Source organism: Phytopseudomonas daroniae (assembly GCF_004327285.1).
Taxonomy (GTDB): Bacteria; Pseudomonadota; Gammaproteobacteria; order Pseudomonadales; family Pseudomonadaceae; genus Aquipseudomonas; species Aquipseudomonas daroniae.
Window position 1 is genome coordinate 57,672 of the sequence record NZ_QJUI01000018.1, and the last position, 52,642, is coordinate 110,313.

Here is a 52,642-nt window from a genome sequence, read left to right on the forward strand (position 1 = left end):
GGCCTGCACGAAGCCCAGGGCACGATACATGTCGGCTTCGTCCTGCGCCTCGATATGCGGTACGCCGCGCTCGTCATAGCGCACCTGCACGGGCGCGCTCAGCCGCTGCAGTACGAGCTGGCCATCACGCTGCGGCTGTTTGCTGTGCAGGTACCAGGCGCCGCCGCCGGCTGCCGTCAGCACGAGGGCAACCAGAATGATGAGGATGCGTTTCATGCTGCCGTCCTTGTCGCCACGCGGGCGCCTATGCTGCGAGCAATCGGCGCCGACTGCAAGACAGCGGCATGTTCAGGATTTGGAACGGCCCTGGCTGACGTGAAACTGGCGTACAGGCCATTGAGGTGCTTGGCCAGCGAGGCCAAACGGGCCACGCCGGCCATGGCATTCAGCGCGTTGATTGAGCCTTGCAAGCTATCCCCTGTTCGCTGGGCGTTCAGTGCAGTTGTGCCCAATCACAGAAACAGCCACTGGCCAGATTGTTGTTGGCCACGACTTTCCGGCCATCGAGCAATGCGTCGAGTACGGGTTCGATAAAACTGTTGCCAGAGGTGCAGGTGAAGCCGCTGCTGTAGGGGCCGAAATAGGCCAGCTCGCCGCGCTGATCCCAGATCGCCACGGCCGGGCTGGCTGGCAGATTGTCGCTGCCTGTCAGTCCGGTAAGTGGCTGCAGGGCGTTCAGGGTATTTGGCAGGCGTCCATCTCCGCCCGGCTTCTGCACGATATGGAAGGTCACGCCGCGAGCGGCATAGCGCTCCATCAGTTCGGCGAGGTGCTGTTGATTGCCGATATTGCAGGGACAGGCCGGATCCCGGAAATGCACCAGGCGAATCTCGCCCGGGCCGGCCAGTTCTGCGGGCAGGCGTAGCTCGGCACCATCGAACAGTGTCGTGCGGTCGCTGAAGGGCCGCAGATAGCGCGCCTCGAACCACCAGAAGGCAGCGACCATGGCGACCAGCCAGATGACCGCGATCAGGCAGGCGAGCAGGGTTGTGCGGTGGGAACGGGCCATGATGACAGCTTTCGTTGGACACTTCGTTAGCTTGCCATGGCGAGCCCGGCAGCAGAATATCGCCACTGTACCGGTTGCCCGCCGAGGTAACGCTGCCTTGAATCAAAGAGTTTATAGCCCTGATGTTCGATACCTTTCAGCCCGAATCCCTGGTCGCCAGTCTGCGCCCCCTGACCAGCGCGGCGTCGTTGTCGCCCGCGGAGCTTGCCTACCGGCAGTTTTACGGATTCGTGCCGCAGGAGGCAGTCGAAAGCTGGCTGGGCTGGTTCGAGGCGGGCGGTTATCGCATCGCTGCCCAGGTCTGGAAACCAGACGCGCCGCGTGCGACCTTGCTGTTGCTGCACGGCTATTACGATCACAGCGGCCTGTATCGGCACGTGATTCAGTGGGGTCTGGAGATGGGTTTCGCCGTGCTTGCCGTGGACTTGCCCGGGCATGGGCTGTCCAGCGGGCTTCGCGCCAGCATCAATGATTTCGCCGAGTACCAGACGGTGCTGGGCGCCGCGCTGCAACAGGCTGAGGCACTGGGGCTGCCGCAACCCTGGCACCTGTGCGGGCAAAGCACCGGCGGGGCGATCCTGATCGACTACCTGCTCAACGGTAAACCGCTGGATGCGGTGGGCGAGACTATTTTGCTGGCACCCTTGGTACGGCCGTGCCGCTGGAACTGGTCGCAACTCAGCTATCGTCTGCTACGCCGTTTCGTTCAGGAGGTTCCGAGGCGCTTCAGCGAAAACTCCAGTGACCTGGAATTCCTCGACTTCCTGCGCAACCGTGATCCCTTGCAACCGCGCATGGTACCGACTGTCTGGGTCGGGGCGCTGAGCCGGTGGGTGCCGCGTATCGAGCAGGCGCGACGCAGCACGCGCAGCCCGCTGATCATCCAGGGCGAGGCGGATATGACGGTGGACTGGCGGCACAACCTCGGCGTGCTTCAAGACAAGTTCAGTGCGCCACGCATCCTGCGCCTGCCCGAAGCCCGTCATCACCTGGCCAACGAGGTGGCGCCGATACGTCAGCGCTATTTCGATTATCTGGGTGAGCAGTTGAGCTGAGTTTAGTGGGCAGGTGCCAGGCTGTTGGCGTTCTGGCCAACCGCCAGGCTGGCACGGATCGCTGCCAGTGCGGCTTTGTAGTAAGCCGCGCCTTCGCTGGATTGGGCGAAGGTGACGAACTCCTCCAGTTCCGGATCGGAAAGCCTGCGGTAGACGTGCAGCAGGGTGTTATCCAGATCCTTGTCGATCTGCGCCATCAGGCGTTGGCGCTGGCCGTCGAGCAGGCCTTGTGCGGCACCGGCCCCCAGCAGGCCTGGAATCATCTGGCTGAGGCTGTCGGCGGCGACACCCGCCAGGGCCAGGCTGATTTCCGCACCTGCCTCGCTGGCCGGCAACGCCTGGGCCAGGTGGCGGATCAACAGGCGGCGTGTGGCATCCGCCTCACTGAGTGGCAGGCCGTCTGCGTACTTGGCCAACTGATCCGGGCGCGTGGCGAGCAGTTCTGCCTCGACGATCTTTTGGCCCAGGGGGGATTCGAAGAAGCGCAGGGCAGGCGTCGGGTCGACCAGATTTTCGCGCAGGCTGCTTTCTGCCCGCTGATCCATGGCGCTGGCCGCGAAGCGCTGGTTGCTGTTACTCACCAGTGCCTGGTAAACCGCCGGCGGCAGGCTATTGCTGTAGCGGGTCTGGGCGGCGCTGAGGGCATCGCTGAAGTGTGCACGTTGCTGCGGCCAGCCAGCTTTTTCATACAGCTCGGCATGGGGCTCGGCCAAAGTGGGAAGGCTCAGGAGCAACAACAAAAGACAACACAACGCGCGCATAAGGACTCCGGTCTGAGGCGGCTATTTTCGGCAGCCAGGTGGAGCTTGTCGAGGTGTAGTCGACACAGGGTAGAATCTCGTCATGACGACCGACATTTCCGATTCGCTGCTGAGCCGCATCATTGATGACCTTGCCGAATTCGGATGGTCGTTGCAAACCCGGTTCGCCCCCCTGTCTCTGACTCGGCAATTGGCCGAAGAGTGCCGCCAGCGTATTTCCCAAGGCAGCCTGGCGCCGGCCGGCACGGGCCGCAGCCACGCCGTGGCGGTGCGTGAAGGCACGCGTGGTGATCACATCCAGTGGCTCGAGGCCGGGCAGTCGCCGGCCTGCGATGGCTACCTGCAACTGCTCGACGAACTGCGCGTGGCGATCAACCAGAACCTCTACCTGGGGCTGGTGGACTATGAGAGCCACTTCGCCTTCTATCCGCCCGGCGCTTTCTACCTCAAGCACCTGGATCGTTTCCTCGACGACGACCGCCGTGCGGTATCCGCAGTGCTGTATCTCAACGACGACTGGCTGCCCGAGGAAGGTGGGGCGTTGCGCCTGTACCTGGCCGACGGGCAGGTGCGCGACATCATCCCCGAGGCCGGCACGCTGGTGGTGTTCCTGTCATCCGATGTGCCCCATGAAGTGCTGCCGGCCAGCCGTGATCGGTTGTCATTGACCGGCTGGTTCCGCCGTCGTGGCGATGGCCCGCTCTAGCCTTGCTACGCCGCGGGCAGGTGCTCAACGAACACGAGTTGGACGCGGCTGAAGCGGCCTTGCGAAAACTGGACGGGCAGAAATGAAGAAGGGAGGCCGAGGCCTCCCTTCTCCGTTGCAACGGCGTGCTTAGAACAGAACGCGGCTGCGGATGGTGCCGTTGACGTGCTGCAGCTTCTCCAGCGCCAGATCCGAGTACTCGGCGTCGACGTCGATGACCACGTAACCGACTTTCTCGTTGGTCTGCAGGTACTGGCCGGAAATGTTGATGCCGTTGTCGGCGAACACCTTGTTGATCTCGCTCATCACGCCTGGAACGTTGGCGTGGATGTGCAGCAGGCGGTGCTTGCCAGCGTGCGCCGGCAGGGCCACTTCCGGGAAGTTGACCGACGACACCGACGTACCATTGTCGCTGTACTTGACCAGCTTCTCGGCCACTTCCAGGCCGATGTTGGCCTGGGCTTCGGCGGTGGAACCGCCGATGTGCGGGGTCAGGATCACGCGATCCAGGCCACGCAGCGGGCTCTCGAACACGTCGTCGTTGGACTTCGGTTCGACCGGGAACACGTCGATGGCGGCGCCGATCAGGTGCTCGTCCTTGATCGCGGCAGCCAGGTGATCCAGTTCGACCACGGTGCCACGGGCGGCGTTGATCAGGATGCCGCCCTTCTTCATGGCGCGGATTTCCTTCTCGCCGATCATCCACTGGGTGGACGCCAGCTCAGGCACGTGCAGGGAAACGATGTCGCACTGGCCCAGCAGATCGTGCAGTTTGCCGATCTGCTGTGCGTTGCCCAGCGGCAGCTTGGTTACCACGTCGTAGAAGAACACCTGCATGCCCAGAGCTTCGGCGAGTACCGAAAGCTGGGTGCCGATGGAGCCGTAACCGACGATGCCGAGCTTCTTGCCGCGGATCTCGAAGGAGTTGGCTGCCGACTTGATCCAGCCGCCACGGTGGCAGGAAGCGTTCTTCTCGGGGATACCGCGCAGCAGCAGGATGGCCTGGGCCAGTACCAGCTCGGCGACCGAGCGGGTATTGGAGTAGGGCGCGTTGAACACGGCGATGCCGCGCTCGCGGGCTGCGTTCAGGTCGACCTGGTTGGTACCGATGCAGAAGCAGCCGACGGCGACCAGTTTCTTCGCACAGTCGAAGACCTCTTCGGTCAACTGGGTGCGCGAACGGATGCCGATGAAATGCGCGTCGGCGATCTTGGCCTTCAGCTCCTCGCCGGACAGCGCGGTCTTGAGGTACTCGATGTTGGTGTAACCGGACGCCTTCAGGGTATCCACTGCATTCTGGTGGACGCCTTCGAGAAGAAGGAACTTGATCTTGCTCTTGTCGAGAGAGGTCGTGCTCATCGGAGTACCTGTTGTCCCACTAAATTAAGTGTCAGGAGAAGTATCGGCGCTGGCGCCAATGGGCCTGCAGCTCGCGGCGAAGCGCGATTTGCGGGGTGCATATGCTAGCATGGCTTCCCTTTTCCTTGTTCGGTTGCGACCTGAACGGTTCTCAGGGCGACCATGAATGTTTCGAGAGTTGAAATGACCGATCACCTGCCGATTGAAGAACTCAAAACCTTGGTCGAGCCCGGTAAGGTGCTGACCGACGCCGCGTCCCTGGAAACCTACGGCAAGGACTGGACCAAGCACTACGCGCCAGCCCCCAGTGCCATCGTCTTCCCCAAGAGCATCGAACAGGTGCAGGCCATCGTGCGCTGGGCCAATGCCCACAAGATCGCCCTGGTGCCCTCGGGCGGTCGTACCGGCCTGTCGGCGGCGGCAGTCGCGGCCAATGGCGAGGTGGTGGTGTCGTTCGACTACATGAACCAGATCCTCGACTTCAACGAGTCCAACCGTACCGTGGTCTGCCAGCCGGGCGTGGTCACGGGCGCGCTGCAGCAGTTCGCCGAGGACAAGGGCCTTTATTACCCGGTGGATTTCGCATCCGCCGGCTCCAGCCAGATTGGCGGCAACATCGGCACCAACGCCGGTGGCATCAAGGTGATCCGCTATGGCCTGACCCGCAACTGGGTGGCCGGCCTGAAAGTGGTCACCGGTACCGGCGAGCTGCTCGAGCTGAACAAGGATCTGATCAAGAACGCCACCGGCTATGACCTGCGCCAGCTTTTCATCGGCGCCGAAGGCACCCTGGGCTTCGTGGTCGAAGCGACCATGCGCCTGGATCGCGCGCCGCGCAACCTCACCGCCATGGTGCTGGGTACGCCGGATTTCGATTCGATCATGCCGGTGCTGCACGCCTTCCATGGCAAGCTCGACCTCACCGCCTTCGAGTTCTTCTCCGACAAGTGCCTGGACAAGATCCTCGGCCGTGGCGACGTGCCGGCGCCCTTCGAAAGCCGCACGCCGTTCTACGCCCTGCTGGAATTCGAAGCCGTCAACGAGGATGTGGCCAACGTCGCCCTTGCAACCTTCGAGCATTGTGTCGAACAGGGCTGGGTGCTCGACGGCGTGATGAGCCAGAGCGAGCAGCAGCTGCAGAACCTGTGGAAACTGCGCGAGTACATCTCCGAGACCATCAGCCACTGGACGCCGTACAAGAACGACATCTCGGTGACGGTCTCCCAGGTGCCGGCGTTCCTCGCCGATATCGATACCATCGTTTCGGGCAGCTACCCGGATTTCGAAGTGCTCTGGTACGGCCACATCGGCGACGGTAACCTGCACCTGAATATCCTCAAGCCCGAAGCGCTGAGCAAGGAAGAGTTCTTCGCCAAGTGCGCCACCGTCAACAAGTGGGTGTTCGAGACCGTCGAGAAGTACAACGGCTCGATCTCCGCGGAACACGGTGTGGGCATGACCAAGCGCGATTACCTGGAGTACAGCCGCTCGGCGGCAGAAATCGGCTATATGAAAGCGGTCAAGGCGGTCTTCGATCCCAACGGCATCATGAATCCAGGCAAGATCTTCAACTGAAAGCGACAAGCTTCAAGACGGATGGTCGCCCCCCCCACAAGCTTCAAGCGAGCGTGCGTCCTGCTTTATTCTTGCGGCTTGCAGCTCGAGGCTTGCCGCTTCCGGAGGAATACTATGAGCTACCTGCACCAGTATATCGATGGCACCCGTATCCACTTCCCGCTGGGCAAAGTGGTGTGCGTCGGCCGCAATTACGCCGAGCACGCCAAGGAACTCAACAACCCGCTGCCGACCGAGCCGATACTGTTCATCAAGCCCGGTAGCTGCGTGGTGCCGCTCGAAGGTGGTTTCAGCATTCCCGATGACCGTGGTTCGGTGCATTACGAGGCGGAGATCGCCGTGCTGATCGGCAAGCCGCTGTCGCGCCAGCCCAGCGAGGAGGAGGTGCTGGATGCCATCTCCGGTTACGCCCCGGCCCTGGATCTGACTCTGCGCGAGGTGCAGAGCAAGCTCAAGGACAAGGGCCATCCGTGGGAGTTGGCCAAGGCGTTCGACGGTGCCGGCGTGCTTGCCCCCTTCGTTCCTGGTGACGCGGTGGAAGACCTGGCCGCCATTGGCATTCGCCTGAGCATCAATGGCGAAGTGCGCCAGGACGGCATCAGTGGCGACATGATCTTCCCCATAGTGGCAGTGATCCAGGCCATGAGTGGCCACTTCAACCTGCAGCCCGGCGATGTGATTTTCACTGGTACGCCAGCGGGTGTAGGGGCGCTGAACAAGGGCGACGAGATCGTTCTGGAACTGGTTGGCCACTCCAGCTTCGCCAGCCGGGTCATCTGATAGGCGATAGTGGACGGTCGTAGGATGGGTGCAACCCATCGGCAATTGATGGGTTTCACCTGCGCGGCCCGATCCGTCCACCAACCTAGCGATCGCAATGGTGGATGAAAAGAGCGTCATCCACCCTACATCTGCTTATGCCGTGCAGCGACCATCGGCCCTGAACCCGGGCTCTTGCCAATTAAGCTTCGCTTAAGCCGGCTTTAAGCCTGGCTTCAGCTCCGCGACTTAACCTGACCCCGTCATCTACAGATAGAGGGTCATCCCCATGAAAGCTCCCGCACTCGCACTGCTGCTCGTTCCGCTGTTCTCTTCCGTTGCCATGGCTGCCGGCTACACCGGGCCAGGCCAGGTCGCCCAGGTCACCACTGTCGAGCAGGCGCTGAAAGCCGCCGACGATACCCCGGTGGTGCTGCAGGGCCAGATCGTCAAGCGTCTGCAGGACGAACTCTATGAGTTCAAGGACGCCACGGGCACCATCCACGTGGAAATCGACGACGAAGACTGGCCACCACAAGCCATCTCCGAAAAGGCCACCGTCAAGCTGACCGGTGAAGTCGACAAGGATCTGAACAGCCGCGAAATCGATGTCGATATCGTCGAACTGGTGAAGTAAGGCGCGCGCTGTTAGCGTCCCCCACCGCACTGAATGGCCGCCTCTCGGAAACCCGAGGGGCGGCGTTGTCGTTTTTGCCGATGGATATGTGAACCGCCATGCGTCGTCTGATTTCAATCAAGGGATTATTCCTGCTGCTGATGCTTGCCCTGCTGGCTGTGCTGACCGCTGCAGGCCAGCAGTTTCGCCTGTTCGAGCGGGCCTGGTTCAACTTCAACCAGCCAGCCGAAGCGCCGTCTCACTCGCTGTGGCTGAGCGACTACAAGGTGGTGATCGAGGCGCAGCGCATCGAGGGGCTGGAGGACGACGTTTCGGCGCTGACCTACGACCCGGATCGCAAAAGCCTGTTTACCGTGACCAACCAGCACCCCAAGCTGATCGAGCTGTCCCTCGACGGCAAGGTGTTGAGGCAGATCGAGCTGATCGGCTTCGGCGATCCCGAGGCCGTGGAGTACGTGGCACCGGGGCGCTTCGTGATCGCCGAAGAGCGTGCGCAACGCTTGGTCGATGTACGTATCGACGATGACACCAGGTCACTCGATGCTGCCGACTGGCAGCAGATGTCGCTAGGCCTGGAGATGGGCACCAAGAACAAGGGATTCGAGGGGCTGGCCTATGACCTGATCGGCCAGCGGCTGTTCGTGGCGAAGGAGCGAGATCCGCTGCGGGTCTACGAAGTGCATGGCTTCCCCAATCTCGACCCGGATAGGCCGAACCCGGTGCAGATACGCGACGACCGCAAGCGCGATGCGGGAATTTTCGTGCGTGACCTTTCCAGCCTGCATTACGACAGCCGCACCGGACACCTGCTGGCGCTGTCGGACGAGTCGCGACTGGTCGTCGAACTGGCCCAGGACGGCAAGCCGATCAGCAGCTTGTCGCTGTTGCGGGGGCAGCAGGGGCTGAAGGCCTCGGTACCGCAAGCCGAGGGCATCACGGTGGATGATCAGGGCAGGCTCTACCTGATCAGCGAACCCAATCTTTTTTATGTGTTCAGCAAGGACGGCGAGGCAGATTAAGTCTGCTTGCCGCTCGACAATATCTGGCAGGCCGCAGCATCGATGCTGGCTTTATCGAACTGGTGAAGTGAGGCAAGGGCTGTTAGCTTCCATTCGCCGTACCTGAATGGCCATCTCTCAGCCTCACGCCGAGAGGTGGTTTCGTCGTTTCCGCGGACAAGTGAGCCGGTATGCGTCGTCTGTTTTCCCTGAAGGGATTGTTTCTGCTGTTCATGCTCGTCGTGCTGTTGCTGCTGGCACTCTGGGGGCAGGAATACCGGGTGTTCGAGCGTGCCTGGTTCAATGTGCAGCAGCCGGACGAGGCTCCGGCCGAGGCGCTCTGGCTCGACGATTACCAGGTGGTGCGCGAGGCCCAGGTGATCGAAGGCCTGGACGACGACGTATCGGCGCTGACCTACGACCCGGTACGCAAGAGCCTGTTCACCGTCACCAACCAGCAGTCCCGGCTGATCGAACTCTCGCTCGACGGCAAGGTGCTGCGGCAGATCGAGCTGGTCGGCTTCGGTGACCCGGAGGCAGTGGAGTACATCGCGCCCGGGCTCTTCGTGATCGCCGACGAGCGCCCGCAGCGTCTGGTCGAGGTGCGCATCGACGACGCCACCACGCGGGTGGATGCCGCGGATGGTCAGCAGCTTTCGCTGGGGCTGGAGATGGAAGCCAAGAACAAGGGCTTCGAAGGATTGGCCTACGACCTGGCAGGCAAGCGTCTGTTCGTCGCCAAGGAGCGCGACCCGCTACGCATCTACGAAGTGCATGGCTTCCCCCATGTCGAGCCGAGTACGCCTTCGGTGATCCGTATCACCGATGACCGCGAGCGCGACGCCGGGCTCTTCGTCCGTGATCTGTCCAGCCTGCAGTACGACGCGCGTACCGGGCATCTGCTGGTGCTGTCCGATGACTCACGCTTGCTGGTGGAGCTCGATGCCGAGGGCGAACCGATCAGCAGTCTGTCGCTGATCGGTGGGCAGCAGGGGCTGAAGGAGTCCGTGCCTCAGGCCGAGGGTATCGCGCTGGACGAGAACGGGGTGATCTACATGATCAGCGAGCCAAACCTGTTCTACACCTTCGAAAAAAAGGCCGAGTGACGACTCGGCTTTCCAGGTCACGCACATGACGTAGCCTGGATTAGCCGCAGGCGTAATCCGGGTTCAAGGTGTAATCCGGGTTCAGCGTGTCAGCGATTTCACACCCTCGGCGGTGCCCAGCAGCAACAGGTCGGCCGGGCGGGCGGCGAACAGGCCGTTGGTGACCACGCCGACGATGGCGTTGATGTCGCGCTCCAGCTTCTGCGGGTCGGTGATGCTCATGTTGTGCACATCGAGGATAACATTGCCGTTATCGGTCAGCACGCCTTCGCGGTACACCGGGTCGCCGCCCAGCTTGACCAGCTCACGGGCCACATGGCTGCGGGCCATGGGAATCACTTCCACCGGCAGCGGGAAGGCGCCGAGCACAGGCACCAGCTTGCTGCCGTCGGCGATGCAGATGAAGGTACGGGCCACGGCGGCGACGATCTTCTCGCGGGTCAGGGCCGCGCCGCCGCCCTTGATCAGGTTCAGGCGTTCGTCGCTCTCGTCGGCGCCGTCGACGTAGAACTCCAGGTCGCTGACGGTATTCAGTTCATACACCGGAATGCCGTGGCCCTTGAGGCGTGCGGCGGTGGCTTCGGAACTGGCCACGGCGCCGTCGAATTCCATCTTGTGCCTGGCCAGGGCATCGATGAAACAGTTGGCCGTGGAGCCGGTGCCGACCCCGATGACGCTCTTGGCGTCGAGCTTGGGAAGGATGAAGTCGACGGCAGCCTGGGCCACGGCTTGTTTGAGCTGATCCTGGGTCATGCGGGTTCCACGAGAGAGAGTGGGGAAGCGGAGCGGCCATTATAACCGGCAAAACCCCGGAATTCGTATGGTCGCTCGGCGGATGGCTGCGGTAGACTCCGGGGTTCCCCGTAAAGCCGCCTGCGATGCCTGCCATGCTCGAACAGTACGTCAAGAAGACCCTGACCTCCCGTGTCTATGACGTTGCCGTGGAAACCCCGCTGCAACCCGCTCGCCAACTTTCCGAACGCCTGGGCAATCAGATTCTGCTCAAGCGCGAGGATCTGCAGCCGGTCTACTCGTTCAAGATTCGTGGCGCCTACAACAAACTGGCGCAATTGACCCCCGAAGAGCTGGCCCGCGGCGTGGTCACCGCCTCGGCTGGCAACCACGCCCAGGGCCTGGCATTGGCCGCCAAGCACATGGGCGTGAAAGCGACCATCGTCATGCCGCGCACCACGCCTGAGCTCAAGGTTCAGGGCGTGCGCTCCCGTGGCGGCAAGGTGGTGCTGCATGGCGATGCCTTTCCCGAAGCATTGGCTCACTCGCTGAAACTGGTCGAGGAAAAGGGCCTGGTGTACGTCCATCCCTACGACGATCCGCACGTGATCGCCGGCCAGGGCACCGTGGCGATGGAGATCCTCCGTCAGCACCAGGGCCCGCTGGACGCCATCTTCGTGCCGGTCGGTGGTGGCGGTCTGATCGCCGGCATCGCCGCCTACGTCAAATACCTGCGTCCGGAGACCCGAGTGATCGGTGTCGAGCCGGACGACTCCAACTGCCTGCAGCAGGCCCTGGCCGCCGGCGAGCGGGTGGTGTTGCCGCAGGTCGGGCTGTTCGCCGATGGCGTGGCGGTGGCGCAGATCGGCCAGCACACCTTCGATATCTGCAAGCTGTGCGTCGATGAAGTGATCACCGTCAGCACCGACGAGATCTGCGCGGCGATCAAGGACATCTACGACGACACCCGCTCGATCACCGAGCCGGCCGGCGCCCTGGCCGTGGCCGGGATCAAGAAGTACGTCGAGCGTGAGAACATCAGCGGCCAGGTGCTGGTGGGCATCGACTCCGGCGCCAACGTCAACTTCGACCGCCTGCGCCATGTCGCCGAGCGCGCCGAATTGGGCGAGAAGCGCGAGGCGATCATCGCCGTCACCATTCCGGAGAAGCCGGGCAGCTTCAAGGCCTTCTGCGAGGCCATCGGCAAGCGGCAGATCACTGAATTCAACTACCGCTATCACCAGGACGGCGAGGCGCATATCTTCGTCGGTGTACAGACCCACCCGGAGCACGACCCGCGTGTGGCGCTGGTGGAAAACCTGCGCGGGCAGGGCTTCCCGGTCATCGACCTGACCGACAACGAGCTGGCCAAGCTGCATATCCGCCATACCGTCGGCGGCCATGCCGCTGCCGTGCCGGACGAATGCGTATTCCGTTTCGAGTTCCCGGAGCGGCCGGGCGCGCTGTTCAACTTCCTCAACAAACTGGGCGGGCGTTGGAACATCACCCTGTTCCACTACCGCAACCATGGCGCTGCCGATGGGCGTGTGCTGGCTGCCCTGCAAGTGCCGGAAGACGAGCGCCATCTGCTCGCGCCAGCGCTGGATGCCATTGGTTACCCCTACTGGGACGAAAGCGACAACCCGGCCTACAAGCTGTTTCTCGGTTAGGTAACACGGCCGGTGGGGTAGGCGATGAGCGTGGTGTTTTTCCCGGCTATACCCATGAATCAGCGGCTGGCGTAGATCACGGTACCGCTCGGTATTTACCGGTATCGTTCATCTCCGCCAGCCTGAACCATACCTATAAGGAAAACCCTGATGGAGCATTATCTGCTGTTGAGAGTTCTTCACGGCCTGCCCGGCATCTTGCTGCTGCTTGGCGTGCTGGCCCATGCTTTCATGCTCTGGAAAGCCTGGCGCAACGGCGATAGCGTCGTCTTGCAACGCAAGTTGCAGCGCACCCGCACCATCAGTCTGCCGGTATTCGCCCTGCTGGCGCTGAGTCTGCCGGTGACCGGCTGGTGGATGGTCAACCTGGCCGGCTGGCCGCTGAGCCAGACCTGGCTGTTGCTGGGCAGCATCCTCTTTGCCGTGTTGATGATCGCCGGCTTGCTGCTGCTCGGGCGTCTAGGCGTCTGGCAGGTTCTGGCCACCGGCCCGGTTCCGACCAAGCTGCTGCGTTTCGTGGTGGCCTATACGGCGCTGATCGTCGTATTGCTGTTGGCGATCATGGCCGTCATGGGCGCCAAACCGACCTGATCAGCTGCGCGCCTGGTTCGCGCGCCGCAGCCAGCTCAGGGCCAGCAGCAGGTAGATCAGCGATCCGCCCCAATACAGCCAGGCGAAGCCGTCGACCAGCCCTATCAGCAGGTAGGCGAGCAGCGGCCCCAGTGCGGCGCCCAGATCCTGGGCTATCGAGTAACGCGTCATGAAGGCGACGACATTGCCGGCACTGGCAACATCGCTGGCCAGCGCGTCTGTGAGCGTGGTCAGCGCCGTCGCCAGCAGCATCACCAGCAGGGTCACGGCGATCCAGGGTAGCAAGGGCAAGCCGCTGGCCATCAAGCCAAAGCTCAGGGCGGCGCCCAGCAGCGCCCAGCCGTAGAGTTGGGAACGGCCGCGCGGGCCATCTGACCAGGCGCCGAAGCGCCGGCCCAGCCAGGGCTCCCATGACCAGCGCAGCGCCTGCAGGATGCCGGATAAGGCGGTGGCGCCGAGCAGCAGGCCGAAGAGGTCGAGCTGGCTGCCATAGAAGTGTTCGATCAGAGCGCTCAGTGTCGCCGCCAGTACACCCTGGATCAGCATGGCGATGCAGAAACCACTGGCGATCACCCGATACGTGCCAACTATCCGCGTGCCATCTCGTGAGGTGCGGGTACTCTGCGTGGCCGTTACCTGTTGTTCGCCGTAGCTCGAGGGCAGGTGGAAGTGACGCAGCAGCAGTGGCACCCCCAGCAGGGCCATGCCGGCGAAGCTCAGAGCCAGCGCCGGCAAACCATAGAGTGGCACCAGCAAGCCGCCAAGCAGCATGCCGGCGAGGCTGCCGAGCCGATAGAGACCGTTGTACAGACCCATCGACTGGCCGCGTGACTGCCCGTTCGAGCAATAGACCACCGCCGACAGGCCGCCAATCCGAAAGAACGACCAGCTGATGCCCCAGGCCGCGCGCAGCAGCAGCCAGGCGAGAAAGCCTTTGGCGATACCGTAGCCGAAGGTCGTGGCGGCGCCGAGCACGGTGGCCAGCAGCAACCCGGTGCGCAGACTGATGCGTTGGTACAGCCAACCGATCAGTGGGTTGAATGGCAGGCGAATGAGGCGGTTGACCGACAGCAGCACACCGACCTGCCAGAGCGCATCGAGACCGACTTCGCGCCAGTAGACGGGCAGGGCGATATACAGCATGGAGTCGCCGGCCAGGCACAGGGCAGTGGCCAGCGCGACCACCACGAGCGGTCGCGAAGCGCGTTGATCGATGGGTAACGACATGTGGCTCCTTGCGCGTGCGTGGGCGGTGCCCCGGCACAGGCTGGCCGCGCGGTGTGCTTCAGTCGCGCAGAGAGATGACTGGCCAGCCGCGTTTCTGCGCTTCGGCCAACAGGTTCGGATCGGGGTCGACGGCGACTGGCCGGCTGACCTGTTCCAGCAGCGGCAGGTCGTTCATCGAGTCGCTGTAGAAGCTGCTGTCGGACAGGTCGAAGCCGTTTTCCTGCAGCCAGCGCTCCAGGCGGGTGACCTTGCCTTCGCGGAAGCACGGCACATCGGTGGTGCGGCCGGTATAGCGGCCGTCGACCATCTCGCACTCGGTAGCCAGTAGTGTATCGACACCCAGGCGCGCGGCGATCGGCGCAGTGACGAAACGGTTGGTGGCGGTGATGATCAGCAGCTTGTCGCCGGCCGTGCGGTGCTCGTCGAGCAGGGCCAGCCCCTTCGGCAGAATGATCGGTTCGATGCATTCGGCCATGAATTGCTCATGCCACGCCTGCAGCTGTGCCATTTCGGTACGGCCGAAGATGTCCAGGGTGAAGTTCAGGTAGTCGGTGATGTTCAGGCGCCCGGACAGGTAATCCTGGTAGAAGGCATCGTTGCGGGCCTTGTAGGTCGCGCCATCGAGAATGCCGCGCTCGCACAGCCAGTCGCCCCAGGCGTGGTCGCTGTCGCCGCCGAGCAGGGTGTTGTCGAGATCGAATAAAGCCAAACGCACAGAGCCACCTCTTTATACAGGGCCATGGAAGGCGCCAGAATAGCGGCTTTGCCGGGCTGGGGAAAACCTGATCGGGCATCGCGGCCGGGCTGTTGCGAAGTCCCTTGCGGGCGCGTTGCCGCTGTCCCGAGCTTTATGGAACAATGCCGGAACATGCGTTTACGAGGTTGTGCGCCGTGATCGATCCTGATGGTTTTCGCCCCAACGTCGGCATCATTCTCACCAATGATGTCGGCCAGGTGCTCTGGGCGCGTCGAATTAACCAGGATGCCTGGCAGTTCCCGCAAGGCGGCATCAATGACCGCGAAACGCCGGAAGAGGCGTTGTACCGCGAATTGAACGAAGAAGTGGGTCTCGAGCAGCAGGATGTGAAAATTCTCGCCTGTACCCGGGGCTGGTTGAGGTATCGTCTGCCGCAGCGCCTGGTGCGTACCCACAGCCAACCGCTGTGCATCGGCCAGAAGCAGAAGTGGTTTTTGTTGCGCCTGACCGCTGATGAGCAGCGGGTGCGCATGGATCTGACCGGCAAGCCCGAGTTCGACGGCTGGCGCTGGGTCAGTTACTGGTATCCGTTGGGGCAGGTGGTCACATTCAAGCGCGAAGTTTATCGTCGCGCGCTCAAGGAACTCGCACCGCGCCTGCTGGCACGGGACTAGACAGGGTCAGGCATGCTCAACACGCTGCGCAAGATCGTCCAGGAAGTCAACGCCGCCAAGGATCTCAAGGCAGCGCTGGGCATCATCGTGCAGCGCGTCAAGGAAACCATGGGCACCCAGGTGTGCTCGGTTTACCTGCTCGATCCGGAGAGCAACCGTTTCGTGCTGATGGCCACCGATGGCCTCAACAAACGCTCCATCGGCAAGGTCAGCATGGCGCCCAACGAAGGCCTGGTCGGCCTGGTCGGCACCCGTGAAGAGCCGCTGAACCTCGAGAACGCCTCCGAGCACCCACGCTATCGCTACTTCGCCGAGACCGGTGAAAAACGCTACGCCTCCTTCCTCGGCTCGCCGATCATCCACCACCGCCGGGTGATGGGCGTGCTGGTCGTGCAGCAGAAAGAGCGCCGCCAGTTCGATGAGGGTGAAGAAGCCTTCCTGGTGACCATGAGCGCGCAGCTCGCCGGGGTTATCGCCCACGCCGAGGCCACCGGCTCGATCCGCGGCCTGGGCAGGCAGGGCAAGGGTATCCAGGAAGCCAAGTTCGTCGGTGTGCCAGGCTCGCCCGGTGCTGCCGTCGGTACCGCTGTGGTGGTGCTGCCGCCGGCCGATCTGGAGGTGGTGCCCGACAGGGTGGTCAGCGATATCGATGCCGAGCTGAAGCTGTTCAACGATGCGCTGGAAGGCGTGCGCGGCGATATGCGCAACCTTTCGGAGCGCATGGCCACCCAGTTGCGCCCGGAAGAGCGCGCGCTGTTCGACGTCTACCTGATGATGCTCGAAGACGCCGCTCTCGGTAACGAAGTGGTCAAGATCATCAAGACCGGCCAATGGGCCCAGGGCGCGTTGCGGCATGTGGTCAGCGAGCACATCAACCGTTTCGAACTGATGGACGATGCCTACCTGCGCGAGCGTGCATCGGACGTCAGGGATCTTGGCCGCCGTCTGCTCGCCTATCTGCAACAGGCACGGCAGCAGACGCTGGTCTACCCGGACAACTGCATTCTGGTCGCCGAAGAGCTGTCGCCTGCCATGCTCGGCGAAGTGCCGGAAGGCAAGCTGGTCGGCCTGGTGTCGGTACAGGGTTCGGGCAACTCCCATGTGGCGATCTTCGCCCGTGCCATGGGCATTCCCACGGTGATGGGCGCGGTCGAGCTGCCGTATTCGAAGATCGACGGCATTCAGTTGATCGTCGACGGTTACCACGGCGAAGTCTTCACCAACCCCAGCGAAATCCTGCGCAAGCAGTATGCCGATGTGGTCGAGGAAGATCGCCAACTGACCAAGGGCCTCGACGCCCTGCGTGCGCTGCCCTGCGAGACCCTGGACGGTCATCACATGCCGTTGTGGGTCAATACCGGCCTGCTCGCCGATGTGGTGCGGGCCCAGGAGCGTGGCGCCGAAGGCGTTGGCCTGTACCGCACCGAAGTGCCTTTCATGATCAAGGATCGCTTCCCCAGCGAGAAGGAACAGCTGGCGATCTACCGCGAGCAGCTGGCGGCCTTCCATCCGCTGCCTGTGACCATGCGTACGCTGGATATCGGTGGCGACAAGGCGCTGAGCTATTTCCCGATCAAGGAAGACAACCCCTTCCTTGGTTGGCGCGGCATCCGCGTGACCCTCGACCACCCGGAAATTTTCCTGGTGCAGGTGCGCGCCATGCTCAAGGCCAGCGAAGGGCTGGATAACCTGCGCATCCTGCTGCCGATGATTTCCGGCATCCAGGAGCTGGAGGAATCGCTGCACCTGATTCACCGCGCCTGGGGCGAAGTGCGCGACGAAGGTACCGATGTACCACTGCCGCCCATCGGTGTGATGATCGAGATTCCCGCTGCCGTCTACCAGACCCGCGACCTGGCCCGCCAAGTCGACTTCCTGTCGGTCGGTTCCAACGACCTGACCCAATACCTGCTGGCGGTGGATCGCAACAACCCGCGCGTCGCCGACCTCTACGACTTCCTCCATCCCGCTGTTCTGCAGGCCTTGAGCAAAGTGGTCGAAGACGCCCATGCCGAAGGCAAGCCGGTGAGCATCTGCGGCGAAATGGCCGGTGACCCGACCGCTGCCGTATTGCTGATGGCGATGGGTTTCGACAGCCTGTCGATGAACGCCACCAACCTGCCCAAAGTGAAGTGGCTGCTGCGCCAGATCAGCATGGGCAAGGCCAAGGATCTGCTGAGCCAGGCGATGCGCATCGACAACCCGCAGGTTATCCACAGCACCCTGCAACTGGCCCTGCGCAACCTCGGCCTGGGCCGGATGATCAACCCGGCGTCGGATATTCAGGCGTAGCCATTCGTCGCCGGTTATCGAATGGCGGCATCAAGGCGCAAGCGGACGGTCGTAGGATGGGTGAAACCCATCGGAAATTGATGGGTTTCACCCATCCTACGGGCTAATCCAACCTACAGGTCGTGGCCGAACGTAGCCTGGATTAGCCGCAGGCGTAATCCGGGGCCGAAGGCCGTGATCCATGGTTCAACGCGGGTCACCGACAGGCCTCTTTCGCCTTTGATCAGCCCGTGGATGGGTCGGGCCGCGTAGGTGCGACCCATCCTGCGAACTCATTTTCGAGCCGAGGCGCTACTCCTCGAATCTCACCTCGCCGATAGGTATGCCCTCGACCCCGAAGCTGCGTTCGATCACGCGTCGCGCTCCGTTTGCATGGGTGAACAGCAGAGTACTGGCGCGGGTGCCGTAGTTCGGGCTGGCGATAAATACGCTGGACAACAAGCGCTCGGTGCCGAGACCTACGCCCGTATCCGGTAGTGCCTTGTCTTCGGGTTTTGCGCGATCGGCCAGCAGGGCGAATAGCGATTCCTCGTCGGCGGTCTCCAGCGCCCTGGCAAGCATCGCCTTGGCGCGCTGCAGCTTCGGCCACGGCGTGTCCATATCCGCGTTGGACACCCCATGGATACCCGCTGGCAAGGCTCGAGCCTGGTTGCTCTGGGAGTTGAAGTGCCAGAGTGCCTGACGGTCGCCGACCAGCAGATTGAAGCCGCTGTACTCATTCGCTTCGCTGCGCAGCCTGTCCAGAAAGGCTTCGGGAGGCAGGTCATCCTGTAGAAAGCGCAGAGGCAGCTCACCCCTTGAGCGGGCGCCTTGGGCTGAACGTGGGTCGCGGATATTGGTCAGGGCGGCGAAGCGCCCGCCAGGGGCAATGCCGAGCCAGGTGCCGCCGGCCTGCAGGTCACGTCCGGCAACCAGCCCTGGCATTTCCGGCCATTCAAATAGAGCGGCGCTGGGGCGCGCATAGAATTCGTCGCGATTGGCGGCGACCAGCAGTGGCAGGTTATGGCCGGGGCGCCAGGCGAGGACGATCAGGCACATGGGCGCTCCAGTCTGGCGCGCACACCTGCAGCGTCGAGGGGCTCGCCGACATGCACCACGACCTTGTTTGCACCGCTACCTTTGCCCAACTCGAGCAGCAGGCGCTCTTCGACCTGAGAAAGCCCGCCTTCCAATCGTTCGAGCGGATGAATGACCATGCGCGGTGGCAGGCTCGGGCGCAGGAAGCGTTTACGGATCAATGACTGAGCAGCCTTCTTGATCAGCTGATCGGCAATGCTGAAATCGGCGACCAGCAAACGCACGTTGCTGAAGGGCGGCGCGGCCTGCAGTTCCAGTTCGTTACCACTTTCCAGATGCGTCATATGCAGGTGATTACAGGCGATACGCAGATAAAGTGTGTTGAACACAGCGGGTTTTTCTCATCCATGGAAAGTGCCACTTTACGCAAAGCCACCAATCGTCGTGAAGTAGAGTGCATGGCCGGCTTCCGTTACCATGCCGCATTGCTTGGCGGAAACATCATGGTCTTCTTAATCTACATACTGCTCGGCGCAGCGGCGGGCCTGCTGGCCGGGCTGTTTGGCGTCGGTGGCGGCATGATCATCGTGCCGGTGCTGATCATCAGCTTCACCGCCCAGGGCTTCGATGCCTCCGTGTTGACCCATATGGCAGTAGGCACGTCGTTGGCCACCATCCTGTTCACCTCGATCAATGCCGTGCGCGAGCATCACAGCCGCGGTGCGGTACGCTGGGGGCTGTTCGTCTGGCTCACCGTGGGTATCGTGCTGGGCTCGGTACTTGGCGCGGTGACCGCAGACGCCATCGACGGCCAGGTGCTGCAGAAGATCATTGGCGTATTCGCTCTGTGCGTCGCCCTGCAACTGGCTGTGGATCTCAAGCCCAAGGCCAGCCGTGACGTGCCCGGCAAGACCGGCCTGGGCGTCGCCGGTGGCGTGATCGGCTGGGCATCGGCGATCATCGGCATCGGTGGCGGCTCGTTGACCGTGCCGTTCCTGGCCTGGCGCGGCGTGTCCATGCAGCAGGCGGTGGCGACATCTTCGGCGTGCGGCTGGCCCATCGCGGCGGCTGGCGCCCTGAGTTATCTGTGGCTGGGGTCGGGCGACGCGCGTCTGCCTGAGTGGAGCCTGGGTTACGTTTATCTGCCGGCGCTGCTGGGTATCGCCCTGACCAGCGTGTTTTTCGCGCGCACCGGTGCGCGCCTGGCCCATCGTTTGTCGCCGCGTGTGCTCAAGCGTCTGTTCGCATTGCTGCTGGTCATCGTCGGCCTGAATTTTCTGTTGTGAGGAATCCTGATGCTGCCCTACCCGAATATTGATCCGGTCGCCCTCGACCTGGGCTTTCTGCAGATTCACTGGTACGGCCTGATGTACCTGGTCGGCATCGGCGGTGCCTGGTTCCTCGCTTCGCGCCGGCTGCACGCCTTCGATCCGGGCTGGAGCAAGGAGAAACTGTCCGACCTGGTGTTCTGGGTGGCCATGGGGGTGATCGTCGGCGGCCGCCTGGGTTACGTGCTGTTCTATGACCTGTCGGCCTACATCGCCAACCCGCTGCTGATCCTCGAAGTGTGGAAGGGCGGCATGTCGTTCCACGGTGGGCTGATCGGCGTGATGCTGGCCACCTGGTGGTTCGGCAAGCGCAACGGCAAGAGTTTCTTCGAGCTGATGGACTTTATCGCGCCACTGGTGCCGATCGGTCTGGGCGCCGGGCGTATCGGTAACTTCATCAATGCCGAGCTGTGGGGCAAGGCCAGTGACGTACCCTGGGCGATGGTGTTCCCCACCGACCCCGAGCAACTGGCGCGTCACCCTTCGCAGCTGTACCAGTTCGCCCTGGAAGGCGTGGCCTTGTTCACCATCCTCTGGTTCTACTCGCGCAAACCACGGCCGACCATGGCGGTCTCGGGCATGTTCGCGGTGTGCTACGGCATCTTCCGTTTCATCGTCGAGTTCGTTCGCGTGCCGGATGCTCAGCTCGGTTACCTGGCCTGGGGCTGGCTGACCATGGGCCAGGTGCTCTGCGTACCGATGATCCTCGCCGGCCTGGGCCTGATCGCCTACGCCTACAAACGCCAGGCCGCCCAGGGAGTCGCGCAATGAAACAGTACCTCGACCTGATGCGCCACGTGCGCGAGAACGGCACCTTCAAGGAAGACCGCACCGGCACCGGTACCTACAGCGTGTTCGCGCACCAGATGCGCTTCGACCTGGCCGACGGCTTTCCCCTGGTGACCACCAAGAAATGCCACCTCAAGTCCATCATTCATGAGTTGCTGTGGTTCCTGCAGGGCGACACCAACATCAAGTACCTGAAGGACAACGGCGTGCGCATCTGGGACGAGTGGGCCGACGAGAACGGCGATCTCGGGCCGGTTTACGGCTATCAGTGGCGCAACTGGCCGGCGCCGAACGGCGAGTCGGTCGACCAGATCGCCAAGCTGATCGAGATGATCAGGAAGAACCCGGACTCGCGCCGCCTGATGGTATCCGCCTGGAACCCGGCGCTGGTCGAGCAGATGGCCCTGCCGCCGTGCCACGCGCTGTTCCAGTTCTACGTCGCCGACGGCAAGCTCAGCTGCCAGCTGTATCAGCGTTCGGCGGACATCTTCCTCGGCGTGCCTTTCAATATCGCCAGCTATGCGCTGCTGACCCTGATGGTGGCCCAGGTGACTGGCCTGCAACCGGGCGAGTTCATCTGGACGGGCGGCGACTGCCACCTGTACGCGAACCATCTGGAGCAGGCCGATCTGCAACTGACCCGCGAGCCGCTGCCGCTGCCGACCATGAAGCTCAATCCCGAGGTGAAGGATCTGTTCGCCTTCCGTTTCGAGGATTTCGAACTGGTCGGCTATGAAGCGCATCCGCATATCAAGGCGCCGGTGGCGGTCTAGGCTGCTTCGTCACGGGCGAGCGATATTTATTCATCGCTCGCAAGCGGACTCCTGCACCCGTGGTGTCCGCCACGATCCCGTAGGAGCCGGGGGGCGATTGCCGAGCGTACTACAAGCGTAATCCTCAGGTTCGCAATGAAAAGCGCCGGGCGATCTCCTCGACGCATTCGCTCGACCCGCTGAGTTTCCACTCCATCCAGTTGTCCCATTCCAGCTTCAGCTCTTGCGGCCCGCGACGCAGCCTGTAGCTGTCGTAGTCGATGCCCTTGTCGAAGGCGAGTGGGCTGTACTGAGCGACCACCTGCCAGCCCTCGGCCTTGAGGCTGTCCAGCAAGCGGTTACCCGTCTCGGTATCGATATCTTCGAGCGTGATGTGATCCGCTGTACAAACCGGTTCGCGCTCGCGCCGCCGCTGCTCCAGCCATTGGCGAAATCGTCCTGTCAGCCAGGTCATATCGATGAGCCCTTGCCCAGCCCTTCAGCCAGGTGGTCGATCAGCACCCGCAGTTTGGGCGGCAGATGGCGGGTCGGGTGGTAGAGAATCCACGCGGTGCCCTGGTAGGAGCCGGTGTAGCGCCACTGTGGCAGCACCGGTAGCAGCGCGCCAGTTGCCAGTGCGGCGGCGGCGGTGAAGCGTGGTAGGCAGGCGATGCCCAGATGGTCGAGCGCTCCGGTCAGGCGTACTTCGCTGTGGTTGCTGGCGAAGCGGCCGCTCACCGCCACCACGCATTGCTCTGGCCCGTTGCTGAAGTGCCAGCGGTGATCGTCTGGCGTCTCGTCCAGATACAGGCAGGCGTGACGCACCAGTTCGCTGGGGTGCTGAGGCATGCCGTGGCGTTGCAGGTAGTCGGGGCTCGCACACAGCAATTGTTCGACATGGCACAGCGGCCTGCCGGCCAGGGTGGGTGGTGGCTGATCGGTGATGCTCACCAGCAGGTCGAACTGTTCGCTGATCAGATCCGGGCTGCGGTCGCTGAGGTTGAGGCTGACATCCACCTCCGGGTAGCGCTGCAGGAAGTCGTTCATCAGTGGCGTGACCAGAAAACGACCAAAGGCCTTGGGCACGCTCAGGCGCACCCGGCCGCGGGGCCGGCTCATCAACTGTTCGCCCACGTCCAGGGCTGCCTGAGCGGCGTCGAGCATATCCTTGCAGCGCTCGAACACTTCGCTGCCGGCTTCGCTCAGGCGCAGGCGGCGAGTGGTGCGCTCCAGCAGGCGTACGCCGAGGGTCTGCTCGAGATGGGCGATCTGCCGGCTCACCGCCGAAGCCGTGCTGCCCTGCTGGCGAGCAGCGGCAGAAAAGCTGCCGGCCTCGACCACGCGTACGAAGATGGCCAGATAAGGGAGCAGCTGTGGAGTTAGATTCGTGCGCATGGGGAACAGGTATTGTTCATGAGTGATGGATTATCACGCTGAGAGACGCAATGGACAATGCGCTTCTTACCGATTCTCCAGGAAGCTCCGTCATGTCCACCCTGATCAGCCGTTCCCCTTCGCGCCTGCTGCAAGTCAGCGACCTGCTGCTACTCTTGGTGGCGCTGGTCTGGGGTACCAGCTACGGCGTGGCCAAGCAGGCGCTGGTTTTCTATCCGGTGCTTGGCTTTCTCGCCGTGCGTTTCTGTCTGACCTTTCTGATCCTGCTGCCGCAGTTGCGCGGCGAGGGGCGCCAGGCGTGGGCGCCGGGCATCCCGCTCGGCGGTGTGATGCTGGCCATCTTCCTGTGCGAAACCTACGGCGTGCTGCACACCTCGGCCAGCAATGCAGCGTTTCTGATCAGCCTGTGCGTGGTCATCACGCCATTCGTCGAGTGGTTGATGTTCGATCGCAGGCCCGACTCGCGCATGCTGCCAGCGGTTGCGCTGTCGCTGTTCGGCACCTGGCTGCTCAGCGGTGGCGTCGATCTGCAATTCAACCTGGGTGATGGCCTGATGCTGATGGCGGCCTTGCTGCGCGCCGTGTTGGTCTGCCTGACCGGCAAGCTCACCGCTCATACCCAGGTGCCGGCGCTGGCCTTGACGGCAGTGCAGACCGGAGTGATCGGTTTCGGCTGCCTGCTACTCGGCGTGCTGACCCTGCCAGGCGGGTTGCCCGCCTTGCCGGTGGAGCCGGCGTTCTGGATCGGCACCCTGTACCTGGTGCTGTTCGCCACTCTGTTCGCGTTCTTCGTGCAGAACTATGCGCTGCGCCGCAGCAGCCCTACGCGGGTGTCGCTGCTGATGGGCAGCGAGCCACTGTTCGGGGCGCTGTTCGCCGTACTGTGGCTGAGTGAGCAACTGACCGTGCAGGCCTGGGTCGGCGGATTTCTGATCGTAGCGGCGACGCTGTGGACGAGCCTGCTCAGGCGCTAGCTTGTGGTGCAGATCTTGTGGTGGAAGGGTCGGGCCGCGTAGGTGAAGCGTCTTCCACCCTACGGGATACTGGATGGATGCAGGTGCACTGCCAGCCATAGTGCGCCGTCGGACGTGCGCTCCACGCGGTGGGGCGTGCCGGCTGCCAGGAACAGGTGGTCGCCGGCCGCCAGTTCCACGGCCTTTCCCGCGACGGTCATCCGTGCCTGGCCGCGCACCAGTACCACCCATTCGTCCTGTTCCTGGACGTAGTCCACGGCTTCGATGCGAGCCGAACTGAGGATGCGTTCGATCACCAGGTTACGGTGGCTCAGCAGGGTTTCGAAGCGTTCGCCCTGGGCGGGTGGCTCGCTGTCGGTGAAGAGATTGCCGAGTGGCGCTGTGGTCATGGCGACTCCTGAAAAAGGCAGCGTTCAACCCGCATCGATTTCCTTGGCCAGGCGTTCCACCTGCTCCAGGCGCTCGACCTGATCGAGGCGGGCACCGGGGTTCAGGGACGACCATTCCGGCCGTGCCCGGGCGATGCGCAGTGCGTTGGGCAGCTTGCCCTCGCGCCACTGGCTGTCCTGCAGGGCGTCGAGGCGCACTGCTTCCACCGCCGCGTGGCCACGGTTGTCGAGGGCCTGCAGCAGGTGCTGCTGACGCAGGGCGAGCAGGCGCAGCACGGCATCGTCGACGGTCAGCTCACGCTGCCCCTGGAGCTTGCCCTTGAGGCGCGAGCCATAGTTGCGCAGGGTCTGGGCGCCGCCGCCGAGCAGCGCGCCGGCCAGCGCCGCAGTACCCAGGGTCAGGCCGCCGACCAGCAGATCCACGCCAGCGCCGGCTGCCGCACCCGCGGCTGCGCCGCCGCCCAGGCGGATGCCCAGCTGTTTGATGGTTTCCGGGTTGAACAGGTCGTCGCCCCAGCGGCCGTCCAGCAACGGCAAGTCATCGGCGCGGGCATCTTCGCGGCGGAAGGCGTACAGGCGCAGTAGTGCTTCCACGCAGCGCTGTTCGCGCTGGCGCACCTCTTTACGGAGTTCGTCGATGGCGGTTTTTTCCCGTTCGGCATCGCCCGCCACGCTGCGCCGGCAGGCGGCGCAGTCGACCAGCAGCTCGGCGATCAGACGCTTGGCGCTGCGGTGACGGGTAACGCGCTGGGCTTCATGATCGTCGATCAGGCGTTGCAACTGCGGGCGCGATTTCTCGTGCATCAGTGCCAGGCTTTCGTACAGCCGGCGCTCACCGTCCAGCGGCGGCGCCACGCTGTCGAAACGCACCAGGGCATGCAGGCCGAGGCGTGCCAGTGCTTCGCGCCAGTCGTCTTCGCGGTGATTGGCGCTGGCCACGAAGTTGAGCACCGGCAGCAGTGGGCGGCCGCACATGGCCAGCACGTTCAGCTCGTCGCGGTACTTGGCCAGCACCGGCTCGCGGGCGTCGATCACGTAAAGGCCGGCGTCCGATGCCTGCAACTGGCGCAACACCTTGGCTTCCTGTTCGAAGCGCTGGCGCGCCTCGCTGCCCTCCATGAAGCGCGCCAGGCGGGCGGGGCCGTCGAGGCGCTCGCCGGGGCGATCCAGCTGATCGAGGTAGTCGAGCAGGGCGATGGCATCTTCCAGGCCGGGTGTGTCGTACAGCTCCAGCAGCGCTTCGCCGTCCACCGACAGGCGCGCGCCCTCAACGTGGCGGGTGGTACTGGGGCGATGCGACACCTCGCCGAAACCGACGTCGCGGGTCAAGGTACGCAACAGCGAGGTCTTGCCGACGTTGGTGTGGCCGACCACGGCGAGCTTCAGCGGGTGGCTCATGAGTGCCGATTCTCCACAGTTCGCCGGCTCCGTAGGCGTCCTGCCTTCGAGGCGATGCGATAGTAGCCATCCCGCCAGACATTCGGCGTGACAACCATTCGCCGCGCGGTCGCGGCTCCTGCGCCGACGTAGGGTGGATGACGCTTCACCCATCCACCAGACTTTACATCTGCACGGTGGATGAAAAGAGCGTCGGCTACGCGCCCCGATCCCCCCTTACGGTTCTCTTCAGTCATGGCCAGTCTCCAGCCAGGTCAAGGGCGAGCTGTCGCGGTGGGCCAGTTGCAGTTGATCCAGCGCCTTGTGCCAGTCGCCAAGGCGCTCGCTGTCCAGGGTTTCGCCAGGTGGCGGTTGGAGCAGCCAGATGCGCGTGGTGCCGGCGCAGCGTGCCAGCTCGGCGAGCAGCGCCAGGCTGCCGCGATCCGGCGAGCGCCGTGGGTCGCAGGCGATGGCCAGGCGAGCCGGTGGGAAGCGAGTGAGCTGGTCGAGCAACTGGCGGCGCTGCTCGCGGCTGTCGATGATGCCGGCGTCGGCGACCGACTTGGGTAACACTGGTGGCCAGGGACGGCGGTCGTCCAGTTCGACGGCCACCAGCAGCGCACCCTGGCTGGCGTCGGCTCCGGCGCCGGACTGTACCTGATAGAGCTGCGCCGGCTCCGCATCGCACACGCCCAGGCGTTCGCTGTTGGGTTGCAGACGTTCGCGCAGCAGGCCATAACCCGGCAGCTCCACGTCCAGTTGCAGATTGGCCACACCGGTTCGCCAGCGCCACAGGCACACCAGTCCCAGCAGCAGGCGCGGCAGCAGGCCGTAGAGCACGACCACGCCGATCAGCCAGCCGGCCCAGGCATGCCGTGCCGACTCCAGTGGCAGCGGGCTGTCGCCGCTGGCGCGAACGGTGGCGGCATCGGGCACCGGAAAGCCCAGCAGGCCGGGCAGGGCGCCGAGGGCCTGGGTCAGGGCGACGAAGGTATCGCCGCCCAGCAGGGTGGTTTCCCAGACGAAGCCGTAACGGCGTGTGGAAAGCAGTGCCAGCAGCATCAGCAGGGCCGTGGTCAGCGCCACCAGCCAGAGCCCGTGCACGGCCATGCCGATCAACCAGCGATTGAGGCGCTGTCGGCGCAGCAGCAGGATCAGCGCCGGGCCGGTGTGCAGCGCGCTGGCGTCGCGGGCCAGCTTTTCGCTGAGCCATAGCCAGATGCGCCCGAGCACCGCACCATGGCCGCCGCCAAGCAGCAGGCCGAAGATCCAGCCGAGCAGCATCAGCAGGTGCAGACCGAGCAGGCTGCCAAGGGCCCAGAACACATTGACCGGCGTCTGCCCGTCGCCCAATGCCGCTACCGCCAGGCCCGCGCCGCTGGCCAGGGCCAGCAGGCCGAGCAGCAGCAACGCCAGGCGAGCGCCCTGCAGCCAATGGCGTTGCGCTTGCTGCTGGCCGTCCCGCTCGGCCAGCAGCAGGGCGCGGTTTTCGATACGCGTGGCCAGATCACCGCCTGCCACCTGGGCACGGCGGTTGGCTTCGCTGTCTTCGAGCAGCCCGGCATGTTCTTCTCGCAGGCGTACGGCCTCGCAGAGCCATAGGCGTTGCAGCTTGGGTAAGGCCACGCGATCTCCCGGCGGTTATCGATCCACTGGCCAGCATAACCGTTGTGGCTGCATTGGCAAAAACCAACCCGGATTACGCCCCTGCGTGGCTAATCCAGGCTACGGCGCAGGCGCACGGCGATGTCTGGCTGGTCGATGAACAGGCCGTCGATGCCGGCGGCCAGGAAGGCGCGCAGCTCCGCCTCTATATCGCCTCGCTCTGCCGGGCTGTCGCCACGTTGCAGCTCCGCGGGCAGAAACTGGTTCTCGGCGCGGAAGGTATAAGGATGTACCAGCAGCCCGGCGGCGTGGGCATCGGCGACGAAACGCGTCGGTTCACCCAGGCTGCCGTCCGGCTTGCGCGGGATGATGTAGCCCTTTTCCGGGCCCACGCCGACGGCGTACTCGGCCACTGCCTCGAGCCCGGCAGGCGTGGCCATCTGCGCATAGGTCAGCGGATTGCCCTGCACGACCTGGTCATGGGGTTGGCCTTTGCCGTACAGCTGCACCAGGCGCAGCGAGCTGAGCTGGCGGAGCATCTTGAGGTTGCTCACTTCGAAAGACTGGATGTACACCGGCGCCTTGGCATCGCGATAACCGTTGCGAGCGAGGATCTCGACCAGCGGTTTTTCCATGGACAGACCCAGCTGGTTGAAGTGCTGGGGATGCTTGGTTTCGATGTACAGGCCGATCTCGCGACCCTGGCTGACCTGCAGTGCCTTCACCAGATCGATGATTTCCTGCAGGGTCGGGATCTCGAACTGGCCATCGAGGCGGGTGTTGCCCGGACGGATATCGGGAATCCGCTCGATGGCGCGCAGACGCTTGAGTTCGGCGGCGGTGAAGTCTTCGCTGAACCAGCCGTCGAGCTCGATGCCATCGATGCTGGCCTTGCGTTTGCGGTCGGCGAACTCCGGATGCCGGGCCACGTCAGTGGTCAGGCCCAGCTCGTTGTCGTGGCGGGCGAACAGCTGGCCGTCCTTGCTTATCACCAGATCCGGCTCGACATAGTCGGCGCCCTGCAGAACGGCGATCGCGTAGGCGGCGAGGGTATGTTCGGGCAGGTAACCGCTGGCGCCGCGGTGAGCGATGATCAGCGGTTTGGCGTCATCGGCGCGTGTGGCGGCGGGCGCTGCCGGCGTTTCGGCGCTCGCCGCGAAGGGCAGGGCGAGCAGGGCGCTGAGCAATAGCAGGTGGGGCTGGCGTAGCGGCATTGGACATGGCTCCTGAGCGGTTTTGGCAGGTCGTTGTTTACAGCCTGCACCGACAAAGATGGCGTGGCGATGACAGTGCGGCAAGTCATGCGGCGCGATGCGGCCCTCTGCTATGCTCGCCGCCATGACTACTCGACTCCCTCTCTGCCTGATCGCCGCCCTCGCGGAAAACCGCGTGATTGGCCGCGAAAACCAATTGCCCTGGCACCTGCCGGCCGACCTCAAGCACTTCAAGGCCAAGACCCTCGGCAAGCCGATCATCATGGGTCGCAAGACCTGGGATTCCCTCGGCCGTCCGCTGCCGGGCCGTCTCAATCTGGTGGTCAGCCGTCAAGCTGGTCTGCAGCTCGAAGGCGCTGAAGTATTCGCGACTGTCGAGGCAGCCCGTGAGCGTGCCGAAGTATGGGCCCGCGAGCAGGGCGTCGACGAAGTGATGCTGATAGGCGGCGCCCAGCTGTACGAACAGGCGCTGCCCATTGCCGACCGTCTGTACCTGACCCGCGTGGCGTTGCAGCCCGAGGGCGACGCCTGGTTTCCGGCGTTCGACGAGTCGCACTGGCAGCGCGTGGAGCGCGACGAGCAGCCGGCCATCGAAGCGGCGCCGGCGCATAGTTTCGAGACCTGGATCCGATCATAGTCGAACCGCCTCTGCCTTCTTCTTGCCTACGCCACCCCACCCGGTGGCGTCTTGTTTTGTGTACCCAGCGAGACAGCCCCGCATGAACGACTCTACCTCAGGCTCCGGCGAGCAAGAGACGATTGCCGATATCTTCGTTCGTCACCCGCTCTGGGAAGATGCCCTTGCGCTTATCCTGGGCACGGCGATGGTCGCCCTGGGTATCACCTTCTATAGTCACGCCGGCCTGCTGACCGGCGGTACGGTGGGGCTGGCCTTTCTGCTCAAGTACCTGGCCGGTTGGCCGTTCGGCGCGGTGTTCTTCCTGCTCAACGTGCCGTTCTACGTACTGGCGATCTGGCGTATGGGCTGGGCGTTCACCTTGCGCACGGTCTGCGCGGTCGGCCTGGTGTCACTACTGGCCGAGCTGACGCCGCACTGGGTCTCTTTCGCGGCGCTCAACGAGTTGTACGCGGCGCTGTTCGGTGGTTTCGCCATGGGCCTCGGGCTGCTGATGCTGTTCCGTCACCGCGCCAGCCTGGGCGGCGTGAACATCCTCGCACTGTACCTGCAGGAACGTTTCGGCTTGCGCGCAGGCGCAGTGCAGATGGGCGTGGACGCCACCATCGTGCTGGCGTCGATCTTCGTCGTGGCCCCGGAAAAGGTCGCGCTTTCGGTGCTGGGCGCCGTGGCGCTGAACATGGTGCTGGCGATCAATCACCGTGCCGGCCGCTATATGGGCGTGAGCTGACAGGGCTCCCCCCGCGACCGATTATCCATCCTGATCGCGGCTGCCGATCAGTCATTCCAATGCTGTTCCGTCATGCTGACCACGCGCTACGACTTCTAAGTCATTCGGCAGATATGTCGAGGGCCGCTGATGCGGCCCTTTTCGTTGTCGGTGATAGTCACCGATTTGTAGCCGCTCCCCGAGGCGAATGGTGGCCTCAATGCTGTTTTTGCAGAACGGCCAGCATCGCATCGCCCGCAAGTGGGCTCCTCTACAGGTAATGTCGACGCGATCAGCGTTCGCTCTGCTCGCCTTTGGCTGGGCTTTCCGGCAGGAACCAGTTGAGCAGCAGGGCGCAGATGCCGCCGGTAGCCACGCCGGACTCCAGCACGTTGCGCAGCGCCGCAGGCATATGGGCGAGGAATTCCGGCACCTGGGATACGCCGAGGCCGAGGGCCAGGGACACGGCGATGATCAGCAGCGCGCGGCGATCCAGATCGATACCGGCAAGGATGTTGATGCCCGAGGCCGCCACGGCGCCGAACATCACCATGGCTGCGCCGCCGAGCACCGGCTCTGGCACTGCCTGGATGACCCCGGCCACTGCCGGGAACAGGCCAAGAATGACCAGCATCAGTGCGATCCACACGCCGATATGGCGGCTGGCGATGCCGGTCAGCTGAATCACGCCATTGTTCTGGGCGAAGATCGAACTGGGGAAGGTGTTGAACACGCCAGCCAGCAGCGAATTGACGCCATTGACCAGCACACCGCCCTTGATCCGCTGCATCCACAGCGGGCCTTCCACAGGCTGCTTGGACACCTTGCTGGTGGCGGTCACGTCACCGATGGCTTCCAGCGAGGTCACCAGGTAGATCACCAGCATCGGGATGAACAGGCTCCAGGAAAAGCCGAGGCCGAAATGCAGCGGCGTCGGCACCTGGAACAGTTCGGCCTGATGCATGCCGGTGAAATCCAGGCGGCCCAGGTAACCGGCCAGGGCGTAGCCGACGAGCAGGGCGATGACGATCGCGCAACTGCGCATCCACACCACGGGAATGCGGTTGAGCACCACGATCACGGCCAGCACCACACCGGACAGCATCAGGTTCTCGCCGTTGGCGAAGGTGCCGTTGGCCATGGCGCCGTAGCCGCCGCCCATGCTGATCAGGCCGACCTTGATCAGCGTCAGGCCGATCATCAGCACCACAATGCCGGTCACCAGCGGGGTGATCAGCTTCTTCACGAAGGGCAGTATGCGCGAGATGCCGATCTCGATGAACGAGCCGGCGATCACCACGCCGAAGATCGCCGCCATCACCGTTTCGACCGGTGTGCCCTGCTTGACCATCAGCGCGCCGCCAGCGATCAGGGGGCCGACGAAGTTGAAGCTGGTGCCTTGCACCACCAGCAAGCCGGCGCCCAGCGGGCCGAAACGGCGGCACTGCACGTAGGTGGCGATGCCGGAGATCACCAGGCTCATGGAAACGATCAGGTTGGTGTCGCGGGCCGATACACCCAGCGCCTGGCAGATCAGCAGGCCGGGGGTGACGATCGGCACGATGATCGCCAGCAGATGCTGCAGCGCGGCGAGGATGGCCACCAGCGGACGCGGCCGGTCTTCGAGGCCATAGATCAGTTCGTCACGCTTCGGGTCGGCTGGTTGCATGGTGGTCGCTGCCTGGAAAAACGGCGGATTCTACGGGTTGCCCGAGGCAAGCCCAAGTGGCATTCACAGGGCGAATGAAACACCGCGGGCGCCGGGGTTGCGAACCTTCCCTCGCGGAGGAGAGTCTGACGCCCGAACATGACTTTCGACCGGTAGAAAAGGCGTACGCATGAACAGGATATTGAAAGCCGCTGGCCCGTGTGCCAGCGAAGCACAGGCGGTCGGAGCATGAGCGATTTTCCGGACGATATCGACCTGCAGGCGTTCTGGGATGATAGCGCCTACGCACGTAAGGAATTCAGCGATGTGCCACCCGGCGACGCGCTGATCGCCGAGCTCGAAGCGGAGCTGGGCTACCGTTTGCCGCCGTCTTATGTCGCCTTCATGCGGCGGCACAACGGTGGTACGCCGCACATGTGCTGCTTCCCCACCGACGAGCCGACCTCATGGGCCGAGAACCACGCCGCCATCACCGGGTTCCTCAGCATCGGGCGCCACAAGAGGTATTCCCTGTGCGGTGAACTTGGCAGCCGTTTCATGATGCAAGAGTGGGGCTACCCGGATATCGGCGTGTACATCTGCGACTGCCCGTCCGCCGGCCACGACATGGTCGCTCTCGACTACCGCGCCTGCGATCCGCAGGGCGAGCCGCAGGTGGTGCATGTCGATCAGGAAAGCGACTACCACATCACCGTTCTGGCCAAGGATTTCGAGACTTTTGTGCGCGGGTTGGTCAGCGAGGAAGCGTTCGATACCGCCGAGGAGGACTTCCAGGCAGACCTGCACCGGGTGACCGAGGGCGACTTTCCGCCGTTTCCGCGCATCGGCGAAGCAGTCCGCGCGATTGCCCTGCAACTGCTCGAGGAAAAACGCTATTTCGCCCTGCATGCCGACCCGCTGTCATACCTGCTGTATGACGTGCAGTTCTGGGTTTACCAGCACCGCCAGCGCGTCGAGAGCCGCCAGCAATACCAGGACGCCTACTCGCCAATGATCGCCTTCGGCGGACGTGGCTTCAGCACCTGCGGCTATGCACCGGATTTCGTCGAGGACTGGTTCAAGGCGCGTTTCAACGCCCGCGAGCTGATCGAGAGTCGGTATGGCATCGTATTCAGCGAAGCGCACACCTTGCTGATGACCGAGCAGTTACTGGGATTTCTCGTAGAGGGCCAGCCGTAAGTCGGCGGCCTTTTTGAAAGCCCTGGCCATTGGGTTCTGTTCGATAAAGCCGCAGCCTCGCGAGGCTCTGCATAGCCAGCGGAAGTGTGTCGCGATTTGGTCATCCAGTGCTGCAGGTTTTCCAGGCAGTCGCTTAATATTGGCCGACTGAACGCCGTCCCACGAGATGCCAAGGAGGCCCTATGAGTAGTTACATCACACTGCGTACATTTTCAGCGGAAGAGCTCTTGCTGGGCGAGGAAGAAACGCGACAGGTGCTCAAGTTCTTCTTCAAGGCTGAGCACACCTTCATTGATGGTTTAACCATGAGTGACAACGCGCGTGGTTTTGCACAGGGGTTACTGGTCGAAGCTATCGATGCCAGCTATGCGATGGGCTACGTGGAGGCTATGTTCAGAAGTGCCGCCAATCCGAATCAGGGGCCGGTGAAGGTCATCAAGGCCTTTGGCAAAAAAGCGGCCAGGCACTGGTTCAAGCACGCGTCGAGCAACGACCTGATGAATGTGAAGGTCTACGAATCGGTGGTCTCGACTATCGCGCGCAATTTTCGCTCGATACTGCGCACGGAGTTGGCCAAGACTAGAACCGAGCGCCCCCATGGCGCCATGCTGGCGTACCAGACGCGGCAGTCTAGCGACAGGGTCTGGGGATAACGCATGAAAAAAGCACGTAGCGTACTTTACGGACTTTCTGCGCTGGTGATCGTCGCGGCTGCCGGCGGCAGCTACCTGCTCGCCACCCAGTCGATGGAGCAACTGGTGGAATGCGGCACCGAGGACAGCGATGCGCTGGTGCCGTCGTTGTGCGTGAGCTACTTGAAACTGTTCCGGCTGGATGCTGTTTCCATCAGTGAATTGCAGGCTGGTGCGGGGCTCGATGGCGTGCTCAACAGCCAGGGAGACAATCGCTATCAGGTCGCCGAGCTGTTGCTGCAGAACGGCCTCGATGTCGACGGCGTCAATCACTACGGTGTCGAGGGTGGCGAGCACCTCACGCCACTGCAGGCCGCTATTTATTACAACGACAGACAGCGCATCGAGTTTCTGTTGCGACACGGCGCCGACGCGAGTGTGCGAGACAGCCAGGGGCGTGATGCCCTGGCGCTGGTCGGGCACCTGAGCGCAGAGCACCCTGGTGAGGATCGGTCTGCGTTGCTGGCATTGTTCAAGCGCTGAGCGATATCGGAGGGAGTACCGCCTATAGTACCCACGGTGAGCTTGCCCGGCGGGCCGGTGAGTGTATAGGTGGTGTCGATATTGACCTGGTCTTCCGGTTCTCAGGTGGACAGCTTCTCACCCTGCTTGTCGTGCATGAGCTGGTGGGTGTAGCCCGCCTGTAATTGCCTGCCGGGTACCAGCTCACCGGAGATTTCCGCTTCTTAACCCTTGGTCTTGGATTCAACATCTTTGTAGGCACCGCCCAGCCAGAGATGCTGCCGCGCACGGAGGTAGCGTCGGTGACCGCGCGATTGTCCTCGCAGCCTTAAAAGTAGACGATGCTGGCGTTCAGGCGGCCGTGAAAGAATTCACCTTTGATCCCGACCTCGTAGTTCTTGCCTTCATTCGGCTCCACCTGTTTGTTATTGCTGTCGCGATATTCGCGCTGCGGGCCAGCCGTGATGTTGACGGTAGAGCGCCTCCAGCCCTGCATGGAACCCCGTATCGAGGCACACCGTGGACATCCCGCCTTCGAGGGATTTCTCGAATAAGAATTCGTCGCAATCCTACGGTGCGCTGCGCTGGGAATGGCCATGCCTGCACGGTGCTGACGGGTGGTTTCCGTGCTCTTTTCGGATGAATTCATTCTCGCCATCGCTCTAGCTCATGGAGGCTTCGAAGCCGCTCTAAGCTAAGCGTTAAATGTTATTGGTTTTATATTTTTTATAACCATAAATTATCCTCCATCAGCGCCGTGGTGGCGCTTCGGCACCTGAAACCGCAGCGGTGCCACTTGCGAGGAGTCGAACGTGAAACGAACCATCAAAGCCCTGCTGCTCGCTGTCGCTGCGGCAACCGCTGTACCGGCCCATGCCGCCGACATCGTCATCGGTTACCAGACCGGTGTGGATCCGTCCAAGGTTGCCCAGGCCGACGGTGCCTACGAAAAGGCCATCGGCCAGAAGCTCGACTGGCGTCGTTTCAACGCCGGCCCGGAAGTGGTGACCGCGCTTGCCTCCGGTGACGTGCAGATCGGCAACCTCGGCTCCAGCCCGCTGGCCGCCGCCACCTCGCGCAAGCTGCCGTTGGTGACCTTTCTGGTCGCAGCACAGATCAACGCCGCCGAGGCGCTGGTGGTGCGCAACGGCAGCGGTATCGAAAGCCCCGAGCAACTGGTCGGCAAGACCATCGCCACGCCGTTCGTATCCACCTCCCACTACAGCCTGCTAGGGGCGCTGAAGCACTGGAACATCGATCCGACCAAGGTGAAGATCGTCAACCTCAACCCGGCCGAGATCAACGCTGCCTGGAAACGCGGCGATATCGACGGCGCCTTCGTCTGGTCGCCGGCTCTGGGGGAGATCAAGCGTGACGGCAAGGTGCTGACCGACGCCGCCGACGTCGGCAAATGGGGCGCACCGACTTTCGAAGTCTGGGTCGCTCGCAAGGATTTCGCCGAGAAGCACCCCGAGGTGCTGGCGCAGTTCGCCAAGGTGACCCTCGACGCCTTCGCCGACTACCAGGCCAACACCGCCAAGTGGACGGCCGACTCCGAGCAGGCCAAGAAGATCGCCAAGTTGATCGGCGCCAACGCTGCCGACGTTCCCGAATTGCTGGCCGGCTCGACCTACCCCAATGCCCAGCAGCAGGTCAGCGCCGAGCTGCTCGGTGGCGGCACCGCCAAAGCCATCGCCGGCACCGCCGAGTTCCTCAAGGAGCAGAAGCGCATCCCCGCCGTGCTGCCGGATTACTCGCCCTACGTAAGCACCGAGTACGTCCGCCAGGCTCAGTAAACCCGATTTACGTTCATGCCACGTTTCGCCCCTCTTCGGAGGGGCTTTTTTACTTTGAGGAGTCGACCATGAGCCGATTGAACGCCGAGCGGGTCAGCTTGAGTTTCAAGCGTCGCGGCCATTCGCAGGTCATTCTGGATAACTTCGATCTGCAGATCGACAAGGGCGCCTCCGTGGTCGTGCTCGGCCCGTCGGGCTGTGGCAAATCCAGCCTGCTCAACGTACTGGCCGGCTTCCAGACGCTCGACAGCGGCCGTGTGCATCTCGATGGCCGCACCCTCGAAGGCCCGGGTGGCGAGCGCGGTGTGGTGTTTCAGGATGACGCGCTGATGCCCTGGCTCGACGCCCTCGACAATGTTGCCCTGGGTCTGCGCCTGCGCGGCCTGAACAAGGAGCAACGGCATGCGCGGGCGCGTGAAGTGCTCGAACTGGTCGGCCTGGCCAGCCATGTCCATCACCAGATTTCCGAACTGTCCGGCGGCCAGCGTCAGCGCCTCGGGTTGGCGCGGGCACTGGCGGTCGATCCGGACTTCCTGCTGCTCGACGAGCCCTTCGGTGCTCTCGATGCCCTGACTCGCGAGCGTATGCAGTTGCTGCTGCTGGACGTCTGGAAACGCACCGGCAAAGGCCTCTTCCTGATTACCCATAGCGTCGATGAGGCGTTGTTTCTCGCCACCGACCTGATCGTGCTGGACGGCCCGCCCGCTCGTGCGGTGATCCGCCGACAACTGCCATTCGCCCGCCGCTATATCGAGGGTGAGCCGGTACGTTCGATCAAGAGCGATCCGGCCTTTGCCGAGCTGCGGCAGGAGCTGCTCGATGTCTTCCTTCAGGAGTCCGCCGACCATGCCTTCTGACGCTTTGAAAACCACTCTGAGTACTCGTCGCCGACTCATCGGAATCGGCTTCGATCGCCGTCGTGTGGCAGCCTTCGGCACCCTGGCCGCACTGGCGACGCTGTGGTGGCTGGCGACGCACCTGGAGTGGGTCGACACCATCTTCCTGCCGGCACCCGAACAACTGCTGGTGGCCCTCAAGGGGCTGCTGCAGGACGGCTACCTAGATGCCACGCTGTGGCAACACCTGAGCACCAGCCTGTGGCGCGTGCTGGTGGCGGTGCTGGCGGCAGTCGTCACGGCCGTGCCGCTGGGGATCGCCATGGGCCTGAACCCAACGCTCAACGCAGCGCTCGATCCGTTGGTGGAGTTCTACCGACCGATCCCGCCACTGGCTTATCTGCCGCTGATGGTGATCTGGTTCGGCATCGGTGAACTGTCCAAGGTGCTGCTCATCTACCTGGCGCTGTTCGCACCGCTGCTGATCGCCACCGTGGGCGGGGTGCGCCGGGTCGACCGGGCGCGTATCCAGGCGGTGCGCTGCCTTGGCGCGAGCCGGGTGCAGGTGGTGCGCCACGTGATTCTGCCCAGCGCCCTGCCGGATATCCTCACGGGTTTGCGCATCGCTCTGGGCGTCGGCTGGTCGACGCTGGTGGCGGCGGAACTGATCGCCGCCAACCAGGGCCTGGGCTTCATGGTGCAGTCCGCCGCGCAGTTCCTCGCCACCGACGTGGTGGTGGTCGGCATCCTGCTGATCGCCAGCATTGCCCTGACCATCGAGCTCGGTTTACGGGCGCTGCAAAAACGTTTCGCGTCCTGGGGCTGATCCACCTACGTATTTTTGTAACGCAGCCGTACCAACTCGCAACAAGGTTGCACGGGACTGAATAGAGAAAGACCTATGACCATCGTATTCGAACGTATCGGCCAGGCCCTTGGCGCGCGGGTGAGCGGTGTCGACCTGAGCCGCCCGCTGGATGCCGAAAGCTACGCCACCTTGCGCCAGGGGCTGCTGGAGCATCAAGTGCTGTTTCTGCGTGATCAGTTGCTGACGCCGCGCCAGCAGCGGGACGCGGCAGCGCTGTTCGGTGACCTGCACATCCACCCGATCTATCCGAAGGTCGAGGAGCAGCCGGAAATCCTCGTGCTGGATACCGACCTCAATGACCTGCGCGACAACGCCCTGTGGCACTCCGACGTGTCTTTCATCCAGTCGCCGCCGCTGGGTTCGCTGCTCAGCGCACGGCATGTCCCGCCCCATGGTGGCGATACACTGTGGGCCAGTTGCTCGGCCGCTTACGAGGGATTGTCCGCACCGATCCGCACGCTGCTCGACGGCCTGACGGCCGTGCATGACCTGACGCTGTCATTCCCGCTGGAGCGTTTCGGCAATACGCCGGACGCGCTGGAAAAATGGAATGCGGCGCGTGCTGCGAATCCGCCAGTCACCCATCCGGTGATACGTGTGCACCCGGAAACCGGGCGCAAAGGTATCTTCGTCAGCGAATCCTTCACCACGCGGATCGTCGAGCTGGAGCCCAATGAAAGCACTGCGCTGCTGCAGATGCTGTTCAAGCAGATCGCCAAACCTGAATTTTCCGTGCGCTGGCAATGGCGCCAGGGCGACCTGGCCTTCTGGGACAACCGTCTGACCCAGCACTATGCCTGCGACGACTACCGCCCGCAGCGGCGCATCATGCGCCGTGCGACGATTCTGGGAGATCGGCCGTTTGGGTCGGGGAGTGGAACGCCGTGAGTAGCGCGGGAGCAGAATAGTACGGTGCCAGACCTGTGGCCGACGGCAGAGGGGTTTTGTAAAGTCGGTAAAGACCTGGCCTTTTTTGCGGCGCTATCCGTCTTAGTAAGTAAGCACGTTGATTGGCAGTGGCCAGAACGGATGGTTGCCGAGCGTTACCCTCGAGCCTCCTATCGCAATCGACGACAAGCCGGCCCCTATCTCTCGAACCTGTAGGAGCCGGCTTGCCGGCGATTGATCACTTGGAAGTGATCAAAGCCGTGGCTGAAGCCCTGCCTTTTTGTGGAGCACGGCATTGGCCGTGGAGGCCGCTGACAAACATCGACCTCAAACCAACCCGATCAGAACTGCGGCGTGTATTTCACGCTGAACATCAGGTTGCGTGGGTCGCCGTAGATGTTGTTGCCACCCGGATCCGAGTAGGAAGGGATGTAGTAGCGCTTGTCGAACAGGTTGTTGAGGTTGAGCGCTAATTCCACTTCTGAAGTGAGCCGATAAGCCAGGTGAGCATTCCAGACGGTGAAGCCCGGCACGCTGTACTCGTTGTTGTAGCCCAGGGTATGGCTTGGCGAGTTGAACCCTGCACTAACGCTGAGGCGGTTCAGTTTACCTGGCAACTGGTACGAGCTCTCTTGAATATCACCTTTGCTCGCGCACCTGGGGCCTGCTGGTGCCAGAGCAACCGAAAACCTGAACTTTGCTGCGCCCTCCAGGGACTGACTGAGTAAGGGCAGTCAGCCCATTCGTGTTTACCAGCCCTGGAGGCGGATATGTCGGATCATCACACCTACAAGAAGGTCGAGCTGGTTGGCTCGTCCTCGACCAGTATCGAAGATGCCATCAGCAATGCCCTGGCCGAGGCCAGCAAGAGCATTCGCCATCTGGAATGGTTCGAGATCACCGAAACCCGTGGTCACATCGCCGATGGCGCGGTGGCCCATTATCAGGTCACCCTGAAGGTCGGCTTCCGCGTCGCCAACAGCTGACCACGGGCCTCTGCAGTCGCGCTTACTTGTCATAATGGCAATCTGAGACTTTATTGAAACGGGCCACCTTATGGCGCCCGGATTTGTTCACTGGTACGAGGGAGCGTTTGTGATGAAAAAAGTGTTGTTTGCAGTAGGCCTGATGGCCCTGGCGGGCTCGGCGTTCGCAGCTAAGGATTGCGAAGAGCTGAAAGGCGAGATCGATGCCAAGATCCAGGCCAATGGCGTTGCGTCCTACACCCTTGAGATCGTCGACAAAGGCAGTGTGACTGACCGTGAAGTGGTCGGCAGCTGCGGCGGCGGCACCAAGGATATCGTCTACCAGCGTAACTGATGTCTGTGGTCGAGAAGCCGGCGCGCAGCCTCTGCGACGCCGGCTTTTTGTTGCCTGCACCTTGGCCTGAGGTGGCCTGAGCCGGTCTGGAAGCGTAGAGTAAGACCTACTGTTTTACTCGGGTAAAGCGCTGGCTTTATCCACAGCCAAGGTTTTTTCTCATGACTGCACTCGCGAAACTTCCCTTTTCCGTTCTCGATCTGGCGCCGATCCGCGACACCGGCAGCCCGCAGCAGGCGCTGCATAATTCCCTGGCCTTGGCCAGGCATGTCGAGTCTCTGGACTTCAATCGCTTCTGGGTCGCTGAACACCACAACATGGACGGTATCGCCAGCTCCGCGACCGCGGTGCTGCTCGGTTATCTGGCGGCCGGCACCTCGCGCATTCGTCTGGGTTCCGGTGGGGTGATGCTGCCCAACCACGCGCCGCTGGTGATCGCCGAGCAGTTCGGCACGCTGGCGACCCTGTATCCGGGGCGGATCGAACTGGGCCTGGGCCGCGCACCCGGCGCCGATCAGTTCACTGCCCAGGCTCTGCGTCGCGAGCGTTCCGGCAGCGCCGACGATTTCCCTCAGGACGTCGCCGAACTGCAGCGCTATCTCGGCCCGCGCACGCCGGATCAACGGGTCATCGCCGTGCCAGGCACCGGCACCAACGTACCGATCTGGCTGCTCGGTTCCAGCCTGTTCAGTGCCCAACTGGCAGGCGAACTGGGTTTGCCCTACGCCTTTGCCTCGCACTTCGCGCCGCGCTACGTGCACGAGGCCATCCGCATCTATCGCAACACTTTCAAGCCGTCCGAGGTGCTCGACAAGCCTTACGTAATGCTCGGCGTGCCGCTGATGGCTGCAGATACGGACGAGCAGGCCCAGTATCTGGCGACCTCGGCCTACCAGCGCATTCTCTCGCTGATTCGCGGCCAGAGCCTGGTGCAGCGTCCGCCGGTGGAGTCGATGGAAGGCCTGTGGCTGCCCCACGAGCGAGATGCCGTCGGCAGTTTCCTCGGCATGGCGGTGATCGGCGGCCCTCAGAAGATCCGTGCGCGGCTGGACGTGCTGCTGGAGCAGACCCAGGCCGACGAACTGATCTTCACCTGCGACCACTACGACTTCGCCGATCGCCAGCATGCCTTCGATATCCTCGCCGGGCTGCGTTGATCGGGAACGTTGTAGCCGCTCCGCACCGCCCGCAAGCGAGCGCCTGGCAGGTGTACTGCTGGCGCGCTTGATCCGAAGCAGGTGCGGCGTGACTGCGGAGTCCAAAAAACTCGAACTTGCCAGGCTGCTGTCTCTCTGAACTCTGTACCCCTCATCAACAGGAGCATAGAGATGAAGAAGACAGCATCGGCCCATTGGCAGGGCGGCATCAAAGACGGCAAGGGCACCCTATCCACCCAGAGCGGCGCTCTCTCCGAGCAGCCCTACGGCTTCAATACCCGATTCGAAGACAAGTCCGGCACCAACCCTGAAGAGCTGATCGGCGCTGCACATGCCGGTTGTTTCTCCATGGCGTTGTCCAAGGAACTGGGCGAAGCTGGCATGACTGCCGAAAGTATCGACACCAAGGCCGAAGTTACCCTCGACAAGCAGGATGGTGGCTTTGCCATCACCGCCGTGCACCTGTCGCTGAAGGCCAGGGTGCCGGGCGCTGACCGTGGCGCATTCGAGAAGGCGGTAGAAACCGCCAAGACCGGTTGCCCGGTATCCAAGGTCTTGAACGCGGAAATCACCCTGGAGGTGGTGCTGGAAGCCTGACCGCCTTTTCAGCACCTCTGCACTTCAGTCGCGACGCCCGTCGCGGCTGAAGCCGCTTCTCGCAAAACCGCTCAGAAACTCCCGCAGCGCAGATTCTTGCCGCGCGCCAGCACGTTGCGCTCGGCGTCGTAGAGAATCGCCTGGCCGCGCATCACCACCGAGCGCGCCTCGACGCGATAGCGTTGACCGGCCTGGAAGTCGTCGTAGCGAATGCGGATATCACAGGTCAGCTGCTGCGGCTCGGACATCATCGATGTGCCGCCCCCGCCACTGACTTCGAAGCGGAAGCGCATCTCCAGCTCATGAGCCCCCGGGGTGACCTGAAAGTAGCGTCCGTCATTGACACGCTGGCGATCCAGACGCTCGGCCATCAGCAGGTCGATGCCTTCACCCTTGAGATCCACCCACGCCATGTTCGGGTCGGCGGCCGGCAGAGGTGAGGCGCAGGCACCGAGCAATAACAGGCTGGCGAGCAAGAGGGGCTGGCGCATCGTGGTGTCTCCCGTGGAGCGCGTACTGCAGGAGCTGCAGTATCGCGCAAAAGCATCCGCGACTTCGCGGTAGGATGAGGCGTTTACCCCCACATGACGATGGCCATGCCCGAGCATTGCACCTCCTATCTTGTCGACCTGTCACGCCGCGCGACGGTTCCCCTGTTCGCGCTGCTGCTGACGGCTTGCAGCACGGTCGATTACTACGGGCAGTTGGCCCGTGGACAGCTGCAGTTGCTGCATGCGCGGCAACCGGTGCAGACGCTGATCGAGGATCGATCGACGGATCCGCAACTGCGCCAGCGCCTGGCGCTGTCCCAGCAGGCGCGCAGCTTCGCCAGTGAGCACCTGGGGCTGCCGGACAATCGCAGCTACCGGCTTTACGCCGATCTGCAGCGGCCATTCGTGGTATGGAACCTGTTCGCCACGCCGGAGTTTTCCCTGCAGCCGCGACTGCATTGCTTTCCGATCGCGGGCTGCGTGGCCTATCGCGGTTTCTATGATCAGAACCGAGCCCGCGGTGCGGCGGCGCTGCTCGATGTGCAGGGATTGGACACTTACCTGGGTGGCGTCGAAGCCTATTCGACCCTGGGCTGGTTCGATGATCCGATCCTCAATACCATGCTGCGCTGGAGCGACGAGCGCCTGGTCGCGGTGATCTTCCACGAGCTGGCGCACCAGCAGTACTACCTGGCTGGCGACACGGCCTTCAACGAGTCCTACGCCACCTTCGTCGAACAGGAAGGCTTGCGCCAATGGCGTGCCGCGCGAGGCTTGCCGGCCCCGAAGGCGCTGGGCGTTCTGCCTCGCGAGCAGTTCACCGAGCTGGTGCTGGGCAGCCGTGCACGCCTGGAAACCCTGTATGCCAGCGACCTGGACGCCGAGGCGATGCGTGCCGGCAAACAGGCCGAGTTCGACCGCCTGCGTGACGAATACCGGCAACTGCGCGCCACGCAATGGAAAGGCGTCGGTTATTACGACGGCTGGATCAACGGGCCACTGAACAATGCCAAGCTGCTGCCCTTTGGGCTGTATGATCGCTGGGTGCCGGCGTTCGCCAGCCTGTTCCGCGAGGTCGAAGGCCACTGGCCGGCGTTCTATCGTAGGGTCGCCGAGTTGGGCGCCTTGCCCGCCGACGAGCGACTGACACAACTGCAGGCGCTGGATGTTGTCCGAGAGGAACGAAGTAGGCACAACACAGAGGATGGGTCGTGATGAAAGGATGGACGGCAGTGATGCTGGTGCTTGGCCTGATGGGCAGCAATGCCTGGGCCGCACCCAAGTCGTGCGAAGAGCTCAAGCAGGAGATCGAGGTGAAGATCCAGGCCGCTGGCGTGTCCAGCTATACACTGGAAATCGTGCCGAACGAAGAGGTCGAGGACGACAGCATGGTGATCGGCACCTGCGACAACGGCAGCCGCAAGGTGATCTATCAGCGCAATGACCTGACCGGTTCGAGGATGATGTAGCGGCCGAAGTCGCTACCGCTTAGCCGGCGAACGCCTGGTGCAACTGCGCCAGCGTCTGAAAGTGATGGGCCGGCCGTTCGCCGCTCAGTTCTCCCTGGCTGCCAAAGCCGTAACCCACCGCTACAGCGCTCAGGCCGTTGCTGTGAGCGCCGATCAGGTCGTGCTTGCGGTCGCCGATCATCAAGGTGTCGGTCGGGCTCAGACCTTCCTGCTGCAACAGATGTGCGATCAGCTCCACCTTGTTGGTGCGCGTGCCATCCAGTTCGCTGCCGTAAATCGCCTTGAAGTAGTGGCCGAAATCGAAGTGGCGGGCGATCTCGGTGGCGAACACAGTGGGCTTGCTGGTGGCGATATACAGCGTGCGCCCCTGCTCGCGCAGCAGTTGCAATAGCTCGACGATGCCCTCGAATACCTGATTCTCGTACAGCCCGACTTCGCGAAAACGCACCCGGTAGTGATTCACCGCATCCCAGGCGCGCGCCTCGCTGAGGCTGTAAGTCTGCATGAAGCACTGCAGCAGCGGCGGGCCGATGAAATGCTCCAGGGCCTGCAGATCTGGCTCATGGATATCCAGCTGCGTCAGGGCGTATTGCACCGAACGGGTGATGCCTTCACGCGGATCGGTCAGGGTGCCGTCGAGGTCGAAGAGAAGGGTGCTCTGCTGCATGGGGAATGTCCGCTGGCCTGAATCGGCGCGAATTGTCCCGCAGCGCAAGCGTTTCCGGCAACTCAGACCCGTGTCGGGCGATAGATCCAGCGCAGGCTCAGACGCGTCAGCGGCCAGAGCAGTGCCAGCAGCAGGAGGCCGAACAGCAGCATGACCGCCAGGGCCGTTCGCTCCGAGCCGATATACAGAACCAGCGCCAGTACTATGCAGAGCACCACGGCGGCGACCAGCCACATGGCCATGCAAGCCAGCACGCTCGCCAGCAGGCGGCCGATGGCGAGTCGCGGTAGCTGTGGCGGCAGGGCGCCGTGGGCCGCGACCAGCGCTATCAGTCCATACACCAGGCCGGCGGCGCTGCTGGCAGCATGCAGCCACTCCATGCCATAAGGGTTGATGACCGCCATCGGTAGCAGTGCCAGCAGCTTCGTATAAATCACTGCGAAGCACAGGCCGAAGGCCAGCGCGACTTCACCTCGGCCGATCAGGCTGGCACCGGCGTCGACCCGTGCCGTGCGGCGCATCAGGTGCAGGCTCAGCCAGAGCGGCAGCAGCGTCGCCAGGAGGAAATACACAAAGTCCAATGGCTGCATCAGTATCGTCGGGGAGATGCCATGGCTTCCTTCGTACAGCCACGGCATCAACCGGCCCCACAGCATGCTGTAGAGCATGCCGACCAACACCAAGGCAATGAAATAGAGACCGACGTAGAGCGCGATCAGTCGTTCGGGGTGGGCGAACCGTGCCAGGTCGCGACGTTGCATGAAATAACGGGTGAGCAGTAGCGCACTGCAAGCGTCTATCAGCAGCGCATAGAACCAGAAGGGGACGATATGCAGAATGTTGTCCAGATAGCCCTGCAGGTGATCGGGCTCCATGGAAAACCACATGGTTGCGAACTTGAGCAGCAGGCCAGCCAGGCTGCACAACAAGGCCACGGCCATCATTTGCAGGGGTAGCCGTGATGCTGGCTGTGTCGCAGGGACAGGGTCGGGGTTCGCCTGGGGAATGGCGTAGGGGTTGCTGTGCATGGCGAATCCTTTCTAGGGCACCTCTCTGGATGGTTGCAGGATAAACCGTCGAGAGGCTCGCTGCTGTGATCGCCCTACAGTCCGCGTTACCGGGGCCAACTGGTGCGAACAGATCCCTGTCTGCTCTGATTCGATAAGCCCTCCGTGGCATCTGTCTTCGCCAAGCCATGACAGCGAGTGATCGCATTGACGGCGGCATGGGCTTATCAGCGCTAACGTTGCCCGTGCGCATTGAAACATTTTGTTTCATTTGCTCTTGCGGCAGACGCCGGGTTTTGCGGGGCTCATTCGTCTTGGGTGGTAAGAGCCGGAAGTTTTCCCGTTCTCCATGAGTTGCACGGCGCCCGTGTAGGCGCATCGCACCTTTCACGTTGCACCTCGCCCTCGGCTGTCTGCTGCCGTCGCTTGCCTGAGTGTGAGCAGCACGGTCGGTAGGTATGGCCAGGGATGGTTATTGGATGCTCAGGCAGAGGTCGGGCCAGTCATGACGTTTTCCCCTTTTCTCATTCGCCGGCGCTGGCTGTTCGCCGCGGTCGCGCTCGTGCCGATCATCGCCTTCGGCTGGTTGAACGGCGAACCGACGTCGGCCTACGAAACCGTTGTGGTGGGCCGCGGCGATGTCGAAGCCACGGTGGTCGCCATCGGCACCCTGCAGCCACGCTACTCGGTGGATGTCGGCGCCCAGGTGTCCGGGCAGATCATGCGTTTGCATGTGGAGCCGGGTGATCAGGTGGAAAAGGGCCAACTGCTCGCCGAGATCGACGCCAGCCTGCACGAAGCCACGGTCGAGGCCGACCGTGCCGCGCTGCTGGGGTTACGTGCACAGCTGGAAGAGCAGCAGGCACAACTGCTGCTGGCGCGTCAGCAGCACGAGCGACAAATCCACCTGGCCAGGCTCGATGCCACCCGCGAGGAAGATGTGCAGACTGCAGCCGCTGGCTACAAATCGGCCAGGGCGCGGCTCGATAACCTGCGTGCGCAGATCGCCGAAAGCCAGGCGCTGCTCAAGCGCAACGAGGCGCAACTGAGCTACACGCGCATCTACGCGCCCATCGCCGGCTCCGTGTTGGGCGTCGATGTGAAGGAGGGGCAGACCCTCAACGCCACCTACCAGACGCCCACGGTGATGCGCATCGCCGACTTGCGCAGCATGACCGGCTGGACGCGTGTTTCCGAGGCCGATATCCGCCGTGTCAAGGCAGGCCTGCCGCTGTACTTCACCACCCTCGGCGGCGATGAGCGACGCTGGCACAGCACGGTGCGCCAGGTGCTGCCCGCGCCACCGGTCACCCCCACCGGGCAGGGTGAGGCGAGCAGCGGCGCCGCCGAACCGGAAAAGGTGGTGCAGTACACCGTGCTGTTCGAGGTGGATAACAGCGACGGCGAACTGATGCCGCAGATGACCGCCCAGGTGGTGTTCGTCACCGCCTCGGCGAAGGATGTGCTCACCGCGCCGCTGGACGCTTTGCAGGGCAAACCGGGTAATTACCAGGTGCGCATTCTGGCCAAAGGCGAGCAGCCCGAGACACGTGCGGTGAAGGTCGGCGCCCGGGATCGCCAGGTGGCGGAGATTCTCGACGGCCTGCAGGAAGGCGAACGCCTGGTGACCGGCGAGGCGCAGGCCGAATCGGGCATGTCGAGGTTCCAGTGGTGACCCCGCTGATCGAACTGCAGGGTATCCGGCGCACCTATGGTGGCGAAAACGGCGCGCCGGCCGTGGATGTACTACGTGGCATCAGCCTGTCGATCCAGGCCGGAGAGTTCGTCGCCATCGTCGGCACTTCCGGCTCCGGCAAGTCGACGCTGATGAACATGCTCGGCTGTCTGGATCGTCCCAGTGCCGGCAGCTACCGCTTCGCCGGCGAGGATGTGGCGGCCTTCGATGTCGATCAACTGGCCTGGCTGCGTCGCGAGGCGTTCGGTTTCGTGTTCCAGGGCTATCACCTGATCGCCACCGAGTCCGCGCGGGAGAACGTCGAGGTACCGGCCATCTACGCCGGCATGCCGGCCGAGCAGCGCCGCGAGCGTGCGTCTGCGCTATTGCGTCGGCTGGGGCTGGACGAGCGTCTGGAGCACCGACCGGGTCAGTTGTCCGGCGGCCAGCAACAGCGCGTATCGATTGCTCGCGCGTTGATGAACGGCGGGCGCATCATCCTCGCCGACGAACCCACCGGCGCGCTGGACAGCCGTAGCGGCAAGGAAGTGATGGCGCTGCTGCACGAGTTGGCCGACGCCGGTCACACCATCATCCTCATCACCCACGACCGCGACGTCGCCGCCCAGGCGCGGCGGGTGATCGAGATCCGCGATGGCGAGATCATCAGCGACAGTGGTGCCACCGTACCGGGCAATGCGCTACCCGCGCCGGACATGCGACAAGCCGGGCGCGACAGCGGCGCTTCCTTCTTCAGCGAGCTGGGCGAGATGCTGCGTGGTGCCTGGCGGGTGTTGTCGATTCACCGTTTCCGCACCGCGCTGACCCTGTTGGGCATCGTCATCGGCGTGGCCTCGGTGATTGTCATGCTCGCCGTCGGTGAAGGTGCCCGCCAGAAGGTGGTCGCCGAAATGGGCGTGATGGGTGCCAACATGATGTACGTATCCAGCGACGTGCCGCGCACTGGCGGGCCCATCGGCGTGCTTACCGAGGGCGACTTCGAGGCCATCGGCAAGCTGCGCGAAGTGGCGCGGGTGATGCCGGTGCTGCGCGATCCGGCGTTGATCCGCCACGGCCAGCAGGCGCTGCAGACCGAAGTGCTCGGCGTTGGTGAACACCTGCCGCACATTCACCGTTGGCCGGTGGCGCGTGGGCGTTTCTTCAGCGCCGCGGAGAACCGTGAAATCGCCCCGGTGGCGGTACTCGGTCATGAGGTGTACACCAGCGTGTTCCCGGATGGCAGCGATCCGCTGGGCAAGATCATCCTGATCAACAGCTCGCCCTTCGAGGTGATCGGGGTGATGAGCGAGAAGGGTAGCGAAGCGGGCGGCAACTACCCGGACGAGCAGGTTCTGGTGCCGCACAGCACGGGCGTGGTACGGGTGTTCCCCAAGCTGCGTGACGAGAGCTATGGGGCCATCGAAGTGAAGAGCAGCGACCTGGTCGCCCAGGCCCAGGCATCGCTCGAAGAGCTGATGCTACAGCGCCACGGTCGGCAGGATTTTCGCGTCTACAACTCCGCCGCCAAGCTGCAGGCCGAGGCCAAGACGCGGCAGAGCATGACCCTGATGCTTGGCCTGATCGCTGCCGTGTCGCTATTGGTCGGCGGTATCGGCGTGATGAACGTGATGCTGATGACGGTACGCGAGCGCACCCGCGAGATCGGCATCCGCATGGCGACCGGCGCACGGCAGCGCGACATCCTGCGCCAGTTTCTCACCGAATCGGTGCTGGTGACGCTGGTCGGTGGCAGCGTTGGCGTCGTCACCGGGTTGCTGTTCGGTGCGCTGCTGATCGCCTGGAGCGTGCCGCTGGTGTTCTCGCTGTCGGCCATGTTGCTGGCATTCGCCTGCTCGGTGGGCACCGGCCTGGTGTTCGGCTACCTGCCGGCCAGAACCGCCGCACAGCTCGACCCCGTGGTGGCGCTGGCGCAATGACAGGCATTCACATGAACCGCTATCTGCTTCCCTGGCTGCTCGGTGCGCTGCTCGTGACTGGCTGCACGAACACCTTGCAAGCCCCGGCAGAGCTGCCCGCGCCGCCCGAACGGTGGCGCAATGCGTCAGCGATATCCGGTGAGCGTCCCACGGCCGACTGGTGGCGCGCTTTCGCCAGCCCGGAGCTGGATCGGCTGCAGCAGCAGGCGCTGGCCAATAACCAGGATCTGGCGGCGGCGCTGGCGCGCCTGCGGCAGGCCGAAGCGAGCGCCCGCCTGGCAGGCGCGGCCCTGTTGCCGACGCTCGATGGCAACCTGGGGGCCAGCCGCGAGGCGCGTCTCGGCGGCAATCCCGATACCGACGGCAACAGCTACAGCGCCGGGGTCGCCGCCAGCTATGAAGTGGATCTATGGGGGCGCCTGCGCGCGAGCCGGGACAGCGCCCTGTTCGCCGTGCAGGCCAGCCGCTTCGACCGCGACGCCCTGCGGGTGACCCTGACCGCCGGCGTCGCTTCCGCCTGGTTGCAGAACGTCGGTCTGGACGAGCGCCAGCGCATTGCCCGACTCAATCTGGAAAACGCCGAGCGCGTGCTGACCACCGTCGCCGCCCGCCAGGGCGCGGGTGCTTCGACCTCGTTGGAACTGGCGCAGCAACGCGGTGTGGTCGCCCTGCAGCGACGTTTTCTGGCATCCATCGGTCAGCAGCGTGAAGACAGCCTGGCGACACTGGCCGTGCTGCTCGGCCAGCGAGTGGACGAGTTGCCGGGCGAAACGCCGCGCCTCGCCGACCTGCCCATGCCCGAATTGAGTGCCGGCATCCCCAGCGAGCTGCTGCTGCAGCGCCCGGATCTGGCCCGGGCGGAGGCCAGCCTGGCCGCTGCCGATGCCAACGTGCAGGCGGCGCGCGCGGCTCTGCTGCCCCGCCTGAGCCTGACCGCCGGTGTCGGCGGCGAGGCCGACAAGGCGTCACGGGTATTCAGCAATCCGTTGTACTCGCTGGCGGCGGCGCTGACCGCGCCGATCTTCGACGGCGGCAGCCTGGCGGCGGGCCGTGACCTGGCCATGGCCGAGCGCGAGGAATTGCTCGCCGATTACCGGGCCACCCTGGTCGGCGCCTTCGCCGAGGTGGAAGTGGCGCTCAACGGCCTGAGCGGAACCCAGGCGCAACTGCAGGCGCAGAACGAGGTGCTGACCCAGGCCGAACTGGCCTTCCGCCTGGCCGAGTCCCGCTACCGTGCCGGCGCCGAGACCCTGCTCACCCTGCTCGACACCCAGCGCAGCCTGTACAGCGCCCAGGACGAGGCCGCGCAGTTGCGCTTGTTGCGGCTGCAGGCCAGTGTCGATCTGGCGCGCGCCCTCGGCGGCGGCTGGCAGATAGAGACAGAGGGCGTGCAGACGCCCTGATCTATTGCCTCATTGGTACTGTTCCAGCTCCTCCAGCAGGTCTGCGCGCAGGCCTGCGGCGTCGACCAGTGGAGCCGCCTGGCCGGGTACCTGAAAGGTATTCATTTGGGGCGCGGTATCGTTCAGATGGCTATCGATGAATGCCTGCAGTTGCAGGGCGACGACATTGGCCCGCGCCCATGGCGGCGAGATGGGCGCCAACGCTGCGCGGGCACCAGTCGAAATGCTCCAGCAGGCGCCGGGCCAGTTGTTCGTCCGCATCACCGAGTTGCCGGGCCAGATGCTCGCGTGCCTTTGCCGTATGCAGGCCGAAGTACAGCGGCACCACCCAGCGTTCACGCAACGAATCCTCCAGCGGCTCGCGGCGACAAGGCACCTCGAGCCCGGCGAAGGGGTTGGCATGCCTGACGGTGGCACCGGCGATATGATCGTCCAGGCTCATGGGCTTCGCCTTGTTTTCATATAACCGCCGTCATCTCCCGGGTAATCCTAGTCCTTCGGCTGAGCCGGAATACGGTCTTGCAGTTCCGGGCGCGGGTAGGTGCGAAATTCGTCGGCCCACTTGTCCGGGGATGGGATTATCTCGAACGCTGGCAATTCGTCGTAGATGAAATCGAATCTGAAGTTACCGTCCGGGGAGAGGGTCAAGGTAGCGGTATACCAAGCATGGCCGTTCTCATGGATGGCCGCCATCTTGGGGCGTAGTTCGCGGAACGCGTCGCTGACTTCATCTTCGACGACGAACGACACTGTTTTTCCGTCGCTGCGCAAATAGTGACCGGTCTCCGAAAAAAAGCGGGTAATGGCCTGGAACGAATAGGTAGCGTGTATCCAGCCGGTGTCCGGCAATTCATCGTGCACGCCTTGAGCAATGGTTTGCTGCAGTTGTTCCATATCGGATAGCGTTCCCGTCGACGCCAGGATTTGGCTACAGAGAAAGGAATATCGTGCCCATCACATGACAGGTTTGAATTGAGAGTCCGGGGCGTCCTTCTCGAACTCCGATCCAACAGGCGCCTCTAGGAAGGTCACGATTGTGGGATCATAATTGGCAATCGTATTGACGTCGTAAACGGCATGGAACGATGGCGTACTCATATAGGCGTCATCCTCCAGTCCAGAAAAAAAGCGCCATCCACTGTCCTGCTCGTTCCGCGGTTTTCGCGGTACATGTACATCACCGGATGACCTTCAACCGTGATGCAAGCAAGCTTGTCGATTATTCGTAGTTTATCTTTGCATGCTCCCCGATATTTTTCTTTATCCAGTCTTTACGTCGCGCGCCAGCGGTACCCAGATCTGAAACGTCTTCGTAGCCGAAATCTATTGAGAACCGTCCTTCTTCATTGAGCCAGACTGTTATCGTGCTCCATACATCTTGTTTGAGTGATTTGAATTGTTCGCGTAGATTAAAAATCAGGTCATCGAGATCATCCAGTCCGTCGTAAATATGGAAGTATTCATTCTGTTGGGTTTGATAGAAGACTTCTGTACCCGATACGTCATCCAGAAGCTCGGCTGTCGCCCAGGCCTGGCGGAAGTCGGATGGTAAAGCATTCAAAAGCTCCTGCCCTATTTCGGGATAAAGGGCCTCTATTTCAGGTGTCATGATAGTTATCCTCCGTATTGATTTCTGAATCGCTTGATCGGTTGTGGCTCGCCGTTGATCCAGTGCCTGACGGTGATTGTATCTGGGCGCAGCGAGTCTCCCTTAAACTTGGGAACGATTTCAACTTTTACCGTGTCCTGATTTTGTAAGGCGCGATCCCAGGCGTTTTCAAGTTTCTTGTAGGCGCTGTTGTTGAAATTGCCATTTTGCGCAAAGTGATTGAAGTCATCCATAGGGCCATCGAAGCGGCGACCGATATAGTGGCCTCCCTGATCGTCAGACAGACGATCCGCGCCTCCAGCCTCTCGTTGTGCCTTGGCATTGCGCCCCTGAGACTTGTTGAGCTTCAGGTCACCTTCAACTTTGGTCACTCTACCTTGGTCATCGAGATGGTAGGTGTAGCCATTCTTGCTGACCGTTCTAGGGCGTTTGATGTGCACGCCTTCAGTCGCTATATCATTGGCTTTTGTAGCATCCTGCGTGACCTCTGCGCTGCGACCTGCCTTTGCCGCATCACCCGCGACATCAGCGGCTCGTGCGGTATCTGCCGCTGCATCCAGGGCACGCGTACCGCGCGCCGCCTTGCCCAGTGTGCCGGCGCCCTTCGCTGCGGCGCCAACGGGGATGAGCATCGACAGCACCGAGCCGCCGGTCTGTGCATCGCTGGTCAGTTCGAACAGGTCGTCGGCGTAGCCAGAGGCCATCATCTGGCTTGCCTGGCTGGCCAGTTCGTTGGCTTTGGCCAGGTCGCCGGCCTGGTGGGCGGCAAGGGCAGCCTTTTCCATGGCGTCGGCGCGCATGGCGATGCTGGGCAGGCCTGCCGCCGAGCTGTACTTGCTGGCCAGTACGCCGAGGTTCCACAGATCCGTAGGCAGGTTGCCGATGC

The 52,642-nt window shown here is 63.1% G+C and carries 58 protein-coding genes and 1 pseudogene (1 of these 59 running past the window's edge); 33 read left to right on the top strand and 26 right to left on the bottom strand.

The window, feature by feature from the left end; all coding sequences use genetic code 11:
* Positions 1-216 carry the start of a penicillin acylase family protein gene (locus DNK06_RS19335; protein ID WP_131181630.1) on the bottom strand. 2,163 nt of this gene lie to the left of the window's left edge, so 216 of the gene's 2,379 nt are visible here — the first part of the coding sequence; it begins with the start codon at positions 214-216; its stop codon lies off the left edge, out of view.
* Between the two features lie 217 nt (positions 217-433).
* Positions 434-1,009: a DUF6436 domain-containing protein gene (locus DNK06_RS19340; protein WP_131181631.1), complete on the bottom strand. Its 576-nt coding sequence runs from the start codon at positions 1,007-1,009 to the stop codon at positions 434-436.
* 122 nt (positions 1,010-1,131) lie between these two features.
* Between DNK06_RS19340 and bipL the strand changes: the two genes are divergently transcribed.
* Entirely contained in the window at positions 1,132-2,064 is a 933-nt protein-coding gene (bipL, locus tag DNK06_RS19345; protein WP_131181632.1) for a phospholipase BipL, read from the top strand.
* 2 nt (positions 2,065-2,066) lie between these two features.
* Here the strand turns inward: bipL and DNK06_RS19350 are convergent, their stop codons facing one another.
* Positions 2,067-2,825: a DUF2059 domain-containing protein gene (locus DNK06_RS19350; RefSeq protein ID WP_131181633.1), complete on the bottom strand. Its 759-nt coding sequence runs from the start codon at positions 2,823-2,825 to the stop codon at positions 2,067-2,069.
* Between the two features lie 82 nt (positions 2,826-2,907).
* Between DNK06_RS19350 and DNK06_RS19355 the strand changes: the two genes are divergently transcribed.
* Positions 2,908-3,531 carry a 2OG-Fe(II) oxygenase gene (locus DNK06_RS19355; protein WP_131181634.1) on the top strand — a complete coding sequence of 208 codons (624 nt, stop codon included), beginning with the start codon at positions 2,908-2,910 and terminating at the stop codon, positions 3,529-3,531.
* A 129-nt stretch (positions 3,532-3,660) separates the two neighbouring features.
* Here DNK06_RS19355 and serA read toward each other — a convergent pair whose 3' ends face one another.
* The gene (gene serA, locus DNK06_RS19360) at positions 3,661-4,890 is read right to left on the bottom strand and encodes a phosphoglycerate dehydrogenase (RefSeq protein ID WP_131181635.1); all 1,230 of its coding nucleotides are present in this window, start codon (positions 4,888-4,890) and stop codon (positions 3,661-3,663) included.
* A 183-nt stretch (positions 4,891-5,073) separates the two neighbouring features.
* Here serA and DNK06_RS19365 point away from each other — a divergent pair, with 183 nt between their 5' ends.
* The 5 genes from DNK06_RS19365 to DNK06_RS19385 all read left to right on the top strand — a co-directional run bounded on the left by DNK06_RS19365 (position 5,074) and on the right by DNK06_RS19385 (position 9,965).
* A complete protein-coding gene (locus DNK06_RS19365) occupies positions 5,074-6,465 on the top strand; it encodes an FAD-binding oxidoreductase (protein ID WP_131181636.1) in 1,392 nt (463 codons plus the stop codon).
* A gap of 114 nt (positions 6,466-6,579) precedes the next feature.
* Positions 6,580-7,245, top strand: a complete 666-nt coding sequence (locus tag DNK06_RS19370; protein ID WP_131181637.1) for a fumarylacetoacetate hydrolase family protein — start codon at positions 6,580-6,582, stop codon at positions 7,243-7,245.
* A 268-nt stretch (positions 7,246-7,513) separates the two neighbouring features.
* Positions 7,514-7,861: a NirD/YgiW/YdeI family stress tolerance protein gene (locus DNK06_RS19375; RefSeq protein ID WP_131181638.1), complete on the top strand. Its 348-nt coding sequence runs from the start codon at positions 7,514-7,516 to the stop codon at positions 7,859-7,861.
* A 98-nt stretch (positions 7,862-7,959) separates the two neighbouring features.
* A complete protein-coding gene (locus DNK06_RS19380) occupies positions 7,960-8,880 on the top strand; it encodes an SdiA-regulated domain-containing protein (protein ID WP_131181639.1) in 921 nt (306 codons plus the stop codon).
* A gap of 170 nt (positions 8,881-9,050) precedes the next feature.
* Positions 9,051-9,965: an SdiA-regulated domain-containing protein gene (locus tag DNK06_RS19385; protein WP_131181640.1), complete on the top strand. Its 915-nt coding sequence runs from the start codon at positions 9,051-9,053 to the stop codon at positions 9,963-9,965.
* 81 nt (positions 9,966-10,046) lie between these two features.
* On the opposite strand, the gene rpiA is transcribed toward DNK06_RS19385, so the two are convergent.
* Entirely contained in the window at positions 10,047-10,718 is a 672-nt protein-coding gene (gene rpiA / locus DNK06_RS19390) for a ribose-5-phosphate isomerase RpiA (RefSeq protein ID WP_131181641.1), read from the bottom strand.
* Positions 10,719-10,852: 134 nt separating this feature from the next.
* Here rpiA and ilvA point away from each other — a divergent pair, with 134 nt between their 5' ends.
* Positions 10,853-12,367, top strand: coding sequence for a threonine ammonia-lyase, biosynthetic (ilvA, locus tag DNK06_RS19395; RefSeq protein WP_131181642.1), 1,515 nt, complete (start codon positions 10,853-10,855; stop codon positions 12,365-12,367).
* Between the two features lie 150 nt (positions 12,368-12,517).
* Positions 12,518-12,958, top strand: a complete 441-nt coding sequence (locus DNK06_RS19400; protein ID WP_131181643.1) for a DUF2269 family protein — start codon at positions 12,518-12,520, stop codon at positions 12,956-12,958.
* Here DNK06_RS19400 and DNK06_RS19405 read toward each other — a convergent pair whose 3' ends face one another.
* Positions 12,959-14,185: an MFS transporter gene (locus DNK06_RS19405; RefSeq protein WP_131181644.1), complete on the bottom strand. Its 1,227-nt coding sequence runs from the start codon at positions 14,183-14,185 to the stop codon at positions 12,959-12,961.
* Between the two features lie 58 nt (positions 14,186-14,243).
* On the bottom strand, positions 14,244-14,900 hold the full coding sequence (locus tag DNK06_RS19410; protein ID WP_131181645.1) for a histidinol-phosphatase: 657 nt from the start codon (positions 14,898-14,900) through the stop codon (positions 14,244-14,246).
* Positions 14,901-15,076: 176 nt separating this feature from the next.
* On the opposite strand from DNK06_RS19410, the gene DNK06_RS19415 reads away from it, so the two are divergent.
* Positions 15,077-15,556, top strand: a complete 480-nt coding sequence (locus DNK06_RS19415) for an RNA pyrophosphohydrolase (protein WP_131181646.1) — start codon at positions 15,077-15,079, stop codon at positions 15,554-15,556.
* A 12-nt stretch (positions 15,557-15,568) separates the two neighbouring features.
* A complete protein-coding gene (gene ptsP / locus DNK06_RS19420; protein ID WP_131181647.1) occupies positions 15,569-17,848 on the top strand; it encodes a phosphoenolpyruvate--protein phosphotransferase in 2,280 nt (759 codons plus the stop codon).
* Positions 17,849-18,139: 291 nt separating this feature from the next.
* Here ptsP and DNK06_RS19425 read toward each other — a convergent pair whose 3' ends face one another.
* On the bottom strand, positions 18,140-18,886 hold the full coding sequence (locus DNK06_RS19425) for an NRDE family protein (protein ID WP_131181648.1): 747 nt from the start codon (positions 18,884-18,886) through the stop codon (positions 18,140-18,142).
* Positions 18,877-19,254 carry a hypothetical protein gene (locus DNK06_RS19430; RefSeq protein ID WP_131181649.1) on the bottom strand — a complete coding sequence of 126 codons (378 nt, stop codon included), beginning with the start codon at positions 19,252-19,254 and terminating at the stop codon, positions 18,877-18,879. The genes DNK06_RS19425 and DNK06_RS19430 overlap by 10 nt, the downstream gene beginning before the upstream one ends.
* Before the next feature lie 114 nt (positions 19,255-19,368).
* Between DNK06_RS19430 and DNK06_RS19435 the strand changes: the two genes are divergently transcribed.
* From DNK06_RS19435 to DNK06_RS19445, 3 genes are read left to right on the top strand one after another with little or no spacing between them, the layout of a single operon-like run.
* Positions 19,369-20,151: a sulfite exporter TauE/SafE family protein gene (locus tag DNK06_RS19435; protein WP_131181650.1), complete on the top strand. Its 783-nt coding sequence runs from the start codon at positions 19,369-19,371 to the stop codon at positions 20,149-20,151.
* Between the two features lie 9 nt (positions 20,152-20,160).
* Positions 20,161-20,964, top strand: coding sequence for a prolipoprotein diacylglyceryl transferase (lgt, locus tag DNK06_RS19440; protein ID WP_131181651.1), 804 nt, complete (start codon positions 20,161-20,163; stop codon positions 20,962-20,964).
* Positions 20,961-21,755 (top strand): thymidylate synthase, encoded by a 795-nt coding sequence (locus DNK06_RS19445; RefSeq protein ID WP_131181652.1) that lies wholly within the window; start codon positions 20,961-20,963, stop codon positions 21,753-21,755. The genes lgt and DNK06_RS19445 overlap by 4 nt, the downstream gene beginning before the upstream one ends.
* Before the next feature lie 124 nt (positions 21,756-21,879).
* Here the strand turns inward: DNK06_RS19445 and DNK06_RS19450 are convergent, their stop codons facing one another.
* Together DNK06_RS19450 and DNK06_RS19455 are read right to left on the bottom strand one after the other, a co-directional pair.
* Complete coding sequence (locus DNK06_RS19450) at positions 21,880-22,209, bottom strand: hypothetical protein (protein ID WP_131181653.1); 330 nt, start codon at positions 22,207-22,209, stop codon at positions 21,880-21,882.
* Positions 22,206-23,129 (bottom strand): LysR family transcriptional regulator, encoded by a 924-nt coding sequence (locus DNK06_RS19455; RefSeq protein WP_131181654.1) that lies wholly within the window; start codon positions 23,127-23,129, stop codon positions 22,206-22,208. The genes DNK06_RS19450 and DNK06_RS19455 overlap by 4 nt, the downstream gene beginning before the upstream one ends.
* A 92-nt stretch (positions 23,130-23,221) precedes the next feature.
* On the opposite strand from DNK06_RS19455, the gene DNK06_RS19460 reads away from it, so the two are divergent.
* A complete protein-coding gene (locus DNK06_RS19460) occupies positions 23,222-24,103 on the top strand; it encodes a DMT family transporter (protein WP_131181655.1) in 882 nt (293 codons plus the stop codon).
* Positions 24,104-24,162: 59 nt separating this feature from the next.
* Here DNK06_RS19460 and DNK06_RS19465 read toward each other — a convergent pair whose 3' ends face one another.
* The 4 genes from DNK06_RS19465 to DNK06_RS19480 form a co-directional block, all read right to left on the bottom strand.
* Positions 24,163-24,492, bottom strand: coding sequence for a cupin domain-containing protein (locus tag DNK06_RS19465; RefSeq protein ID WP_131181656.1), 330 nt, complete (start codon positions 24,490-24,492; stop codon positions 24,163-24,165).
* 24 nt (positions 24,493-24,516) lie between these two features.
* Positions 24,517-25,890, bottom strand: coding sequence for a GTPase/DUF3482 domain-containing protein (locus DNK06_RS19470; RefSeq protein WP_131181657.1), 1,374 nt, complete (start codon positions 25,888-25,890; stop codon positions 24,517-24,519).
* Positions 25,891-26,118: 228 nt separating this feature from the next.
* Positions 26,119-27,495, bottom strand: a complete 1,377-nt coding sequence (locus DNK06_RS19475) for a DUF2868 domain-containing protein (RefSeq protein ID WP_131181658.1) — start codon at positions 27,493-27,495, stop codon at positions 26,119-26,121.
* Between the two features lie 89 nt (positions 27,496-27,584).
* Complete coding sequence (locus tag DNK06_RS19480) at positions 27,585-28,688, bottom strand: glycerophosphodiester phosphodiesterase (RefSeq protein WP_131181659.1); 1,104 nt, start codon at positions 28,686-28,688, stop codon at positions 27,585-27,587.
* Between the two features lie 97 nt (positions 28,689-28,785).
* Between DNK06_RS19480 and DNK06_RS19485 the strand changes: the two genes are divergently transcribed.
* Positions 28,786-29,325: a dihydrofolate reductase gene (locus tag DNK06_RS19485; RefSeq protein WP_423228074.1), complete on the top strand. Its 540-nt coding sequence runs from the start codon at positions 28,786-28,788 to the stop codon at positions 29,323-29,325.
* A gap of 82 nt (positions 29,326-29,407) precedes the next feature.
* Complete coding sequence (locus DNK06_RS19490) at positions 29,408-30,055, top strand: YitT family protein (RefSeq protein ID WP_131181660.1); 648 nt, start codon at positions 29,408-29,410, stop codon at positions 30,053-30,055.
* Between the two features lie 271 nt (positions 30,056-30,326).
* Here DNK06_RS19490 and DNK06_RS19495 read toward each other — a convergent pair whose 3' ends face one another.
* Complete coding sequence (locus tag DNK06_RS19495; protein ID WP_131181661.1) at positions 30,327-31,703, bottom strand: uracil-xanthine permease family protein; 1,377 nt, start codon at positions 31,701-31,703, stop codon at positions 30,327-30,329.
* 228 nt (positions 31,704-31,931) lie between these two features.
* Between DNK06_RS19495 and DNK06_RS19500 the strand changes: the two genes are divergently transcribed.
* The 3 genes from DNK06_RS19500 (at position 31,932) to DNK06_RS19510 (ending at position 34,057) form a co-directional block, all read left to right on the top strand.
* A complete protein-coding gene (locus DNK06_RS19500) occupies positions 31,932-32,882 on the top strand; it encodes an SMI1/KNR4 family protein (RefSeq protein ID WP_131181662.1) in 951 nt (316 codons plus the stop codon).
* Positions 32,883-33,064: 182 nt separating this feature from the next.
* Complete coding sequence (locus DNK06_RS19505; protein WP_131181663.1) at positions 33,065-33,535, top strand: hypothetical protein; 471 nt, start codon at positions 33,065-33,067, stop codon at positions 33,533-33,535.
* Positions 33,536-33,538: 3 nt separating this feature from the next.
* Positions 33,539-34,057 carry an ankyrin repeat domain-containing protein gene (locus DNK06_RS19510; protein ID WP_131181664.1) on the top strand — a complete coding sequence of 173 codons (519 nt, stop codon included), beginning with the start codon at positions 33,539-33,541 and terminating at the stop codon, positions 34,055-34,057.
* 307 nt (positions 34,058-34,364) lie between these two features.
* On the opposite strand, the gene DNK06_RS25230 is transcribed toward DNK06_RS19510, so the two are convergent.
* Complete coding sequence (locus DNK06_RS25230) at positions 34,365-34,685, bottom strand: TonB-dependent receptor (RefSeq protein WP_207389945.1); 321 nt, start codon at positions 34,683-34,685, stop codon at positions 34,365-34,367.
* Positions 34,686-34,848: 163 nt separating this feature from the next.
* Here DNK06_RS25230 and tauA point away from each other — a divergent pair, with 163 nt between their 5' ends.
* The 4 genes from tauA (at position 34,849) to tauD (ending at position 38,424) form a co-directional block, all read left to right on the top strand.
* The gene (tauA, locus tag DNK06_RS19520) at positions 34,849-35,832 is read left to right on the top strand and encodes a taurine ABC transporter substrate-binding protein (protein ID WP_131181665.1); all 984 of its coding nucleotides are present in this window, start codon (positions 34,849-34,851) and stop codon (positions 35,830-35,832) included.
* 68 nt (positions 35,833-35,900) lie between these two features.
* A complete protein-coding gene (locus DNK06_RS19525; RefSeq protein WP_131181666.1) occupies positions 35,901-36,689 on the top strand; it encodes a taurine ABC transporter ATP-binding protein in 789 nt (262 codons plus the stop codon).
* Positions 36,679-37,494: a taurine ABC transporter permease TauC gene (gene tauC, locus DNK06_RS19530; protein WP_131181667.1), complete on the top strand. Its 816-nt coding sequence runs from the start codon at positions 36,679-36,681 to the stop codon at positions 37,492-37,494. The genes DNK06_RS19525 and tauC overlap by 11 nt, the downstream gene beginning before the upstream one ends.
* 75 nt (positions 37,495-37,569) lie before the next feature.
* On the top strand, positions 37,570-38,424 hold the full coding sequence (gene tauD / locus DNK06_RS19535; RefSeq protein ID WP_131181668.1) for a taurine dioxygenase: 855 nt from the start codon (positions 37,570-37,572) through the stop codon (positions 38,422-38,424).
* A 341-nt stretch (positions 38,425-38,765) separates the two neighbouring features.
* On the opposite strand, the gene DNK06_RS19540 is transcribed toward tauD, so the two are convergent.
* Positions 38,766-39,041 (bottom strand): TonB-dependent receptor, encoded by a 276-nt coding sequence (locus DNK06_RS19540; protein WP_278248827.1) that lies wholly within the window; start codon positions 39,039-39,041, stop codon positions 38,766-38,768.
* A gap of 153 nt (positions 39,042-39,194) precedes the next feature.
* Here DNK06_RS19540 and DNK06_RS19545 point away from each other — a divergent pair, with 153 nt between their 5' ends.
* From DNK06_RS19545 to DNK06_RS19560, 4 genes are all read left to right on the top strand, one after another.
* Positions 39,195-39,410, top strand: coding sequence for a dodecin (locus DNK06_RS19545; RefSeq protein ID WP_042553536.1), 216 nt, complete (start codon positions 39,195-39,197; stop codon positions 39,408-39,410).
* Positions 39,411-39,522: 112 nt separating this feature from the next.
* Positions 39,523-39,744 (top strand): DUF1161 domain-containing protein, encoded by a 222-nt coding sequence (locus DNK06_RS19550; protein ID WP_131181670.1) that lies wholly within the window; start codon positions 39,523-39,525, stop codon positions 39,742-39,744.
* A gap of 161 nt (positions 39,745-39,905) precedes the next feature.
* The gene (locus DNK06_RS19555; protein WP_131181671.1) at positions 39,906-40,901 is read left to right on the top strand and encodes an LLM class flavin-dependent oxidoreductase; all 996 of its coding nucleotides are present in this window, start codon (positions 39,906-39,908) and stop codon (positions 40,899-40,901) included.
* Between the two features lie 171 nt (positions 40,902-41,072).
* Positions 41,073-41,498 (top strand): OsmC family protein, encoded by a 426-nt coding sequence (locus tag DNK06_RS19560; RefSeq protein ID WP_131181672.1) that lies wholly within the window; start codon positions 41,073-41,075, stop codon positions 41,496-41,498.
* Positions 41,499-41,569: 71 nt separating this feature from the next.
* On the opposite strand, the gene DNK06_RS19565 is transcribed toward DNK06_RS19560, so the two are convergent.
* Positions 41,570-41,989: a PA0061/PA0062 family lipoprotein gene (locus DNK06_RS19565; protein ID WP_131181673.1), complete on the bottom strand. Its 420-nt coding sequence runs from the start codon at positions 41,987-41,989 to the stop codon at positions 41,570-41,572.
* Positions 41,990-42,088: 99 nt separating this feature from the next.
* Between DNK06_RS19565 and DNK06_RS19570 the strand changes: the two genes are divergently transcribed.
* Positions 42,089-43,204: an aminopeptidase gene (locus DNK06_RS19570; RefSeq protein ID WP_479724665.1), complete on the top strand. Its 1,116-nt coding sequence runs from the start codon at positions 42,089-42,091 to the stop codon at positions 43,202-43,204.
* Positions 43,204-43,458: a DUF1161 domain-containing protein gene (locus tag DNK06_RS19575; protein ID WP_131181675.1), complete on the top strand. Its 255-nt coding sequence runs from the start codon at positions 43,204-43,206 to the stop codon at positions 43,456-43,458. Before DNK06_RS19570 ends, DNK06_RS19575 begins: the two co-directional genes overlap by 1 nt.
* A 19-nt stretch (positions 43,459-43,477) precedes the next feature.
* Here DNK06_RS19575 and DNK06_RS19580 read toward each other — a convergent pair whose 3' ends face one another.
* Entirely contained in the window at positions 43,478-44,125 is a 648-nt protein-coding gene (locus DNK06_RS19580) for an HAD family hydrolase (protein ID WP_131181676.1), read from the bottom strand.
* Positions 44,126-44,187: 62 nt separating this feature from the next.
* The gene (locus DNK06_RS19585; RefSeq protein ID WP_131181677.1) at positions 44,188-45,153 is read right to left on the bottom strand and encodes a hypothetical protein; all 966 of its coding nucleotides are present in this window, start codon (positions 45,151-45,153) and stop codon (positions 44,188-44,190) included.
* Between the two features lie 484 nt (positions 45,154-45,637).
* On the opposite strand from DNK06_RS19585, the gene DNK06_RS19590 reads away from it, so the two are divergent.
* The 3 genes from DNK06_RS19590 to DNK06_RS19600 are packed head-to-tail and all read left to right on the top strand — an operon-like array spanning position 45,638 to position 50,147.
* Positions 45,638-46,807, top strand: a complete 1,170-nt coding sequence (locus DNK06_RS19590) for an efflux RND transporter periplasmic adaptor subunit (protein ID WP_131181678.1) — start codon at positions 45,638-45,640, stop codon at positions 46,805-46,807.
* Entirely contained in the window at positions 46,801-48,744 is a 1,944-nt protein-coding gene (locus DNK06_RS19595) for a MacB family efflux pump subunit (RefSeq protein WP_131181679.1), read from the top strand. The genes DNK06_RS19590 and DNK06_RS19595 overlap by 7 nt, the downstream gene beginning before the upstream one ends.
* Positions 48,745-48,755: 11 nt before the next feature.
* Positions 48,756-50,147: an efflux transporter outer membrane subunit gene (locus tag DNK06_RS19600; RefSeq protein WP_131181680.1), complete on the top strand. Its 1,392-nt coding sequence runs from the start codon at positions 48,756-48,758 to the stop codon at positions 50,145-50,147.
* Between the two features lie 130 nt (positions 50,148-50,277).
* On the opposite strand, the gene DNK06_RS19605 is transcribed toward DNK06_RS19600, so the two are convergent.
* The 5 genes and pseudogenes from DNK06_RS19605 to DNK06_RS19625 form a co-directional block, all read right to left on the bottom strand.
* A complete protein-coding gene (locus DNK06_RS19605) occupies positions 50,278-50,589 on the bottom strand; it encodes a hypothetical protein (RefSeq protein WP_131181681.1) in 312 nt (103 codons plus the stop codon).
* A gap of 47 nt (positions 50,590-50,636) precedes the next feature.
* Positions 50,637-51,041, bottom strand: coding sequence for an antitoxin YezG family protein (locus tag DNK06_RS19610; RefSeq protein WP_131181682.1), 405 nt, complete (start codon positions 51,039-51,041; stop codon positions 50,637-50,639).
* Positions 51,042-51,101: 60 nt separating this feature from the next.
* Positions 51,102-51,296 (bottom strand): annotated as a pseudogene (locus tag DNK06_RS25550) (immunity protein Imm33 domain-containing protein); the annotation flags it as partial.
* Positions 51,297-51,366: 70 nt separating this feature from the next.
* The gene (locus tag DNK06_RS19620; protein WP_131181683.1) at positions 51,367-51,756 is read right to left on the bottom strand and encodes an immunity protein YezG family protein; all 390 of its coding nucleotides are present in this window, start codon (positions 51,754-51,756) and stop codon (positions 51,367-51,369) included.
* Positions 51,757-51,761: 5 nt separating this feature from the next.
* On the bottom strand, positions 51,762-52,642 hold an 881-nt coding region (locus DNK06_RS19625), incomplete at its 5' end, for a DNA/RNA non-specific endonuclease (protein ID WP_207391060.1).

Bases quoted from the DNA above. Each gene is read 5' to 3' on its own strand.
- DNK06_RS19340 (WP_131181631.1), bottom strand. From the start codon at position 1,009: ATGGCCCGTTCCCACCGCACAACCCTGCTCGCCTGCCTGATCGCGGTC.
- bipL (WP_131181632.1), top strand. From the start codon at position 1,132: ATGTTCGATACCTTTCAGCCCGAATCCCTGGTCGCCAGTCTGCGCCCC.
- DNK06_RS19350 (WP_131181633.1), bottom strand. From the start codon at position 2,825: ATGCGCGCGTTGTGTTGTCTTTTGTTGTTGCTCCTGAGCCTTCCCACT.
- DNK06_RS19355 (WP_131181634.1), top strand. From the start codon at position 2,908: ATGACGACCGACATTTCCGATTCGCTGCTGAGCCGCATCATTGATGAC.
- serA (WP_131181635.1), bottom strand. From the start codon at position 4,890: ATGAGCACGACCTCTCTCGACAAGAGCAAGATCAAGTTCCTTCTTCTC.
- DNK06_RS19365 (WP_131181636.1), top strand. From the start codon at position 5,074: ATGACCGATCACCTGCCGATTGAAGAACTCAAAACCTTGGTCGAGCCC.
- DNK06_RS19370 (WP_131181637.1), top strand. From the start codon at position 6,580: ATGAGCTACCTGCACCAGTATATCGATGGCACCCGTATCCACTTCCCG.
- DNK06_RS19375 (WP_131181638.1), top strand. From the start codon at position 7,514: ATGAAAGCTCCCGCACTCGCACTGCTGCTCGTTCCGCTGTTCTCTTCC.
- DNK06_RS19380 (WP_131181639.1), top strand. From the start codon at position 7,960: ATGCGTCGTCTGATTTCAATCAAGGGATTATTCCTGCTGCTGATGCTT.
- DNK06_RS19385 (WP_131181640.1), top strand. From the start codon at position 9,051: ATGCGTCGTCTGTTTTCCCTGAAGGGATTGTTTCTGCTGTTCATGCTC.
- rpiA (WP_131181641.1), bottom strand. From the start codon at position 10,718: ATGACCCAGGATCAGCTCAAACAAGCCGTGGCCCAGGCTGCCGTCGAC.
- ilvA (WP_131181642.1), top strand. From the start codon at position 10,853: ATGCTCGAACAGTACGTCAAGAAGACCCTGACCTCCCGTGTCTATGAC.
- DNK06_RS19400 (WP_131181643.1), top strand. From the start codon at position 12,518: ATGGAGCATTATCTGCTGTTGAGAGTTCTTCACGGCCTGCCCGGCATC.
- DNK06_RS19405 (WP_131181644.1), bottom strand. From the start codon at position 14,185: ATGTCGTTACCCATCGATCAACGCGCTTCGCGACCGCTCGTGGTGGTC.
- ptsP (WP_131181647.1), top strand. From the start codon at position 15,569: ATGCTCAACACGCTGCGCAAGATCGTCCAGGAAGTCAACGCCGCCAAG.
- DNK06_RS19425 (WP_131181648.1), bottom strand. From the start codon at position 18,886: ATGTGCCTGATCGTCCTCGCCTGGCGCCCCGGCCATAACCTGCCACTG.
- DNK06_RS19435 (WP_131181650.1), top strand. From the start codon at position 19,369: ATGGTCTTCTTAATCTACATACTGCTCGGCGCAGCGGCGGGCCTGCTG.
- lgt (WP_131181651.1), top strand. From the start codon at position 20,161: ATGCTGCCCTACCCGAATATTGATCCGGTCGCCCTCGACCTGGGCTTT.
- DNK06_RS19445 (WP_131181652.1), top strand. From the start codon at position 20,961: ATGAAACAGTACCTCGACCTGATGCGCCACGTGCGCGAGAACGGCACC.
- DNK06_RS19450 (WP_131181653.1), bottom strand. From the start codon at position 22,209: ATGACCTGGCTGACAGGACGATTTCGCCAATGGCTGGAGCAGCGGCGG.
- DNK06_RS19455 (WP_131181654.1), bottom strand. From the start codon at position 23,129: ATGCGCACGAATCTAACTCCACAGCTGCTCCCTTATCTGGCCATCTTC.
- DNK06_RS19460 (WP_131181655.1), top strand. From the start codon at position 23,222: ATGTCCACCCTGATCAGCCGTTCCCCTTCGCGCCTGCTGCAAGTCAGC.
- DNK06_RS19465 (WP_131181656.1), bottom strand. From the start codon at position 24,492: ATGACCACAGCGCCACTCGGCAATCTCTTCACCGACAGCGAGCCACCC.
- DNK06_RS19470 (WP_131181657.1), bottom strand. From the start codon at position 25,890: ATGAGCCACCCGCTGAAGCTCGCCGTGGTCGGCCACACCAACGTCGGC.
- DNK06_RS19480 (WP_131181659.1), bottom strand. From the start codon at position 28,688: ATGCCGCTACGCCAGCCCCACCTGCTATTGCTCAGCGCCCTGCTCGCC.
- DNK06_RS19485 (WP_423228074.1), top strand. From the start codon at position 28,786: ATGCGGCCCTCTGCTATGCTCGCCGCCATGACTACTCGACTCCCTCTC.
- DNK06_RS19490 (WP_131181660.1), top strand. From the start codon at position 29,408: ATGAACGACTCTACCTCAGGCTCCGGCGAGCAAGAGACGATTGCCGAT.
- DNK06_RS19495 (WP_131181661.1), bottom strand. From the start codon at position 31,703: ATGCAACCAGCCGACCCGAAGCGTGACGAACTGATCTATGGCCTCGAA.
- DNK06_RS19500 (WP_131181662.1), top strand. From the start codon at position 31,932: ATGAGCGATTTTCCGGACGATATCGACCTGCAGGCGTTCTGGGATGAT.
- DNK06_RS19505 (WP_131181663.1), top strand. From the start codon at position 33,065: ATGAGTAGTTACATCACACTGCGTACATTTTCAGCGGAAGAGCTCTTG.
- DNK06_RS19510 (WP_131181664.1), top strand. From the start codon at position 33,539: ATGAAAAAAGCACGTAGCGTACTTTACGGACTTTCTGCGCTGGTGATC.
- DNK06_RS25230 (WP_207389945.1), bottom strand. From the start codon at position 34,685: ATGAATTCATCCGAAAAGAGCACGGAAACCACCCGTCAGCACCGTGCA.
- DNK06_RS19525 (WP_131181666.1), top strand. From the start codon at position 35,901: ATGAGCCGATTGAACGCCGAGCGGGTCAGCTTGAGTTTCAAGCGTCGC.
- tauC (WP_131181667.1), top strand. From the start codon at position 36,679: ATGCCTTCTGACGCTTTGAAAACCACTCTGAGTACTCGTCGCCGACTC.
- tauD (WP_131181668.1), top strand. From the start codon at position 37,570: ATGACCATCGTATTCGAACGTATCGGCCAGGCCCTTGGCGCGCGGGTG.
- DNK06_RS19545 (WP_042553536.1), top strand. From the start codon at position 39,195: ATGTCGGATCATCACACCTACAAGAAGGTCGAGCTGGTTGGCTCGTCC.
- DNK06_RS19550 (WP_131181670.1), top strand. From the start codon at position 39,523: ATGAAAAAAGTGTTGTTTGCAGTAGGCCTGATGGCCCTGGCGGGCTCG.
- DNK06_RS19555 (WP_131181671.1), top strand. From the start codon at position 39,906: ATGACTGCACTCGCGAAACTTCCCTTTTCCGTTCTCGATCTGGCGCCG.
- DNK06_RS19560 (WP_131181672.1), top strand. From the start codon at position 41,073: ATGAAGAAGACAGCATCGGCCCATTGGCAGGGCGGCATCAAAGACGGC.
- DNK06_RS19565 (WP_131181673.1), bottom strand. From the start codon at position 41,989: ATGCGCCAGCCCCTCTTGCTCGCCAGCCTGTTATTGCTCGGTGCCTGC.
- DNK06_RS19570 (WP_479724665.1), top strand. From the start codon at position 42,089: ATGGCCATGCCCGAGCATTGCACCTCCTATCTTGTCGACCTGTCACGC.
- DNK06_RS19575 (WP_131181675.1), top strand. From the start codon at position 43,204: ATGAAAGGATGGACGGCAGTGATGCTGGTGCTTGGCCTGATGGGCAGC.
- DNK06_RS19580 (WP_131181676.1), bottom strand. From the start codon at position 44,125: ATGCAGCAGAGCACCCTTCTCTTCGACCTCGACGGCACCCTGACCGAT.
- DNK06_RS19585 (WP_131181677.1), bottom strand. From the start codon at position 45,153: ATGCACAGCAACCCCTACGCCATTCCCCAGGCGAACCCCGACCCTGTC.
- DNK06_RS19590 (WP_131181678.1), top strand. From the start codon at position 45,638: ATGACGTTTTCCCCTTTTCTCATTCGCCGGCGCTGGCTGTTCGCCGCG.
- DNK06_RS19600 (WP_131181680.1), top strand. From the start codon at position 48,756: ATGAACCGCTATCTGCTTCCCTGGCTGCTCGGTGCGCTGCTCGTGACT.
- DNK06_RS19605 (WP_131181681.1), bottom strand. From the start codon at position 50,589: ATGAGCCTGGACGATCATATCGCCGGTGCCACCGTCAGGCATGCCAAC.
- DNK06_RS19610 (WP_131181682.1), bottom strand. From the start codon at position 51,041: ATGGAACAACTGCAGCAAACCATTGCTCAAGGCGTGCACGATGAATTG.
- DNK06_RS19620 (WP_131181683.1), bottom strand. From the start codon at position 51,756: ATGACACCTGAAATAGAGGCCCTTTATCCCGAAATAGGGCAGGAGCTT.